Annotated in this window: 37 protein-coding genes; 9 read left to right on the top strand and 28 right to left on the bottom strand. The window is 59.4% G+C overall.

From position 1 onward, the window contains the following. Positions 1 to 6: 6 nt before the first annotated feature. The 8 genes from tagF to VIL80_RS13520 all read right to left on the bottom strand — a co-directional run bounded on the left by tagF (position 7) and on the right by VIL80_RS13520 (position 11,308). The gene (gene tagF / locus VIL80_RS13555) at positions 7 to 672 is read right to left on the bottom strand and encodes a type VI secretion system-associated protein TagF (protein ID WP_332036629.1); all 666 of its coding nucleotides are present in this window, start codon (positions 670 to 672) and stop codon (positions 7 to 9) included. Positions 673 to 683: 11 nt separating this feature from the next. Further along, entirely contained in the window at positions 684 to 4,226 is a 3,543-nt protein-coding gene (tssM, locus tag VIL80_RS13550; RefSeq protein WP_332036628.1) for a type VI secretion system membrane subunit TssM, read from the bottom strand. 52 nt (positions 4,227 to 4,278) lie between these two features. Further along, positions 4,279 to 5,133 (bottom strand): type IVB secretion system protein IcmH/DotU, encoded by an 855-nt coding sequence (icmH, locus tag VIL80_RS13545; protein ID WP_332036627.1) that lies wholly within the window; start codon positions 5,131 to 5,133, stop codon positions 4,279 to 4,281. A 2-nt stretch (positions 5,134 to 5,135) separates the two neighbouring features. Further along, entirely contained in the window at positions 5,136 to 6,473 is a 1,338-nt protein-coding gene (tssK, locus tag VIL80_RS13540) for a type VI secretion system baseplate subunit TssK (RefSeq protein ID WP_332036626.1), read from the bottom strand. Positions 6,474 to 6,554: 81 nt separating this feature from the next. Next, complete coding sequence (gene tssJ / locus VIL80_RS13535) at positions 6,555 to 7,133, bottom strand: type VI secretion system lipoprotein TssJ (RefSeq protein WP_332036625.1); 579 nt, start codon at positions 7,131 to 7,133, stop codon at positions 6,555 to 6,557. A gap of 94 nt (positions 7,134 to 7,227) precedes the next feature. Further along, on the bottom strand, positions 7,228 to 8,982 hold the full coding sequence (gene tagH / locus VIL80_RS13530) for a type VI secretion system-associated FHA domain protein TagH (protein WP_332036624.1): 1,755 nt from the start codon (positions 8,980 to 8,982) through the stop codon (positions 7,228 to 7,230). A gap of 5 nt (positions 8,983 to 8,987) precedes the next feature. Next, entirely contained in the window at positions 8,988 to 10,517 is a 1,530-nt protein-coding gene (locus tag VIL80_RS13525) for a type VI secretion system contractile sheath domain-containing protein (RefSeq protein WP_332036623.1), read from the bottom strand. Next, entirely contained in the window at positions 10,514 to 11,308 is a 795-nt protein-coding gene (locus tag VIL80_RS13520) for a transposase (RefSeq protein ID WP_332036622.1), read from the bottom strand. Before VIL80_RS13520 ends, VIL80_RS13525 begins: the two co-directional genes overlap by 4 nt. 206 nt (positions 11,309 to 11,514) lie before the next feature. Between VIL80_RS13520 and VIL80_RS13515 the strand changes: the two genes are divergently transcribed. From VIL80_RS13515 to VIL80_RS13505, 3 genes are all read left to right on the top strand, one after another. Beyond that, positions 11,515 to 12,381: a Stp1/IreP family PP2C-type Ser/Thr phosphatase gene (locus tag VIL80_RS13515; RefSeq protein WP_332036621.1), complete on the top strand. Its 867-nt coding sequence runs from the start codon at positions 11,515 to 11,517 to the stop codon at positions 12,379 to 12,381. 427 nt (positions 12,382 to 12,808) lie between these two features. Then, entirely contained in the window at positions 12,809 to 15,757 is a 2,949-nt protein-coding gene (locus VIL80_RS13510) for a DUF6531 domain-containing protein (protein ID WP_332036620.1), read from the top strand. 152 nt (positions 15,758 to 15,909) lie between these two features. Further along, positions 15,910 to 17,397, top strand: a complete 1,488-nt coding sequence (locus tag VIL80_RS13505) for a lytic polysaccharide monooxygenase (RefSeq protein WP_332036619.1) — start codon at positions 15,910 to 15,912, stop codon at positions 17,395 to 17,397. A 58-nt stretch (positions 17,398 to 17,455) separates the two neighbouring features. On the opposite strand, the gene VIL80_RS13500 is transcribed toward VIL80_RS13505, so the two are convergent. Continuing rightward, entirely contained in the window at positions 17,456 to 18,652 is a 1,197-nt protein-coding gene (locus VIL80_RS13500; protein WP_332036618.1) for a multidrug effflux MFS transporter, read from the bottom strand. Positions 18,653 to 18,839: 187 nt separating this feature from the next. Between VIL80_RS13500 and VIL80_RS13495 the strand changes: the two genes are divergently transcribed. Continuing rightward, positions 18,840 to 19,856 carry a succinylglutamate desuccinylase/aspartoacylase family protein gene (locus VIL80_RS13495; protein WP_332036617.1) on the top strand — a complete coding sequence of 339 codons (1,017 nt, stop codon included), beginning with the start codon at positions 18,840 to 18,842 and terminating at the stop codon, positions 19,854 to 19,856. 188 nt (positions 19,857 to 20,044) lie between these two features. Here the strand turns inward: VIL80_RS13495 and VIL80_RS13490 are convergent, their stop codons facing one another. The 15 genes from VIL80_RS13490 to VIL80_RS13420 all read right to left on the bottom strand — a co-directional run bounded on the left by VIL80_RS13490 (position 20,045) and on the right by VIL80_RS13420 (position 38,271). Beyond that, a complete protein-coding gene (locus VIL80_RS13490) occupies positions 20,045 to 21,271 on the bottom strand; it encodes a lytic murein transglycosylase (protein WP_332036616.1) in 1,227 nt (408 codons plus the stop codon). Positions 21,272 to 21,404: 133 nt separating this feature from the next. After that, positions 21,405 to 22,070 (bottom strand): PAQR family membrane homeostasis protein TrhA, encoded by a 666-nt coding sequence (trhA, locus tag VIL80_RS13485; protein ID WP_332036615.1) that lies wholly within the window; start codon positions 22,068 to 22,070, stop codon positions 21,405 to 21,407. Between the two features lie 179 nt (positions 22,071 to 22,249). Beyond that, positions 22,250 to 22,897 carry a hypothetical protein gene (locus VIL80_RS13480; protein WP_332036614.1) on the bottom strand — a complete coding sequence of 216 codons (648 nt, stop codon included), beginning with the start codon at positions 22,895 to 22,897 and terminating at the stop codon, positions 22,250 to 22,252. A 13-nt stretch (positions 22,898 to 22,910) separates the two neighbouring features. Further along, positions 22,911 to 24,308 carry a selenium-binding protein SBP56-related protein gene (locus VIL80_RS13475; protein ID WP_332036613.1) on the bottom strand — a complete coding sequence of 466 codons (1,398 nt, stop codon included), beginning with the start codon at positions 24,306 to 24,308 and terminating at the stop codon, positions 22,911 to 22,913. A 245-nt stretch (positions 24,309 to 24,553) separates the two neighbouring features. Next, entirely contained in the window at positions 24,554 to 25,876 is a 1,323-nt protein-coding gene (locus tag VIL80_RS13470) for an adenylosuccinate synthase (protein ID WP_332036612.1), read from the bottom strand. A gap of 107 nt (positions 25,877 to 25,983) precedes the next feature. Next, a complete protein-coding gene (locus VIL80_RS13465) occupies positions 25,984 to 27,174 on the bottom strand; it encodes an ATP phosphoribosyltransferase regulatory subunit (RefSeq protein ID WP_332036611.1) in 1,191 nt (396 codons plus the stop codon). A gap of 259 nt (positions 27,175 to 27,433) precedes the next feature. Further along, the gene (gene hflC, locus VIL80_RS13460) at positions 27,434 to 28,309 is read right to left on the bottom strand and encodes a protease modulator HflC (RefSeq protein ID WP_332036610.1); all 876 of its coding nucleotides are present in this window, start codon (positions 28,307 to 28,309) and stop codon (positions 27,434 to 27,436) included. Between the two features lie 12 nt (positions 28,310 to 28,321). Next, positions 28,322 to 29,479, bottom strand: coding sequence for an FtsH protease activity modulator HflK (gene hflK, locus VIL80_RS13455; RefSeq protein WP_332036609.1), 1,158 nt, complete (start codon positions 29,477 to 29,479; stop codon positions 28,322 to 28,324). 96 nt (positions 29,480 to 29,575) lie between these two features. Next, the gene (hflX, locus tag VIL80_RS13450; RefSeq protein WP_332036608.1) at positions 29,576 to 30,913 is read right to left on the bottom strand and encodes a ribosome rescue GTPase HflX; all 1,338 of its coding nucleotides are present in this window, start codon (positions 30,911 to 30,913) and stop codon (positions 29,576 to 29,578) included. A 182-nt stretch (positions 30,914 to 31,095) separates the two neighbouring features. Next, entirely contained in the window at positions 31,096 to 31,377 is a 282-nt protein-coding gene (gene hfq, locus VIL80_RS13445; protein ID WP_105102796.1) for an RNA chaperone Hfq, read from the bottom strand. 179 nt (positions 31,378 to 31,556) lie between these two features. Continuing rightward, positions 31,557 to 32,531, bottom strand: coding sequence for a tRNA (adenosine(37)-N6)-dimethylallyltransferase MiaA (gene miaA, locus VIL80_RS13440; protein WP_332036607.1), 975 nt, complete (start codon positions 32,529 to 32,531; stop codon positions 31,557 to 31,559). Between the two features lies 1 nt (position 32,532). Then, entirely contained in the window at positions 32,533 to 34,443 is a 1,911-nt protein-coding gene (gene mutL, locus VIL80_RS13435; protein ID WP_332036606.1) for a DNA mismatch repair endonuclease MutL, read from the bottom strand. A 423-nt stretch (positions 34,444 to 34,866) separates the two neighbouring features. Continuing rightward, positions 34,867 to 36,195 (bottom strand): N-acetylmuramoyl-L-alanine amidase, encoded by a 1,329-nt coding sequence (locus VIL80_RS13430; RefSeq protein ID WP_414684564.1) that lies wholly within the window; start codon positions 36,193 to 36,195, stop codon positions 34,867 to 34,869. A gap of 53 nt (positions 36,196 to 36,248) precedes the next feature. Continuing rightward, positions 36,249 to 36,746 carry a tRNA (adenosine(37)-N6)-threonylcarbamoyltransferase complex ATPase subunit type 1 TsaE gene (gene tsaE, locus VIL80_RS13425; protein ID WP_332036604.1) on the bottom strand — a complete coding sequence of 166 codons (498 nt, stop codon included), beginning with the start codon at positions 36,744 to 36,746 and terminating at the stop codon, positions 36,249 to 36,251. A 10-nt stretch (positions 36,747 to 36,756) separates the two neighbouring features. Continuing rightward, positions 36,757 to 38,271, bottom strand: coding sequence for an NAD(P)H-hydrate dehydratase (locus VIL80_RS13420; protein WP_332036603.1), 1,515 nt, complete (start codon positions 38,269 to 38,271; stop codon positions 36,757 to 36,759). Positions 38,272 to 38,392: 121 nt separating this feature from the next. Here VIL80_RS13420 and queG point away from each other — a divergent pair, with 121 nt between their 5' ends. Next, positions 38,393 to 39,511: a tRNA epoxyqueuosine(34) reductase QueG gene (queG, locus tag VIL80_RS13415; RefSeq protein ID WP_332036602.1), complete on the top strand. Its 1,119-nt coding sequence runs from the start codon at positions 38,393 to 38,395 to the stop codon at positions 39,509 to 39,511. 79 nt (positions 39,512 to 39,590) lie between these two features. Here the strand turns inward: queG and orn are convergent, their stop codons facing one another. After that, the gene (orn, locus tag VIL80_RS13410) at positions 39,591 to 40,133 is read right to left on the bottom strand and encodes an oligoribonuclease (RefSeq protein WP_332036601.1); all 543 of its coding nucleotides are present in this window, start codon (positions 40,131 to 40,133) and stop codon (positions 39,591 to 39,593) included. Positions 40,134 to 40,304: 171 nt separating this feature from the next. Here orn and rsgA point away from each other — a divergent pair, with 171 nt between their 5' ends. The 3 genes from rsgA (at position 40,305) to asd (ending at position 43,210) form a co-directional block, all read left to right on the top strand. Beyond that, positions 40,305 to 41,336 (top strand): small ribosomal subunit biogenesis GTPase RsgA, encoded by a 1,032-nt coding sequence (rsgA, locus tag VIL80_RS13405; RefSeq protein ID WP_332036600.1) that lies wholly within the window; start codon positions 40,305 to 40,307, stop codon positions 41,334 to 41,336. Positions 41,337 to 41,375: 39 nt separating this feature from the next. After that, positions 41,376 to 42,182 carry a sulfurtransferase gene (locus VIL80_RS13400; protein WP_332036599.1) on the top strand — a complete coding sequence of 269 codons (807 nt, stop codon included), beginning with the start codon at positions 41,376 to 41,378 and terminating at the stop codon, positions 42,180 to 42,182. 176 nt (positions 42,183 to 42,358) lie between these two features. Beyond that, on the top strand, positions 42,359 to 43,210 hold the full coding sequence (gene asd, locus VIL80_RS13395; protein ID WP_332036598.1) for an archaetidylserine decarboxylase: 852 nt from the start codon (positions 42,359 to 42,361) through the stop codon (positions 43,208 to 43,210). A 105-nt stretch (positions 43,211 to 43,315) separates the two neighbouring features. Here the strand turns inward: asd and VIL80_RS13390 are convergent, their stop codons facing one another. Continuing rightward, positions 43,316 to 44,695, bottom strand: a complete 1,380-nt coding sequence (locus VIL80_RS13390) for an HD-GYP domain-containing protein (RefSeq protein ID WP_332036597.1) — start codon at positions 44,693 to 44,695, stop codon at positions 43,316 to 43,318. 219 nt (positions 44,696 to 44,914) lie between these two features. After that, complete coding sequence (hemE, locus tag VIL80_RS13385; protein WP_332036596.1) at positions 44,915 to 46,006, bottom strand: uroporphyrinogen decarboxylase; 1,092 nt, start codon at positions 46,004 to 46,006, stop codon at positions 44,915 to 44,917. Between the two features lie 257 nt (positions 46,007 to 46,263). On the opposite strand from hemE, the gene VIL80_RS13380 reads away from it, so the two are divergent. After that, a complete protein-coding gene (locus VIL80_RS13380; RefSeq protein ID WP_332036595.1) occupies positions 46,264 to 47,625 on the top strand; it encodes a Na+/H+ antiporter NhaC family protein in 1,362 nt (453 codons plus the stop codon). A gap of 79 nt (positions 47,626 to 47,704) precedes the next feature. Here VIL80_RS13380 and VIL80_RS13375 read toward each other — a convergent pair. Beyond that, positions 47,705 to 49,039, bottom strand: a 1,335-nt coding sequence (locus VIL80_RS13375) for a glutamate synthase small subunit GltD family protein (protein WP_332036594.1), incomplete at its 5' end; no start/stop codon positions are given.

Here is a 49,039-nt window from a genome sequence, read left to right as displayed (position 1 = left end):
CCGTCACTACCAATGGGATTTAGGTGCACCTAACATGCTGACATATTCCAACGGATCCGGAAGCCCGGCGCTTAACATGGTAACTGGCGCCAAAAATTGTGAGCCCGCACACCACCAAAGACTGAAACTCGCGCAATGTTCCTTGCAAAGTCGCTCAAGTAAAGATGGATAGGCATCAACGATGGAATTCTCACCTAGCACCTTCATTAATTTTGCCCCTTGCTCTAACACTGTTTCTTTTTGCGCCAGCGTGCTAAATGTTGGGAAGCACTCCAGCAGCTGATCGGCTAACAGCGTATTCTGCAAAGCATTCACAGCAAGGTTGGAGAGTTCGCCATACCAGTTCTCAGCCCTGACCTGAATTTCAAATGGATTACTGATTGCTGGCAATGGTACTGCCAATGTGACGGGAAAATAACGCCCGACACTATCTACACTCGGAACCAGCACACCAGCCCAAGCGTACTGGTTGACGACACCCGCCGATAAGGCGAATCTCCAGATGGGACTTGTCAGGTAGTACTCTAACCAGCGCTCACCCACCAGCTCCCTCGAGCCGTGAACTGCACGCTGCAACCACTCGTCCCAAGGGGTGACGAAGCTTGCGGGAAGATTCCGTTGCACAAAATCGCCATGTGCCGGCAGCTTTCCGAACAATCCTTTTTGCGCCATGGGCGATGCTCTCAAAGAACTTGCGGACAGCGATAGCTGGCCAGTAGAGCCTGGTCAAACGGATTGTTGACTCCGTTGGCGGAAAGGCGGAACTGTGCCGCCCGCCCAGACTCACGAAAGGTAACCAGGTATTCATTACTGCTGCGCCCACGCTCGACTTCGGAATTGAGCAAAAGGCGGTACCAAGCCCAGTCACCTTCAAAATGCTGGCGGTGCACCGTTTCGTTCAAATCTTCAAAAATAATTCGCACGCGATTCGATTCACCGCCCTTCCAGTCCAGCTTGCTGCTGGTACGCGGGCCGTGCGAGTATGGGACGCGTTGCCCACCTAACTCCAAAGCAAAAAGACGCACACTGGAATCCAGTTTTGTCGGCTCGATACGGAATGCGTATCCAGCCTGCTCTCCCTCAGTGAACAAGGTTTTACGTATACGCTCCGCGCGCTGCATTTGGGTAATTGCACCTGAAGTAATACCGAGACTCTGGCCTTCAAGTGACTTCAATTTCCAGCTTCGAGTATCCACGAATGGCTGCAGGTATTGCTGCACGAATTGCTGTTCGATACCGCCGGGTTTGAAATAGCTATTGAACTCCAACACTGGAGCTTCGAGTTCGACACCGGTTCTCAGCGGAAAGCGGTCGGCGAGACTACGGCTGTACACGCTGTACACTTGCTCACGCCATACCTTGTCGACATGACGCTTGGCTTTTGCCATGACCAGAGACCAAGTGCCATCGGCAACTTCTTCCAACCACTTGTCGATGGGTGCCGGCGCATTCGCTGCCTTGATACGCAATTGCTTGATTGCATCGCCGGCGCCACTAAAACGGGCCTTGGCCTTTCCGAACGCCGCTTCATCCGGGTCCACGCCGCTATCAATTTCCGCCAGATACTCCTGTACTTGATTGATGCTGGCCAGGTATTCCTGAATTCGTGCCGGGCGGCCTTTCTCGCTTCGAGTCAGACGCTGCAGCTCTTCAAAACGCAAGTCCACTACTGTGGGCTGGAAGCTATCGGCAAGAGCCCCCGCAGCACCGCTGACAGCGGCTGCGCCCAGGCGGCGAGTATTACTCGATACCGGCAGGGCAACACCACTAGCGTCTGCCGGCAGCTCTGGGCGCGCGGTGAGACTGGTGTTATCCGCAGTAATTTCGGCAATCGCAAGCAGCGGTGAGTACACCGGATCCGCTAGTTTTGACAGCACGTCTAGCGCTTGTCCGGTGGATTGAAACCCACGAATGGAAAAGCTGTTGATAAACTGCTGCCAGCGTTGTTGGTACTCATTAAGGTAAATCCGTTTGACCTCCTCTCCGAGCTTTTCCTTGTCTTCACTGCCGAAATCTTCCCCACTCAGCTCGCCACCGTAGATCCAGCGTTCATCAGCCAATTGGTCCAGCAGTGGCGAGTCCGCGCCGAACTCCATTTCCTTGTAACCTGCCTTGGTATACAGGTACGGGATATGAAAGCGGCTGTCCGCTGGCTCGACGCCAAACAGCTGCGCGGTATCACCTCCTACATCTCCGTAAAGGTCGATCTGGGTGCTACCGAGTTCACTACGCTGCATTTGCGCGTACAGGCGCTGCGGCACGGGTATCCGACGCAGTTGCTGACGGGCACTTGCGACTACACGGTCGTTGGGCTGCAAATTTTCTGGCAGCGGTGCGTCGAAAAGGCGTTGCATATGCGCCAGTAACTGCTCCTGTTTTGTCGCCTCCCCGGACATTTGACGCGACCAGCCCGAACTGAAGTACTCCGTCAAGACGGCAAGATCGCGCTTTTCCGGAGTGAAGAACATCAAGTAGGTCTTGAGTGTATGCGTCAACGTGGGATCACTGGCGTCGAGACGCGATAGATCCGTTTCTAGCATATGCAGCAGCGCGGGCAGGAATGTCTGCTGCAGCTGCTCCCGGTAAAGCGAATCCGCAGCCGCATCCACACGGTCGTCGTACAATCCGAGATTGGCAAGCCAGGGATGCTCTTCTTTCTGATAAACACGGGACGCGTTGTACAGCGGCTCCAGTATCCGCAGGCTGTCCGGTGGTGTTAAACGGCGTGCACTGAATTCTTTGCGCGCCTGTTCGAATTCGGCGATGTTATCGCGCACCTCGTTCATATACATTTTGTTTTGGGCGAGGCTGCCGGTCCACAGGAACAGTGCACCGACAAACACCACACCAGAGGCGGTATACACCGCGCCGCGCAACCAGCGGGTGGCACTCTCCAACCGGCGGTTGACACCCACAAGATCCGCTTCAGGGAAAACCACATCCTTGAGCAACCGGTGCAGAAAGTAACTTTTACCCACTCCCTGGAATTTCTGTGCCACTTCCCGCTCTAGCCCGAAGTCTGCACTCACCGTGGCCATCATGCGGTCAATGGGGCTGCCTTCCTGCGTGCCGCTGGTGAAATACACACCACGTACCATGGGTACGGTGTCGTAGCGATTCGGGCTGAAGGTCTGCTTGACGAAGTCGCACAACACCGATTGCAATCCTTCCATGCGCGCGGGGAAGCCCTGTAGTAGCGCGCGTCGCTCCACATTGCGCTCCTGATGAACGCGCCACAGCACCCGCTGATTGAGGCGCTCGATCAAGCCTTGAAACTCCCGTGCGAAATCGTCGATCGGCGCACCGCCAGCTGTGCTAGCTTCTTCCGGGAAACTCACACCCCATACCTGTTCCCGCTCAGCCTGCGACAGATTGTCGAAAAACTCACTGAACCCTGCCACCAGGTCGCTCTTGGTAAAGGTCAGATAGATGGGGAATCGAATGCCCAGCTGCTGCTGAAGTTCATTGATGCGCGTACGGATGGTCTTGGCCTGATGTGTACGCTGTTCTGTGGTCTGCACCATCAGGTCCTGCAGGCTGATGGCCACCAGAACACCATTGATTGGGCGACGACGACGGTAGCGCTGCAATAAATTCAGAAACGCCTTCCAGGCACTGTTGTCGTAAACCCGGTGGCTGTCCTGAGTGGTGTAACGCCCTGCGGTATCAATCAGCACCGCGTCATTGGTAAACCACCAGTCGCAATTGCGGGTGCCGCCGACACCGCCAAGGGCTTCCTTTCCATGACTCTGGGAGAGAGGAAATTCCAGTCCGGAATTGACCAGTGCGGTGGTCTTACCGGAGCCGGGCGGGCCGATAATAATGTACCAGGGCAACTGGTACAGAGAGACCTTGCCGCGCTGGGATTTGAAACGAGCCCTGCGCAACACCTGCATCGCCTCTCGAAAGCGCTCGGACAACGCCACCAGTTCTTCCTGGCTGCGTTCCCGGTCCGGGTCCAGGGACTCTTCCTCCTTCGAAGACTCGATGCTCTCGATCAGCGCCTGGTTCTGGCGCCGCTCCACCATCCACTGGCTCAGGTTCCATACCAGCCAGATAGCGAAAAGGAAAACAATGATGGTGATGCGCACACCGCTGGAAAGCGTGGCGTTGTCACTTCCGAACTTGATGTAGTCGGCACCAAACCAGATCAGCAGTGACAGGGCGAGTAGCCCGATTAGCCCAAGTACCCATTTACTGGAAAAAAAATTGGCCAAGCGTTTCATGCAATGCTCCAGATCCCGACGTGGATGTCGCCGGAGATATCAATTCCCGTGTTCAGCGCAGTTCGGCGAGTGGCACCTGGCCTGTTTCCGTCAGCGCGCGTATTTCCGCCGCCACGGGAGTAGCACTCTGGTACAGCCACCAACGGTAACCACTGAATGTTGCGGCAAGTACACCCAGTACGACACTGGCAATCACCCACATCGGTACGTACTGAATCAGGCGCGTTTTGCGCTCGACGCAGCCTTCCCAGTGCGGTGACAGATCCCGCTCCATGGCCGGTCGATGGCTCTCAATGGTGCGATAGAGATTTTCACGGATCTGCTCCAACTGCTCGTATCCGCGCTGCACCAACCGGTACTTGCCCTGGAAACCGAGACTCAGGCAGAGGTAGAAGAGCTCCAGTAATTGCAGGTGGGTTCCAGGGGTCTCCAGCGTCCGCTGCAGGATAAGAAAACATTTTTCGCCGCCGGAAGTTTCCTTGTGAAACAAGCTCAACAGTGAGTGCTGGCTCCAGCCGCTGGCGGCACCCCAAGGGGTCGACAGCACAATTTCGTCAACCACGCTGCACAGCAGATAACGCGCAGTCAGTACCGTTTCCGGCGTAAGCGACAACTGCTTGGCGTCCCGCTCAAAATTCTGGATTTCACGGGTAAGGCGCTTGTGCAGGTCCGGAACATTGTTGTGGTTCATAGTGGTGCGCAGTTTGATGATCGCACCCAGCAATTTCGACGCAGCGGAAATCAGCGGGTTCAGGCTGTTGCGGATGCGCAGATCTGCCGCATCGCCGCCTGCAGGCATCCCCTGAGGGGCCGGCGATTGCTGACTGCGTCCGGCTGTTGCACCGGGAGTCGGGATCATGATGGTGCGGTCGCCGGCATTTAACGGCGTATAGGCATCATTGCTCATGTTCAGTTGTTCCTAATTGCCCACAGTTCCATATTCAGCCCAGGAAACTCCGCACCGAGATGCACCGCAAAGCCACCGGAGCGCTGCATCGACTGCCACAAGTCACCGGTGCGTTCGATTTCGAAATAGGTAAAGCCCGCGTGGTATGGAATCTGCCGCGGCGCCACCGGCAGGGCTCGAATGGAAATCCCCGGCAATTGTGCAGAAATCAACTCGCGGATAGCCTCTACTGGTGCCACCTTGGCTTGGCCCGGGAAGCGACTTCTCAGCAAGTCTCCGGGCATATCCGCCTTAGCGGCCATCACAAAGCTCGCGGTTTTCACCAGCGAAGGGTCGGTAATTGGCGCGACATAAATACCGAACTTGCGCTGCACCAGATCCATCGGGATTGCGGTCTGCTCTAGCACGGTTGACAGGGATTGGCGCAACACGGCAAAAAGCCCGGTAAAACTCTGTTGCAGGTTGTCGTGGGCGTAGCGAGGAATTTCTGGTGGCCGCTTGCTGCCGGAAGTGAAGGTGGACAACTCGCCGGCGAGCTGGAGCAACTCCAGGAACAGATTGTGAGGATGCAACCTCGGCTGCGCAGTGATTTGCTTCAATAGTGGTTCAAAGCGGTTGATCACCTGCAGCAACAAATAATCGGCGATCTCTGCCGAACCGCTGCGACCACTATCACTCAATCGATGGCCGAGCGCACTGCCACGGTGGTCCAGCAGGCCTTTGACTTCTTCGATATAGGCTTTGACGACAGACGATACTTCGGCATTCAGTATTGGCGGAATAAATTCCGGGTCCAGTTCTACTGGTTTTTCTGGCTGTCGCTCGCGGATTCGAGCAATAGCAATTGCTGCGTAGCCGCTCCGGTCATCGCTGCCGAGTTTGAGACAGGTGCGCAATTTCCCCACCTGGATTCTCGCCGCCTCACCGGAGGTTGAGGCGCTATTACGCGCATCGAAATTGCTTGCTTGGTAGCGCGCCTGCGGGAAGTCTTCCTGATCCCGCACCGACTCCTGGTTGCCCGGGCGTTTTAGTGGAATGCACAGGTAAACCTCTTCATCGCGGGTATTCACTGGTACGTCCAGTACGTTCGGGAGATGCTCGTGTTGTGGTGCCAGCACGGGTGTGCCATCGGGGAAAATGCCGCTGACTCGTGACAACGAAATCTTTCCCATCGCCAGGGGTTCGCTGTCGATCGCGAGCTCCAGCAACCCCCAAGTGTAGGGCCCCAGCCCACCAACCCTGGACTCCACCAGTTGCTCCAGATACCGGTCCTGCTGCTGGAAGTGCTGGGGGCGCAGGAACATGCCCTCGCTCCAGATAACCTTGTTGTTCGCCGACATACGCTATCCTTGTTGCGGCGCCAGGCAACTGCCTTGCGAATTTATTGTTAGGAACGAATAACCTGTTCTGAATCCAGTGCGCTATTGCGCATTGCGCAGGCGTTCGTATTCGGCACTGGATATGGTGACGGTCCCATCTTTCTTTTTATCGCGCTCCACAGTTGCGCGGCGACGCATATCTAGTGCTTCTGCGGAAGCCATGCGGGTACCGGCAAGGGAAATTGCGTAGGTATTTTTCTTGTGATCAGTAATGGGCAATAGCATCAGTGCATCTGCCTGCTGGTACTGCACGAATTCTGCCAGCAGCCCTATGTATCTCACCTCCGGGGTCAGTGCCAATTGTTCCACCCGCTGCTCACCGGGAGCGAATTCCTTCAGGATCACGGTGTCGATCAAATCCTTGCCAAGGCGGGACTGAGCATTTTCGTACAGATTCAGAAATTCCTCGCGGGAAAACTGGCGGTCGTCCGCAAGCATGAACACCCTGAGAACCACCGGTGAGGCACGACCATCGCTATCGGGATTCACATCGCTGGCGATATTTACATCCAGTGCCAGGCTGGTATCCATATTGAGGGTCCGACGGGTGGTCTGGCACGCGCAGAGAGCAACGGTGATCATTGACACCAGAAGCAGTTGCAGCAGTTTATTCAGTTTCACGACATTCTCCGGTTTCGTTTTTATTGCCGCAGTCAAAGTCGGCATTTTTTAGATATTCAATGTTTATACACGACGGATTACGCATTCGATCCAGTTAGCCCTTGCTGAAACTGCGCGCGTTTTTTAGCTCCGAAAGCTGACTTTCATAAGTCGATGCAAATTCATCCCCGAACAATTTTCGATAGCAGGCCTCGGGATCGCTCTTGAGGTCTTTGTACATTTCTACAAAGCTTTCCCAGTTGCGCGCGCTCTTGCTGGCAAATACACCGCCCTGATTGCCGCTGCGGCGTATAAGATGTTCAGGATTGAAATATCGCAGCATGGATTCGTAACCGGCGCGCATCCCCGCGAGCACGGCGACCTGGTGATCAGAGAGATCGTCAAAGCTGTCACGCACCGCCTCTACCGGAGCCATAAAAGCACCGCTGCCGGAAAACATCACACCCAGGGCGTCACATGCGGTGGCGCTGAATTTCAGCGGGTTGTTGGCCTCGGTCTGGATCATGGTGCGCTGCACGCGCAATTCATTCTTGATACTGGTGCGCGCGCGCAGCAGGTCGATCAACCGGGAAACCGTTTCCTCTACGATTTCCGCGCTCTGTTGGTCCAGCTGCCGGCACTGCTCAGCGCTGAGTTTGAGCCCGAGCCTTTCGGCCAGCAGGGCGTTTACTTCTGCAGAATTTGGCCTGGCTTGCGGTTGCGGTTGCGGTTGCGGTTGCGGAGTCTGCAAGGTGCCTGGAAGGGGGGCAAACTGCCGTGAGGCAGCGGCAAAGGTGGCCGGTGTAGGCTGCACGGTTGGTGTCGGTCCTGCGGGCAGAATTGGTGCAGAGCCAGGATCAGCAGACATTTCGAATCCCGGCGCCCCCTGTACCTGCTCACTACCAATGGCCGAAAAGGATTCCGCGAACGGGTTGTGCGCATCCGGCAGGGGAGCCACGGCGACATTCTCGACAGCCGGCGTGGCCAGAATGCCGGCAAAGGGATCAGCAGCAGGTATGGAATCCGCAAACTGGCCAGGAGTCGCCGGAGGCTGTGGCGCCTCATTACCCCAGGGATCGACGTCGGACTGTATTTTCTGAGGTGATGCCGAGGGCTTTACACGGAGCTGCATCGCGTGACTGTGGGCGGGCGCGTGATCGTCACTGCTGCCATCCTTCCACCAGGCATCGTCGTCGCCCCAGGAATTCGGCGCGGCGGTTTTGTGCTCGCCGCCAAAGCTTCCCAGAGGGTCAAAGGCATTGTCGACACTACCCGACGGTGGATTCAGTGCCCGCAGTGGATCTGAGGGAGACTCCTGCCCGAGAAAAGTATCGAAAGAATCCGAGGACTGGCCTGGAACCAGATATCCCCATTCGCCACTCTGGCTTTTGCCACCGCTGCCAGCAGGCTCGAGCCAGCTGTCCAGCTGCTTCGCCTCTTGGGCGCTCTGCATTTTTGCCGCGGCGGCGGAGCTGAAGGTGGTACGGTCGGCACTGTCGAGGAAATCCGCACTACCCAGCCCCTTGGGCAGGCCGGCGTCCTGCTGCGGTTGGCGAACACTCACTTTCAGCTGGTAATCTCCAGCGGCGATGATATCGCCATCTTTCAGTGGCCTGCGGTTCCCTTTGCCCAGTGGCTCAACCGACTGGTTGAGATAGGTTCCATTGGTACTCTGGTCCACCAGGAAATACTGGTTATCGGCAAAAGCTATTTCTCCATGCCGCGAGGACACCACCCGCTGCGGATCGGGCAAGACCCAGTCATTGCTATCGGCGCGGCCAAAACTGCCGCCGTCCGCTTTGAACAACTTGGTGTGTTTGAGCATGTTGGTGCCTTCAGGGTCGGCAACCACAGAGAGCAGCAGGTCCATTTCATTCAACTCCAGGGCCCTTTTAGCGGTGTCCCGCACAGGGATTGCAGTTTCGGCAGCAGAATTTCATCGCGCCCCTGTACCGAACGCAGGGTGCTGAGACCCGCAGACTGGAAGCGCGCGGCACCCCGGTCGGTCATCAGGGCTTCCGCACACGGCGTCATCCACTGCCCTTGGGGCAAATTGCGCAGATGCAGTGGCAGATCGCCAAAATGGGCTGCGCTCACTTCAGTGGGACGCCCCTTCTCCACATATTCGCCGCACAGGGACAACGCCAGCAGATAGGCCCCGTTGCCCCACAGGTAGTACTGGTGGCCGAGCTCCGGGGTCAACTCTTCAAAAGCAAAGGTTTCGGTACTGGCAGTGTCGGCGCCGTAAGGCAGGCGCAACATGAAGCGAGGCGCGGCGAGGGCGACGTGTTCACAGGACTGGTATTCCCGCAGTGCCTGCCAGCTCTCGGCAAAGTCCGCGGCAAAGGGATAGTGCCAATCGTCCGGGTCCGTGGAACCGGCGAGAGTGGGACAACCCGCGAGGCGATTGTCACCCCCGAGAAGTACGGCGCTGCCGGCGGCCTCGGCCATGGTGGCGAGATCAATCAGCATGTGCAGATCGCGCTCCTCGTCGGTGACATAAAAGTCGCCGAGGATCAGGTTGTAGGGCTGACCGCCAACGACCGCCTCCCGCGCTGCCAGGCACTGGAACAGTTGCGATTGCTCCAGATCACTTTCCGCCTGCGCCAGGTCAGCAAGAATTTCTTCCTTGCTGATATCGATGAGATGCAGCTCGAGCCCGGGATGATCTTCCAGCCGGCGCAGTAGCAGATGCAGGCTTCGCCAACTGGCTTCCAGCTGTCGAAAATCACTGTGATGCATGATCTTGCGCATGGCTTCTGAGGCTGCCTCGGTAACGGCATCCAGGTATGCTCCCTGATTCGCGTCCGGTTTAGCCTGCACGTACGGCGCCACGATATCCTTGATCAACTGATCGATCTGTCCTTGCGCACTTGCCTGGTACTGATCGCGAAAGGTTTCTCCGGAAAGGATGGCATCCAGCATGGACCGCGCACTGGCGTCGCCATCGGCGGGCGCTGCGCTTGTACAATCCAGCGCGCGAAGTTCCGGATTCCACTGGCGAATCTCATTCGCCGCGTGCTCGAACTCAGTGGGTGTCAACAGCCGTTTTTCCAGCTCGATAAACTGGCGGAACAATGGCACGCGCTGATAGAGGTAGTCAGGGTGCAGGTCGTCCAACTCCAGCAACCAAAGCGGTTCGTCCATCAACGGCAACTGAACTCCCACCTGCAGGCGCTCGAACAGCATTTCAAAATTGTCTTTGCGCAGTTGGTAGGCGGGCCGCCTGGCGATGGTTTCAGGCTCGAACTGATGACGGCTGGCCCTCCCGCTGAAATCGCCGACCACGGCAACTTTCAACTTGGCACCCGCAGATCTGGCACCACCGTGCAAATTATCATTCTGGATTGCTGCCGAGCGCTCACCAAAAATCGCGCTCCCGGTGTTGATCGATGCCCGGCTCATAATTCTGGTTCCATTTCCACAATGGCAGCCCGTACGCTTTCACGGTCGGCGCCAGATTCCTTTTTATCCAACATCTGAACTGCAGGTTTTTCGCTGTCTTTTTTCGCGCTCTTTCGTGGGCGCCCACGTTTCAGCGGTCGCACCCGCTGGTTGGCAATCTGCTCGATCTTGTCCTTGAAGACATCGCCACCCAGCACCTGCCCTAGCTTGATGGTTTCGGCAATATATTCGAGCAACCTGCGATCAAAGCGATAACGGAACAGTTTGCGATAGGCTTCCGCACGCTCACGCGGTGTATCTCCGAGCTCGAGATACAACCGGTGATCGGTAATTACATCACTGTCTTCTGTGCTGGCATGGTGATTGAAGCTGGACCAGGCATAGGCCCCCAGGGAATCCGCAAGCCCGATGTACAAAGGGCGCAGCTCGACATAGCGGTAGCAGGTGAGCAGGTAAGCGTCAGAATCGATCAGGCTGGACTTGTAGCGACCGGCCCACAAAGTACCTGAGCGGCGGTAGCGGTGATTTACAAATTGCACATAGCGACGCCCGAGGGACTGCATCATCGAGGGTATTCCTTCCGGAACCCGGGGCGTAGCGATGATCTGAATCATATTTGGCAACAGCACATAGGCGTGTACTTCAACCCGATACTGGTCTGCCGCACTGCGCAGGCTGGCCAGATAAAATTGATAATCCTCATCATCGAAAAAGCACGGCAGGTTGTTGTGACCTACCTGCACAATATGTTGGGGAATATCAATCAGATTGAGTCTCGGGAGACGAGGCATCTTGCCAAAAAATCCTTTTTAGTTTGTACAGATGTACCAACTTCGCATCCATCACTGGAAGGGACAGGCATTATTGCAAATGAATCAAAAAAAATTCAAACCTTACGCGCTAGCAAGTTAACATTAGCGCGCCCAACCACTGGAATTTCTATCGCGCGTGGCGCGAAAATTCGCTTTTCAGCACACAGCATGGAGCAGTGAAAGACATGGAGCCCATTAGGCTGGCTGTCAACGGAGGCACCGATATCGGTCAGGTGCGCGATGAAAATGAAGACAGTATTCGCTGCCATAGTGATCCGGATTATCCGTTTGCCTATGTCGTGATTGCCGATGGTATGGGCGGTTACAGCGGCGGCGCCACCGCCAGTACCATTGCCGCCGACACACTGCAAAAACAGCTGAACGAACTGCTCAGTTCGACATTTCTCGCCTGTTCACCGCAGCAACAGCAGTTAATGCTGCGCGCTGCAATGGTGGAAGCCATCGGCATATCCAACCGCTTAATCCTGGAAACCAAGCGGACTCGGCCACAGTTTTCACAAATGGGGACAACGCTGGTGGCCGCGGTTATCTGGCAGAACTTTTTAATCGTCGCCCACATCGGTGATTCCCGCGCCTACTTATGGAACAACTACGGACTGCAAAGGCTCACCCGCGACCACAGCGTGGTACAGGAGATGATTGACTGCGGGCAACTGACTCCGGAACAGGCACAGTCGTCCCAAGTAAGAAATCACATTACCCGCGCACTCGGGGTCGCCGAGCAAGTGGAGGCGACCGTCAACAGCTGGACGCTGACGGAAAGCGCGCTACTGTTACTGTGCAGTGATGGCCTGACCGAATATCTGAGCGACCACACCATTGAACGGGTACTGGCCACCTACCGACCTGCTCTAGAATGCGTCTATCACTTTATCGATGATGCCAATCAGTGTGGTGGCCGCGACAATATCAGTGCCGGCATTATCGAATTCTGCAGCCGCACTGATGCGGTGGCGGAGTTTTCCGGAGAGACGATCACACTGAAACCGAAAAACAAGGAAGACATCACAGTCCGCAAAATGCAGCGCTGACCTGTAATCTTTATATTTTCGCCATTTAAAATTTACATACGCTCGCCAAGTGCGAGCTAAATGGCACCCATGAAATTTATGAGTAAACGGCATGACACCGGATCGTCTGGTCGATTTTATTCCATCTGTTCTCGCTGAATTTTCTCCACCCACATTACCTGCAGACCCTGGAGATGCCGCGGAGCTCTACCGCTGGATCGACAAACTGACAAAAACAAACACAAAGATACTAAGCGGAATCCGAAATCCTCTGTGGCCGCAGCCGCCGCGCGCCTTCCCTATAAAACATACACTTTCGCAGGCTCCGAAAATATCGCAGCTGCAAATTCCCGCCGGAATACCGATTAAATATTGCAACTATCCCGGACACAATTTTCGCGGCGACCTGCTGCCGCCGCTGGCCCAGTGCCAGCGCGTTGCCAACCATGTGATCGCCGCGAACGGCGAATTGGCGTTTTACCGCACCGACTTTGAGTTACCCGGCCCATTCCCCTTTCGCTGGCAGCGCTTTTATCGCCAGAGCGCAGACACCGAACAGGGATTTGGCAACGGCTGGCGGCACACCTTGAGCGAGGCACTTCAGCTGCCGGAAGTGACCGCTGAAGCAGAGCCAAAGGTAATCCTACATACCGCCGAGGGGCGCAGCATCGCTTTTGATCTGCCGGCCATCGGTCACGCCAGTTTCAATCGCTGCGAGCGCCTGTACCTGCTGCGCCAGAGCTTGCACAGTTTTCTTATTGGTGGCTTTGCCAAAGCAGACAAAATTTTTCGTGCGGATGGTATCGGCCACGTCGCACCACTGTGTGAAATTCGCGACGCCTTCGGCAACACACTCAGCGTGGACTATCGCAACGGTCAGCCACACAAAATTATCACATCCTGGGGACGCACACTGGAATGCATTTTTGACGGCGCAAAGCTGACAAAAATCATTAACACCCAGTCTCCCGGAGACTGGCCGTTGTGCAGCTATAGCTTTGATGATCAGCACCTTTTGGCGGGCGCTGAGGCCGGCGGTGACTGCGAAAGCTATAACTACGAAAATGGTCAGCTCAACACCATCACGTCACTCAATGGCAGTATCCGATTTTCCTTTGACAGGATCGGACGCTGCCACCAACTACAACAAGATTCACTGGAATTCGATCTGCGATGGCAGGCATCGAGACGACAGTGCACACTTACCTGTGGTGACCGTCACGATACACTCTGGCAATTCGATGAGCGCGGAGATCTGATTCTGGAACGACAGGGTCAACGGGAATCGCGCTTCCTTTACGACCATTACCGCAACCTATGCCTGCACCAGGAGGCGGACGGTCAGCGCACCCTGTTTCGTCACGACGAGTTCGGTCGTTTGCTGCGTCGCACTCGCAATGGCATGCACCAGCGTTTCACCTACGACTCGCAAGGGCGTTTACTTGTCGCCGCGAATGTCGCACCACAGGCAGATGCAGTGCGCTGGATATTCAGTTACGGCGAGCGATCGCGACCAAGTACGATCACGGATCCTGCAGGCCATAAATGGCGCTGCGATTACGATGAGCGCGGGCAGTTGCGCCAGCTCACCGACCCTGAAGCGGGGATTATTACCCTGCGCTGGGATGGGCAATCCCAGCTGCGAGAGCTACAGCGTGGGGATCGCCATTGCCGTTTCAATTACGACCAGATGGGCAGACTAAACAACTGCAGTGGCCTTCACCTGCGCAAATGCGAATGGCAGTACGACGCCAACGGAGCGCTGATCCGGACAGAAATTGGCGGTAGCACTTTCACTATCGTCAGAGACCAGCAGCAGCGGCCATGCGCCATCAATCAGGGTACAGTGGACAGTGCGGAGCCGTTGCTGCAGTGGCAGTACGATGAGCACAATCTCATCCGCCATGTGCACTTAGCCAGCAGCCTTCCCTGGAGTCTCGCCTACAACCGGCATGGACAGCTGTCCGGACTGGGTATAGGCGACAGTAATTTTCACTGGTGCTACGACGGCTACGGACGCCTACGGGAATTCTCCGACCATGGGGGTAGAAAGCGCGAGTGGCAGTATGACGAGAACGGCCAAGTGAGCGAGTACCGTGACAGCGATAACCACTGGTATCTCGAATATGACGCAAGCGGAGCGCTGGCACAGATTCGCAACAATAACGGTCAGCACTGTCGCTTTCATTTCGACGATGGTGGCCGCCTTGTTCTTGCATCGAATGACTACTGTCATCAACGCTTTCGCTACGACAACCGCAATCGACTGATTGCGGAGCACCACGACATCACTATCGACAACCGCCGCGAAAGCCTCAGCATTAATCACGATTACGACGCGCGCGGCTGGCTGCGGACATCCAGCTCAGACAACATCAATATCGCCTACATCTTCTCTGCCAGTGGTGCACTCTACGGAATGGATGCCAATGGCAAGATGCTGTTGCGCACCGAATGCGAAGATTCCGGTATTGATGAAAGTAGTGGCATGGTGAGCGAGACTTGGAACCTCGGTGATTACAAAGTGGAGCGGCATTTTTTCCACGGCACGCTTGGCTGCATTGCTCTCGCTCCCGAACACTCCAACGAAAACCCTGAACAGTGGCGCTGGCAAGTAAATCCAGAGGGAGCAGCCGCAGCCGGAGTTCACGTCATTCCGGACTTTATCCTCACGCGCGCCGAACCGTTACCGCAGGCAACTGCGGATCTCTATGACCAGCGCGGGAATATTGTGAATGAGGTGCGTGCGACCGCCGGCGAGCAACTGTATTACCAGTACCAGTTCGATGGCTGGGGATTGATGCACAGTGCCGAGTGCGGCGACTTCAGCACCTATTTCCGCTACGACCCGTTTGGACGCCGGCTCATGAAAACCAGCAGCCACCGCCGCTCCCACCGACAGCGGCGGGTATCCAGTTACTGGAGCAGCTTCGGCCTCTGGCATGAAACCTCGCGACTCGACGACAGTCGAACCACCACCCACTACCTGCACCATCCACTGCACCACAGCCCACTGGCGCGGCTTACACGTGTCGATGCGCACAGGCGCGAGGAAGGCAACTCAGCCCACGAGCAGCGGCATTTCTATGTCGCAGACGACAGCGGGCACCTGCTGGCGCTGTTGGATGCGGACGCCCCGGAAAAGACGCCGCTCTGGGACTGTCAGCAGGAACCCTCCCCGAATAGCCGAGGCCCCGGAGCCTTCCGCGGTAGCGATGGTATCCTCGATGGCGAGACGCAACTGGTCTACCGGGAATTCAGTTACTGGCACCTGGCGGTCGATGGTATCTGGTCCGCACCGCTGGATGCCGGTCAGCGCCTAGTTTTGGACGGCCGCGACGGGCTATCCACCGACCGCGAATACATCACAGTTCCGCTTTCCGACACCCCAAATTAGCACGATTGTGCACCTTATTGGCGCCCGCTCCCCTTTGCCTGGGAGCGGCTTCCATTAGCATGGCGAACGCAAGACAGCGTTGTCATTTGTGTATCCGTGACCTGCTGCCCACGCACACCGACAAGACAAACAACAATAAGCAGGAAATCGCCATGAAATTCACCGTCCGCAAAGCGGGCCGCAGGCCCGCACCGCCCACGGCCGCCACCCTCGCCGTCATCGCTAGCGCCGCACCACTGCTGCTCGGAGCCTTCAGTCAGGTCACCCTGGCGCACGGCACCATGGAGGTACCCGAAAGCCGTATCTACAATTGCTTTCTCAACAATCCGGAAAACCCCTCCGACCCGGCCTGTGCCGCAGCCAAGGCAGTGGGCGGCTCGCAACCCTTCTACGACTGGAATGAAATTAACCAGGCGAACGCCGACGGCAACCACCGCGCGCTGGTGCCGGACGGCCAGCTGTGTGCCGGAGGGCGCAGCAAGTACGCGGGCATGAATCTCGCCCGCAGCGACTGGCAGGCGACGCCCATCACCCCCAATGCAGACGGCACTTTTGATTTCCGATTTCGCGCCACCGCCCCCCACAGTACCCGCGACTGGATTTTCTATGTCACCCGCCAGGGCTACAGCGGCAGTGAGCCGCTGAAGTGGGATGATCTGTTTGAATTCTGCCGCCATGGCAATGTGCCGGTGGGCGCGGACAAGCGCTACACCCTCACCTGTCCGCTGCCACAGCTCACCGGTAAGCACGTGATCTTTACCACCTGGCAGCGCAATGACAGTACCGAGGCCTTCTATTCCTGTGCCGACGTCGTGCTCGGCGGCGGCAGCACCAGCGCTTGGGCCGACAAGGGGGCACTGCAGGCACAGTCGAGCCTGCCCGCCGGCAGCCAGGTGACCCTACGCCTGTTCAATAGCAGCGGCAACGACCTGGAAAGTATCGCCTACACCCTGGGCCAGGATGCCACAGCGTCGGACTGGGCACTGGGATTCGCCAACGCCGTCAACTCTCAATCCCAATATGCCCGCATCGGTGTGCTCGACCCGGCCAGCGACACCATCGCACCGGTGCAGAGCGCCTCCGGCAATCGCGTTTACACTCAGGCAGACCTGAACCTGAGCCACGAGGTGGACATCCAGCCGGCGGATACCAACGCAACCCCAAGTGCCGTCATCGACGTCTCACCCAGCAGCCTGACCGGCGCCGGGGTGATCAATTTGTCTGCCAGTCAGTCCAGCGACCCGGATGGCGATGCCCTGAGCTACCGCTGGCAGATCCTGAGTGGCGCCGGTGCAATCCTCAGCAGCACCAGCGATGTGAACGTAGCACTTGGCCTCGATGCTCCGATGGAGGCGCAGACGGTCACCATCGAACTCGCAGTGAATGATGGCCAAGCCACCGCGACGACTACCGCCAGCATTGCGCACATACCCGAGTCCACCGGAAACGGGGATTACGATTACGTGTATCCCGCAGGCATCGGCAGTTACGTGCCTGGAGAGACCGTAGTAGTCGGCGGCGACGGCGGCCTCTATCAGTGCCGCCCCTTCCCGGAGGGACAGTGGTGCAATATCAACAGTGCCTACCATTACGGCCCGGGCACCGGGACCAACTGGGCTGATGCCTGGATCGAACTCTGATCCGGCAATAAAAAAGCCCGGCATATGCCGGGCTTTTTTTGTCGCAATGCGCGCATGCTCAGGTCGTTGCCGGAGCTACTGACTGGCGCAGGGTCAACAGGAATAGCAGTACCGCCAATACTCCGCAGATGGCGATGGCCGCCACCAGTGTCAGCGGAGACCCGTCGAACGCTGCACTCACAATGCCGATGGCGGCCGCCCCGAGCATCATCTGCAGTGTGCCGCCGAGAGCCGCGGCCGTGCCCGCGATGGGGCCGTGCTCATCCAGCGACAACACCATGCTGGTGGGTACGACAAGGCCAAGGAATCCGTTGCCCAGCAGCAACAGCCCCACCAACACTCCAAAGTCATCGACACCCAACAGGTTCAGCAACAGGTTCAGCAGCGCGCTCAGGGCAAAGCCGGTCACCGCCCATTTAACGACAGACACTCCGCCAAAACGCTCACACAAATTGGCCGCAAACTGGCTGCTGACAAAAAAGCCCAGCGCGTTCATGGCAAATGCCAGGCTGAACTGGGTAGGTGTCAGGCCGTAGTAATCCGTGTACAGGAAGGCAGCGATGGACAGAAACGAAAAGAAACTCGCCATCGCCATACCGCCAATCAACGTCATTCCCATGAAATAGGCATCTTGCAGCAATACCCGGAAGGCATCGAACATGACGCTCAGCCTGATTGGCGCGCGCGCGGACGCCGGCAGTGTTTCCGGCAGCGCAAAGCGGATCAGCATAAGACTCGCCACAGTCGCCAGCGCCACCCCGTAAAACACCGCCGGCCAGCCGAACGGTTTCATCAGCAGACTGCCGACCAGAGGCGCCAGCATGGGAGAAATGGATACCACCAGCATGATCGTCGTCATCAGACGCGTGGCTTCGGTGCCGGTATAGCGGTCGCGGATGATCGCGCGCGGAATCGACATTACCGAGGCAGCACCGACTCCCTGCACAAAGCGCAGAGCGATGAGCCACTCGATGGTGGGCGCCAGTGCGCAGCCCACGGAGGCGAACAGGAACAGTACCAGCCCGAAATACAGCGGCGGTTTGCGCCCGAACATATCCGCCGCCGGACCGTAGAACAGCTGGCAGATGCCGAACGCGATGAAGAAGGACACCAGGGTGTACTGGGACATCGCCGTCGGCACCCCGTAATCCTCTGCCATGGCCGGCATCGCCGGCAGGTACATGTCGATGGCGAAGGGGCCAACACAACTCAATAACCCGAGAATCAGGGCCGTTTTTATCAATTCGGGTTTCATCGCCACCTACATCCAGCTTTATCCTTTCCGGACGCACGCCGCCCGAACTTCACCTGATTCTAACAGTGGCAGGTGACAGATCCGCAACCTCACTCGCGGATATCCACAAACCAGCTTTCTGACTTCCACCAACCGGAAAGTCACTTCTACAATAGACGTCACATCCAAGCAGAAATAACAACAACCCATGGAAGATGTAATCACCATCGCCGGTGTCGCTGTCGCCCGCGGTGAAACCCGCAAAATAGAACTGCCCATCGTGCGCCTGTATACCGATACGGAAATGGGCATCCCCGTATACGTAAAGCGTGGAAAAAAATCCGGCCCCACCATCTTCGTGTGCGCTGCCCTTCACGGCGACGAGCTAAACGGAGTTGAAATCATCAGTCGCCTTATCAACAGCAAGGCGCTGCGCTCCCTGCGCGGTACCCTTATCGCCGTGCCGGTGGTCAACGTCTATGGCGTGTTGCAGCATTCCCGCTACCTCCCCGACCGCCGCGACCTCAACCGCTCCTTCCCCGGCTCCGCGCGCGGCTCCCTGGCCGCACGTATGGCCCATGTATTCCTCGACGAAATCGTCTCCAAGTGTGATTACGGTATCGACCTCCACACCGGTGCCCTGCACCGCAGCAACCTACCGCAGATCCGCGCCAATCTCGACGACCAGCAAACCCGCGCCATGGCCGCCGCCTTTGGTGTCCCGGTACTGTTGAACTCCACCCTGCGCGACGGCTCACTGCGCCAGGCTGCCGCCGATCTCGGCGTGCGTATCCTGCTGTATGAAGCCGGCGAAGCCCTGCGCTTCGACGAATTCTGTATCCGCGCCGGCGTAAAAGGGGTGCTCAACGTCCTGCGCCACTTGCAGATGCTGCCCCCAAAAAAATCCCCTCACGGCATCGAACCCTTCATCGCCCGCCGCAGCGGCTGGCGGCGCGCCGGCGACAGCGGCATCGTCAACCACAAACGCCACCTCGGCGACCATGTGCACAAAGGCGACACCCTCGCCACCATCGCCGACCTCTATGGCAACGAGCTGGAAAAAGTGGTCGCGGACGCCGATGGCATCATTATCGGCATGCAGAATATTCCGCTGGTGCAGGAGGGAGAGGCGATGTACCACGTGGCCTATTTCCACGAACCCAATGAGGTACTGGAAAATCTGGAATTGCTGCAGGACACACTGCTGCCGGAAGAAAATTACTGAATCAGCTGCTTACGAAGTGTAGAAACTTGAAGTGAAGGTCAGGTAGCGGGAGAAGCATTTCGAAAGCGTCGGCGACAAGGACGTCGCCGACGCAGCGTACAGGGACGTATTGAAGGGGGGCGCCCAGCTCGGTTTCGAAATGCTTCACCCGCTGCCTGACAGCCACTGGACCAGAAAATACCGCTTTATTATTTCTTACGCAGCAATTCCAAAACTTCTTTACTCGGGAAGCCCTGCAACTCAACGCCGGCACTCTCCTCAAACTTGAGAATCGCCTTGCGCGTTCCCTCGCCGGCCTTGCCGTCGATCTCACCGTCGTAGAACCCCTTCTCCTTCAACTTGGTCTGAAGCTCCACCACCTCATCCTGATCCAGCTTGGTAAACGGACGCTTCCAATCCTTCGTCAGAGGCTCCGCCCCACCGATCTGGTCCGCCAGAATCCCCACCGCCAACGCATAGCGATCGGAATTGTTGTAACGCTTGATCACATAGAAATTCTTCAGCACCAGAAACGCAGGACCACCGCGCCCCGCCGGTACCTTCAACTCCGCAACATCATCAGGGCGTGGAAACGCCTGTCCGCGCACCCGCTTCACCCCGAGCTTTTCCCACTCCGCAATCGTTAACTTGCCCGCCGGCAGCTTGCGCTCAGGAATCGTCACCTCATAGCCCCAGGTCTCTCCGGTGCGCCAGCCATTTTTGTTCAACAAACTGGCCGCCGTCGCCAGTGCATCCGGCACAGAATTCCAGATGTCGCGCTTGCCGTCGCCATCCATATCCACCGCGTAAGCCTGGTAACTGGTGGGGATAAACTGGGTGTGCCCCATCGCACCCGCCCAGGAGCCGGTCAGATGGCTCTCGTCGATATCACCACTTTGCAGGATTTTCAGCGCGGCCAGCAGCTGGCTGGTGCCGAACTTTTTGCGTTTGGGGTCGGCATAGGCCAGGGTGGCCAGGGAGCGCACCACACTGCGCATCACATTCTGGTTGTCCAGGATCGCACCGAAGCTCGATTCCATCGACCAGATCGCCAGCAGGATGTTCGGGTTTACCCCGAACCTCTTATCGATTTTCTCCAGCCAGGGCTGTAATTCCTGTTTCTTCTCGCGCCCGCGCTTTACCGCATATTTGGTGATGCGGTTGTCGAAGTACTGCCATGCCGGCGCCTTGAATTCCGGCTGGAAGCTCGCCTTGTCCAACACCCACTGATCCGGGGAATCGATTCCCTTGAAGGCGCGGTCGAACGTCTCCGCGGTAATCCCCTCACTCAGCGCCTGTTTGCGGAACTCCCGCTTCCACTTTTCAAATCCGGGGTCCGCTGCGGCGGCCGCCAGCATTGGCAACAAGAGCAGCGCGGAAAATAAAAAAGACATCAAACCGAAGCGGCGCGTCGGCGCCGTGGTGGACTGGACCATGACAACTCCTTGGCAAAAACAGCTCGCACAAGGGTAGAACGGAAGCCCGTCAACGGAAAGGGAGGAGAAGCGCCAGTCACTCAGGCTGTGACCGGACCGACACTCTTTTCAACGGAGGATTGCGAAGTTGGAATTATGCCGCCGGCGGGATCACATAAAACAGCACAGCAAAGAAATGCAGCACACCGCCCGCCAGTACGAACAGGTGCCAGATGGCGTGATGGAAACGCAAGCCGCGCCACAGGTAAAAAGCAATACCGCCGGTATAGCAGAGACCGCCAAGTACCAGCAGCCACAGGCCACCGGGCGCGAGGTTGTCCATAAGCGGCTTGATTGCCGCGATTACCACCCAGCCCATCAGTGCACTCAGGGTAATGGACAGGGCACGAACCTTTTTCAGCGGCGTGAACTGGATGATCAGCCCCAGTAGCGCCAGCCCCCAGATCACCACGAACAGCGACCAGCCCCAAGGCCCGCGCAGGGTCACCAGGGTAAACGGTGTGTAGGTACCGGCGATCAACAGAAAAATGGCGGAATGGTCCAGGGTGCGCAGCACCTGCTTGGCGCCCTCGTGGGTAATGCTGTGGTAGAGGGTGGACGACAAGAAACACAGGATCAGGGTGGCCGCATAAATGCTGCTGCTGACGATATGCCAGACATCCCCGCGCAGGGCCGCGAAGCCACACAGCACTCCCAGTCCGGCAATGGCCAGCAGTGCCCCGATACCGTGGGTGATGCTGTTGGCAATCTCCTCGGCGAAGCTGTAGCGCTTGCTCACGCTGGCGGACATGCTGGACATAATGAGTTCCCGATCTGAATACGACTGCCAGTATGGCAGAAAAATGTGACCATATACTTAAGATTGGTCTAATCATCTGGGTTTCCGCCCGGAGTGACAAGCGCTGATTGGGACCGATCGGTATCCATGTCGCTCAGAGTCCACCAGTAATCAGCGACAACGACCGCTTTTATGGAGCATTACATCGCCATCAGTACTGCAATCGCCGCTGCGAGCAGTAGAGCAATCGCCCAGATCAGATCAAAGTTAATCCAGTGCTGACGCAGAATGGCCAGGCCAAGCTTGCGGTATACCAGCCACGCCGTCACCCCCATTACGAGCAACATGGCCAGGGTGTGGACTCCCACTGCCAACAGTATGCTCGCTCCTCCCGGCATGCCGTGACCCGCGTGGGCACCCTGCCCCATTTCCGTGGCGGCCATGCCGATCAACGCGGGCACCACCATAAGGCCAGCGCCGTGAGCAGTGGCCATCAGGAAGGACCATAGAAACAGGTCGCGCAGACCAACTTTCATCCCAACCCAGCGGGGGTGTCGGTAGTAATTGAACAATTTGTAGAGGCCGAACAGCAACAGTGCGGCCGCGGTCAGCCACTGCAGGGCCGCCAGGGAAATCAGCCGCGAGCCCAGCAGGACCAACGCGGCGGCAAATGCGATCGCGAGAGCATGGCCTGCGGCGATGGGTAACAGGGCGACCCATATCACCCTCTCGCGCTGCTGTTGCAGTCCGAGAGAGAGCGCAAACAACCAGCCCATTCCGGGATTAAGGCCATGAAATGCGCCAAAACCCAGCATTGCCAGCCAGGGCGCCAATGCCGCTAAACCCATGTGATCCACAGGCTCACGACGGGTAGCAGAAGGAGTCGGTGGAAGCGTCCCCACCTTCCAGGCGAATCTGGTGTACCCGGGTTTCGCCAAAATCTACGAAGAAATCCGGATCCAGTGCCATGCCGCCCTCCGGCTGCACGTTCACTTTCACCATCCAACCACCCATTTTGTCCGGGTAAAACTGGTCGTCCCAAGTGCTATAGAGCGAGTTGGTGAAATAGACCCGCTTGCCATCGCGACTGATTTCCACCATCTGCGGCCCGCCCAGCAGGGGTGCGCCGGCCTTCGGGTGCGGGGTTTTGTTAACGATTCCGCCGATGGTTACCTTTCCGGCCAGGATGGGCTTGAGCGGATCAGATACATCGTACTGCAGCAGCTCCCCCGTGCCCCAGCACGAGACGTAGAGGAAGCGGTCATCCAGGGACAGGTCAATATCGCTGACCAGTGGCGGCACCGCGCCAAACGGCTTGAGTGCCGGGGGCAGTTCGTCCTCGGAGGCAGGTACCGCCGGAATGGTGATGACCTTGTCCACGGCCCACTGTCCATCCTTGCGGTGCCAGTACCAGATGGAGGCGGACAGATCCTCGGTACTGATGACAACCCCGGCAAAGCCATAAGCCTTGCGCGGATCGTGGGCGGGCCTCAGCTCGAGCGCCATCTGGTGCTGCGGGCCGAGGTCGACGGTCTGTACCAGCTTGCGCTTGCGCAGGTCCCAGAAGTGCAGGCGATGACCGTATTTATTCGCCAGCAGGTCCTGGGGCACCAGCCCGTTCTCAAACTGGTGGGGCTTGGCCCACTCGCTACTGACCAGTACATCTTCCGCCAGATGCCACCAGAAGTCATAGGCCAGCTCCTGGTCCCCGCGGTCAATTTCCCAGGGACCTTTCACCTCGAAACTGAAATGATCCAGCATGAAAATCCCACCGGGGCCGTCCTCACCATCGGCGGAGCCCATGGCGCTGACATAAATCGCATCCGGCCCACAGTGTACGGTGTGAGGACGGCTGTAACCGGACTTGGCCATGAGCTCATCCGGTTCGATCACTTTGGTGATGTGGGGATTTGTCGGGTCTGGCTTGGTATCGATGATGTACATGCGGGAGCTACGAATTCCGGGCACCACGAGATACCGCCGTTCCAGGTGCGGGTGGGGTGCAAACGGACACAGGGCGGAGCTGCAGGCGTTCCAACCGAAGTGATGCAGCTCGTCGCCGACATGTGGCAATTCCAGTGTGTTCAATACCGTGGCATAACGGTCGGAATCCGGATCAAGATCCACCACACAGATGGCGTCCGGCTTGTCGTTGCGGCCGTAATTCAGCGCCGCCACAAACGCATGCCGCTCTGGCGGCGCCGCCATCGCCATTTTTGGCGATGGATAAAAGGATGGATCGGGTTTCCAAAGTGCCATCTGACGCCCTCTGCAGGTCAATAATCCGCGTTTTCAACGAAATTGAGGGAGTATAGGGAAGGGTCGGTGGTTAACGGTGACACAGGGGCGGAGGGGAAAAATAGAGGCGCAGTATTGCCCAGGGAAAGTGCCCTGCAGAGGAGGGTTTCCGCTAATTAGCGGGCGCCGAAAACGGGCCGGGTCCGGAGAAAGGGAGACAGTCGGGACCGGCGGTTGTACACCGGTCCCGGGGCAAGGCGGGGATATCAGACGCTGGGGTTGTGGATACCCATTTCGCACAGGGCGGAAGATTCGCGCACGATGGTCTGCACGCGGTCCGGACCGGTGGAAATGATATCGATGGGCGCGCCCACCAGTTCCTCAATACGCGCGATGTAATCGCGCGCAGTCTGCGGCAGGTCTGCCTCACGGCGCACACCGTAGGTAGTTTCGTCCCAGCCCGGCATGGTCTCGTACACCGGCTCTACGCCTTCCCAGCCAGCCGCGTCAAACGGCACCGGCACTTCCTCACCGGCGGCGTTGCGGTAGCCCACACAGATTTTTACTTCTTTCAGGCCATCCAGTACATCCAGCTTGGTCAGGCACAGGCCGGAGATGCTGTTGATACGGATCGCATGGCGCACCGCGACCGCATCAAACCAGCCGGTGCGGCGACGACGACCCGTGGTGGCACCGAACTCGTGGCCTTTCTCACCCAGGTGACGACCTACATCGCAATCCAGCTCGGTGGGGAAAGGACCACCGCCCACACGGGTGGTGTAGGCCTTGGTGATACCCAGCACATAATCCAGGTACAGCGGGCCGAAACCGGAGCCGGTAGCGGTGCCGCCAGCGGTGGTGTTGGAAGAAGTCACATACGGATAGGTGCCGTGGTCGATGTCCAGCAGCGAGCCCTGGGCCCCTTCGAACAGGATGTGTTCACCGTTTTCACGGGCCTTGTGCAGGTGATCCGCCACATCGGTGATCATCGGCACCAGCTCTTCACGCCAGGTTTCCGCCAGCTTCAGGGTGTCCTCGTAGCTCACCGGATCGACCTTGTAGTACTGGGTCAGGGCGAAGTTGTGGTACTCCAGCAGCTCTTTCAGCTGGGCGCAGAAGTTGTCCCAGTTGCACAGGTCGCCGAGACGCAGGCCGCGACGGGCCACCTTGTCTTCATAGGCCGGGCCGATGCCGCGGCCGGTGGTGCCGATGGCCTTGTCACCGCGGGCTTTTTCGCGCGCCAGGTCCAGCGCAGCGTGCACCGGCAGGATCAGCGGACACGCCGGGGACAGACGCAGGCGTTTGCGCACCGGCACGCCCGCGGCTTCCAGACCCGCCATTTCTTTCAGCAGGGCTTCCGGGGACAACACCACGCCGTTGCCGATCAGGCAGGTCACGTCCGGGCGCAGCACGCCGGAGGGAATCAGGTGCAGTACGGTTTTTTCACCGTTGATCACCAGGGTGTGGCCGGCGTTGTGACCGCCCTGGAAGCGGACTACCAGTGCGACTTTTTCGGTGAGCAGATCGACGATCTTGCCTTTGCCTTCGTCGCCCCACTGGGTGCCCAGCACCACTACATTCTTGCCCATGTGCGTAAATCTCGTGTCGTCAGTTCAACGTTGGACGGGCGGATAAAAGGAGCGGCCGCGCCCGTCGTGCGGCCTGGAATTCTTCAATCAACTGGATAGTCTAGGGTTCAGGAGCGCGGCTTCACCACCCAGGTGCCGCCTTCCCGAACCAGCTCGCGGTCACAGCGAGCCAGGGTTTCGGTGTCGTCGCAGCCCTCACCGGGCATCGCACTGATCACCACCTCGCCGCTGGCGCGCAGGGCGCCGACGGTCCGCCACAGCTCGGCACAATCGCTCGCGGGAGCCAGGATCGCCCTCTCTTCAGGGGCGCCGTTCTGCCCCAACGCGTTGATGGCGGCCAGATCGGTACTGAACCCCGTGGCCGCGCGGTCGCGCCCGAATACGGCGCCGATACCGTTGTAACGGCCGCCGTTGGCCAGTGCCTGGCCGTGGCCCGGGGAGTAGGCGGCGAAGACCAGTCCGGTCTCGTAGTCGTAGCCGCGCATTTCACCGAGATCAAAAAACAGGGTCACCTGCGGGTAGCGGCGCGCCACGGCGTCGGCCACCTGCTGCAGTTCTTCCAGCGCGCTGACCAGTGCCCGCGGTCCGTTGGCAAACACCTCGCGCGCGCGCACCAGGCATTCACTGCCGCCGGCGAGGCGCGGCAAGGCGCGCAGCCAGCTCGCCGCCTGCGCGTCGGCCACATTTTCCTCGACCCAGCGCTCGATATCCGCCACCGCCTTGCTCTGCAGCAGTGCGGTAAGTGCCGCCTGCTGCTCGCTGTCGAGTGCTGCCGCCTCCGCCAGGCTGCGGAAAATGGCCACATGCCCCAGGTCGAGGTGGATCTCGCGGATGCCGGCACTACTGAGGGTTTCGAGCATCAGGCTGATGACTTCGATATCGCCCTGCAGGCTCTCAACGCCGTAGAGTTCGGCGCCGATCTGGATCGGCGCGCGCGGGCCCATCGGCGCACGCGGGCGGGTATAGAGCACCTGGCCCGCATAGCAGAGACGGTTGGCGCCGCTGCGGGGAAAACTGTGGGAGTCGATGCGCGCCGCTTGTGGCGTGATATCCGCGCGGATCCCCAGGCTGCGCCCGGAGAGCTGATCGGTCACGCGAAAGGTTCGGAGATCGACGTCTCGCCCCATGCCAATCAGCAGGGAGTCGGTGAATTCCACCATCGGCGGAATGATCATCTCGTAGCCCCAGCGGTGGTAGAGATCCAGCAGGTTTCTGCGCAGGGTTTCCACCCGCTTGGCGTCTGCGGGCAAAATCTCGGCGATGCCATCCGGTAGCATCCAGCGTTCAGCTTGGGTCATGGTGTGGGCGTTCGACAGTTAACGGTACGGTTCTGGACCGTGACAACTTCAATCCCGGCGAGCGGATTTTGTGGTCAGGCAGTCAGCCAGAAGACGTCCACCGCACCGACACAAAAAAACCGGGCGCCGGCCCGGTTTGGGGGATTTTACCACTAATTGGCTGGGATGTGGCCAGTCCCAACTGGATTGGGGCCACTGTCTCGCCCATGGCGGTATCGGTGTCCGGTACCGCCATGGAAGTTCGCGAGTAAGGACGGGGTTATTTACCGCTCGGGTCCTTCAGGTAGCGGAAAAACTCGCTATCCGGCGCCATCAGTAGCATATCGCTCTTGTCCTTGAAGGACTCGCGGTAAGCGGTAAGGCTGCGGGAGAAGCGGTAGAACTCCGGGTTCTTGCTGTAAGCGTCGGCATAGATCTTTGCCGCTTCCGCATCCCCGGCACCGCGCAGTTCTTCCGCCTGGCGGTAGGCCTCGGCCTCGATCACCACTTTCTGGCGGTCGGCATTTGCACGGATCCGCTCGCTGGCCTCCTGGCCTTTGGCGCGGTGATCACGCGCCTGTAGCTCACGCCCTGCGCGCATCCGCTGGAATACGGACTCCGATACTTCCGGTGGCAAATCGATGCGCTTTACCCGCACATCGACAATTTCCACCCCGAGATCTCCCTTCGCCGACTCATTCAGGTTCTTGGTGATATCGGCCATCAGCTGGTCGCGCTGGCCGCTCACCACTTCGTGCAGGTCACGCACACCGAACTGGTTACGCAGGCGGTTGTTGATCTGCTCCGCCAGCAGGCGCACGGCATTGCGCTCATCACCGCGAGTAGCCACGTAGAAACGACCAACGTCCACAATGCGGAATTTGGCGTACGAGTCCACCATCATGAACTTATTTTCGCTGTTCAGCATCCGCACCGGTTGCGAATCCACGGTCTGGATACGGGCATCGAATTTGCGCAGCTCATGTACCAGCGGCAACTTGAAATACAGGCCGGGCTTGTAATCGGTGCGCACGAGCTCACCAAAGCGCAGCAGCACCGCCTTCTCGGTTTCCTTCACCACAAAAGCGCAGCTGGACAGGACCAGTAAACCTATCAGGATCAGGGCGATGACAAATAATGATTTATTGCTGTTCATTACATCTCTCCCTTAACGCACTTCGCGGGCGCGACGGCTGTTGTTGTTCGCTTCCGTACGCAACTGGTTGATCACCCGCTGTGAAATCTCATCGATCACCTGGGGAGTAACCTGCGGGCGCTGACTCGCTGAGGTAGCAGAACTCTCCGCCAGCTTGTCGAGCGGCAAATACATCATGTTGTTACCGCCTTCAACATCCACCATCACCTTGGAAGTGTTGCTCATGACGTCCTGCACCGTATCCAGGTACATACGCTCACGGGTCACCTCCGGCGCGCGCTGATATGCGGTGAGCAACTGCTCGAAGCGTGAGGCTTCACCACGAGCGCTTTCCACGACGCGGGATTTGTACGCTTCCGCTTCTTCCAGCATGCGCTGGGCCTGACCGCGAGCCACCGGAATTACCTGGTTGGCATAGGCCTGGGCCTCGTTCTGCAGGCGCACCTCATCCTCGCGGGCGCGCACCACGTCATCGAACGCGTCCTGCACTTCCCGCGGCGCCTTGGCATCGGTGAGGTTCACCACGTCAACGCGGATACCGGTCTGGTACAGGTCCAGGTATTCCTGCAGGCGATTCTGGGTTTCCGCTGCGACCTGGGTACGATTCTGGGAGATGACGCCGTTCAGCGTCTGCGAGCCCACGATGTGACGCACCGCGCTGTCGGTGGCCTCTTGCAAACTCTTGAGCGGATCGGCAACGCGCAGGACGAAGGACTCCGCATCGTCGATGTGCCACTGCACCTGCAGCACCACGTCCACAATGCTCGCGTCCTCGGTGAGCATCTGGCCGGTGGTGCGCTCGGTACGCACTTCGGTCATATTCACCTTGGTGACATTGTCGATCAACGGCGGATTCCAGTGCAGACCGGAGTTGACGGTCTCGTGATATTTACCGAGGCGCAGCACCACGGCGGACTGGCTCGCATCCACCTGGTAAAAGCCCCACAGGCCGTAAACCACCGCGAGTACGATCAGCACCAGAGACCAGGGGAAACTGCCACCGCCAACGGGGCTGCCGTCATCTGATGGGGAGGGCTTGCCGCCGAACAGGCCGTTCAGCTTTTGCTGCATCTTGCGCAGCAGTTCGTCCAGGTCTGGGGGACCGTCATTGTTGCGATTACCACCACCCCAAGGGTCCTTGTTATTACCACCCGGTTCATTCCAGGCCATTGGTCAACTCCAATTCAATCAATTTATTAATCGTTAGCTGTCGCGAAATTCTAGCATTTTCCCCCGCGACGCTGTGTTTCTATACGACGCCTGTGCTCAACTGGCTTCCCAGTCTTCCGGTTTTGGCTCCGCTTCGGGGTTTTCCGGCAACCACTGCGGTGGATTGCCCACTTCGCGGAAGGGCGCGAGCAGCCGCTGCAGTTCAGAGCGCGGCATAATCACGTGCAATTCGGCGTCGCCATTATCCCGGTAACTCTCCTGTTGTACCGCGTTGCCGGCAAACAGTTGCGCGCGCAGGCGCGCATGTTGCGGCGGGATCACCAGAGCACCACTCACCATCTGGTTGCCGAGGCGCTCGGCGATGGCTTCCACCAGCAGGTCGCAACCGGCACCGGTGACCGCCGACAGCCACACCGCTCGCGGCACGCCCTGGTCGTCGCGGTCGATACGTGGCTCCATGTCCGCCAGCAGGTCGATTTTGTTGTACACCATCAGGTGTGGCAGTTCCGCCGCACCGATTTCCTCGAGCACCAGCTGCACCTCCTCGATCAGGTGCAGGCGGTTTTCCGCCGCCGCATCCACCACGTGCAACAGCAGAGAAGAACTCGCGGCCTCTTCCAGGGTGGCGCGGAACGCCTCGACCAGGCGGTGCGGCAGATGGGAGACGAAACCCACGGTGTCGGCGAGGATCATCGCCCCCACATTCGGCAGGTCCACCCGGCGCATGGTCGGGTCCAGTGTTGCAAACAGCTGGTCGCGAACATACACATCGGCATCGCTGACACGGTTGAACAGGGTAGATTTGCCGGCGTTGGTGTATCCCACCAGAGACACGGTGGCGACATCCGCGCGAGAGCGCGCTCGACGCCCCTGCTCGCGCTGGCGGCGCACCTTGTCCAGACGTTTTTCGATAGCGTCAATGCGCGCGCGCAGCAGGCGACGGTCGGTTTCCAACTGTGTTTCACCGGGACCGCGCAGGCCGATACCACCCTTCTGTCGCTCCAGGTGGGTCCAGCCCCGTACCAGGCGTGTAGACATGTGGCGCAGCTGCGCCAACTCTACCTGCAACTTGCCCTCGTGAGTGCGGGCGCGCTGGGCGAAAATGTCGAGAATCAATCCGGTGCGGTCGAGCACCCGGCACTTGAGCTCGCGCTCGATATTGCGCTCCTGGCTCGGCGACAAGGTGTGATCGAAAAGCACCAGCTCTGCACCGTGCTTTTGCACCATCTCGTTGATTTCCTCCAGCTTACCTTTACCGACAAAGGTTTTAGGGTCTGGCTTGGCGCGAGTGCCGAAGATGAATGCTACTGGATCGGCACCGGCCGACAGTGCCAACTCTTCAAATTCACGGGGGTCATCGGGGCTGTCGATGGCGGAAAGCTCCAGGTGTACCAGCACCGCAAGTTCACCGGATTCCGGGCGATCAAAAAACAAGGATTATTCTCTTGGGTTCAAAAAAGCACCAGAACTCTGGCGCCGAACAACAGACGCCCCGGGCATGCCGGGGCGCTGTCGGTAACTGTATTGCTCAGGTCAACACCACCGCGAACCAATCAACTTTGCCCCCCCTCATCATCAGAAAAGAGACCAGCACTGGCACCCGGTGGTGATCAATCTCAGCCGAAGGTTTCGCTGCCGCCTTCCGGACCAGCGCCTTCACCGCCCGGACCAGCCGGGTTCATCAGCGGTACGCGCACAGCGCGGGAAGGTACTACGGTGGAAATCGCGTGTTTGTAAACCATCTGGCTTACGGTGTTTTTCAACAGCACTACGAATTGGTCGAAAGATTCAATCTGGCCCTGCAGCTTGATGCCATTGACCAGATAGATAGAAACCGGGATACGCTCTTTACGCAAAACATTCAGGTAAGGGTCTTGTAAGCTGTGCCCTTTTGACATCTTTTTTCTCCTTGCCAAAAGATAAACCGCCAGATGACGCACGATCGCGCCCGCGAATCCCGCGGACTAAAGACGGCCATGGTAATGAGGCGTATAAAAAAGAGCCAAAAGTTAACAAGGCTCTGTGAATAACTGACTGATATGGGCCGGATACACCTGCCCACTCACGTTATGGCTGCTCAACCGAGAAATTTCAAGGCCTCAGTCAACATTTCATCTAATTTGCGCAATTTGCCGCCAGCCTCCTGAGCATAGATGCAATGCACATTTGGCCAGCCTCGCAGCCAGGTGAGCTGGCGCTTGGCCAGCTGGCGGGTGGCGGCGATACCGGCTTCCACCATTTGCGGGTAATCCGTATCGCCGTCCAGGTATTCCCACACCTGGCGGTAGCCGACGGCGCGAATCGCCGGCAGGTCTTTGTGCAGGTCGCTGCGCGCGCGCAGTGCTTTCACCTCGTCGATAAACCCGTTTTCCAGCATGCGCTCGAAGCGCAGGGCGATGCGCTGGTGCAGTATCGCGCGGTCGCGCGGCAGGATCGCCAGCTGCTGCACCCGGTAGTGCGCAAGCGGCGACTCAAGCTCCTGCTCCGCGCGCAGCTGCGTCATGGTCTTGCCCGTGAGGTGGTACACCTCCAGCGCGCGTTCGATCCGCACCGAGTGGTTCGGATGCAACTGTGCGGCGAGTTGCGGGTCGACCATATCCAACTCGCGGTGCAGCGCAGGCCAGCCCTCTTTTTCAGCGCGCGCTTCAATCTGCGCACGAAATTCCGGGTCGGCCTCCGGCATTTCCGCCATGCCCTCCAATAGAGCCTTGAAGTAGAGCATGGTTCCGCCCACCAGCAGGGGAATTTTTCCCGCCGCGGTGATTTCTTCCATCGCTGCAAGCGCGTCCACACGGAAGCGCCCGGCGGAATAGCTGTCGGCGGGATCGCATATATCGATAAGGCGATGGGGGTAGCGGGCCAGCTCCTGCGGGGTGGGCTTGGCGGAACCGATATCCAGCCCGCGGTACACCAGCGCGGAATCCACGCTGATCAGTTCCACCGGCAGGTGGTCGCTGATGGCCATGGCCAGATCGGTTTTACCGGAGGCGGTTGGCCCCATCAAAAAAATCGCACGGGGTTTTTCGCTGCCCGGCTCAACGGGGGAGCTCATGTCACTGGCCACGCATAAACCATTTGTCCATGTCCGACAGTTTAACCTGGGTCCAGGTCGGTCGGCCGTGGTTACACTGGCCGCTGCGCTCGGTGCGCTCCATATCCCGCAGCAGGCCGTTCATTTCCGGAATACTGAGTTTGCGGTTGGCGCGCACGGAGCCGTGACAGGCCATGGTCGCAAGGATCTCATTGATCTGGTTGCCGATGCGGTCGCTACTGCCTTCCGCCAGCAGATCACTGAGCACGTCCCGCACCAGCTGCTCCACCGGTGCGCCGTGGAGCATGGTGGGTACCTGGCGCACCATCAGGGTTTCTGGGCCGGCACGCTGCAGCACAAAACCGAGGGAAGTGAACACTTCCTCGCGCTCCTCAAAACAGTCGGCCTCGCGCTCGCTCACCGCGAGGCTCACCGGCACCAGCAGCGGCTGTGCCTGGATACCGCCGGCGGCGTGGGCCGCTTTCATCTTTTCGTAGACGATGCGCTCGTGGGCCGCATGCATGTCCACCACCACCATGCCGTGTTCATTCTGGGACAGGATATAGATGCCGTGCAGCTGAGCCACGGCAAAACCCAGTGGCGGCGTCTCGCTCGCGGATTCCGCCGGGATCGACTGGGACCAGGACGGCGCCGTCGTCGCAACTGGCAATTCGCGCACGCCACCTTCATAAGGACGGTGCAGCTCACCATAGCTTTGCATCTGCTGCTGGATTCGCTCCGGCGAGCTGCGCTCACCGAAACCAGCCTGTGGATAACTTCCAGTCCCCGCCGGCGATGTCATACTGGGTGCCTGAGTCAGGGACATCCGCTCCTGACCGGCAAACTCACCGGCGGCGATACCGGAGATCTGCGGCGCGGCCTGTACGCGCTCACCCTGCTCGTCCCGCTGCCCCTCTTTGTCGCCGGGGCGCACATCCGCTAGCGCGCGGTGCAGGGAGCCGAACAGGAAGTCGTGCACCAGTCGGCTGTCGCGGAAGCGCACCTCGTGCTTGGTGGGGTGCACGTTCACGTCCACCGCCGCCGGGTCCAGCTCCAGGTAGAGTACAAAGGCGGGATGGCGGCCGTGATATAGAACATCGGCAAAGGCGCGGCGCACCGCGTGACTCACCACGCGGTCGCGGATGGCGCGGCCGTTGACGTAGAAAAACTGCAGGTCGGCCTGGGAGCGGGAAAATGCCGGCTCCGCCACCCATCCCCACAGGCGCAGGCCGCTGCGTTCCATGTCGATATGCAGCGCGTTCTGCATAAACGCCGGCCCACACAACTGCGCTACGCGCCGCTCCATTTCCGCCCTGGTCGTGCCGCCGCGCAGGTTGTGCACGCCCTTGCCGTTGTGGCGCAGGCTGATGGATACATCGAAACGGGAAAGCGCGAGTCGTTTGATGGTTTCGTCGACGCGGCTGAATTCGGTTTTTTCGGTGCGCAGGAATTTTCTGCGCGCGGGCGTATTGAAGAACAGGTCCCGCACTTCCACCGTGGTACCGCGCGGATGCGCGGCGGGCGCCAACTGGGTTTCCATCTCCCGCCCTTCGGCGGTCACCACCCAGCCCTTGCCGGTGTCGTCGCGGCTGCTGGTCAGCGAGAGCCGCGCGACGGAGGAGATACTGGCGAGTGCCTCGCCGCGGAACCCCAGTGTAGCGACAGCTTCGAGGTCTTCGAGCGCGTGGATTTTGGAGGTAGCGTGACGTGCGAGTGCGAGGTGCAGGTCGTCTTTCTCAATCCCCTTGCCGTTGTCCCGCACCATGATGCGCTTGACTCCACCCCCGTCGAGATCCACTTCCAGCCTTGAAGCGCCGGCGTCGAGGCTGTTTTCCAGCAATTCTTTGATTACAGATGCAGGCCGCTCGACCACTTCGCCGGCGGCGATCTGGTTGGCGAGCCTTGGGGACAGTAACTGGATATTGTCGGGCATTGGGATCTTGGTTTTTGGCGTTTAACCCCGGAGCCCTGATTTGGCCGTGTTCTCGGGGTTCTATTTAAAACTGTGGCGCCGGAGCACCGGGGTATTGTTTTTGGAACCGCTGTGAACCCATCCCTGGGCGCTGCGGCGCAAACATCCTGTTTGCGACGCTTCCAAAAACAATACCCCGGCACTCCCGCTTAAATTCAAATCGTTTTACTTCGTAGCGACCCAATGACGACCACCTGCGGACTAGATGCGAAGCCAAAATGCTGGTGATGGGTTTTCAAACGCGTCGGCGACAAGGACGTCGCCGACGCAGCGTACAGGGATGTATTCCCAGGGGGGCGCCTAGCTCGGTTTTGAAAACCCATCCCTAGAATTTTGGCGCCCCGCAGCTCGATTAGAGCCACAAGGGGGCGGCACGGTTCCACCTCAGCCAGATGGAATAGTCAGCGTCTGACCCACACGAATCATGGAAGTATCCATTCGGTTAGCCCTCTTCAGGTCCGCCACCGAAATGTTGTAGCGGGCCGCAATGCCCGACAGGGTATCACCACGGGCGATAGTGTGCTTGCGATCCGTGCGACTGCCATTGGATGCAAGCCAGCTGCCCGCAGGGGGCCGCGAGGTAAAGTGGGAGACGATCCCCTCGCTGAGTTTTTCCGCCATACGCTTCTGGAACGATGGGTCACGCAACCGGCGCGCCTCGTCCGGGTTGGTGATAAATCCGGTTTCCACCAGGATCGACGGCACATCTGGGTTGCGTAGCACCGAGAAGTTCGCCTGCTCCACCTTCTTCTTGTGCAGATGGGTAAAGCTGCCAATCGCGTTCAAGACACTGCTGCCCACATCCAGGCTTGTGTTCATGGTCGCGGTCATGGCGAGATCCAGCAGCACACCTGCGAGGGTATCGTCCTTGTCACTGAGGCTCAGGCTGCCGGCACCGCCGATCAGGTCGGATTCGTTTTCCCGCTGCGCCAGAAAGCGCGCGGTCTCACTGGTGGCCCCTCGCGAGGAGACAGCATACACACCCGCACCGCGGGCATCCTTGCGGGTAAAGGCATCCGCATGGATCGACACAAACAGGTCCGCGCGCAACTGCCGGCCCTTCTTTACCCGGTCGCGCAGGGGGATGTAGTAGTCACCGGAGCGCACCAGCTTTGCAGAAAAGCCGGACTTGCGATCGATCGCCTCGTGCAGGTAACGGGAAATGGCCAGCACCACGTCCTTTTCACGCAGGCCGCCCGGGCCCAGGGCACCCGGGTCCTCGCCTCCGTGGCCGGCGTCAATGGCGATGACGATATCGCGCTGACCGCTGTCCTGGACCTGCTCGATGGTTTTCTCTTCCACCTTATCGCGGTCGTGGAGGTCGATCACCAGTCGATCGGGAAGGGTTTCGTGGCGGCGCAGGGCGAAGCTGCGCGGGTTTACCGGCTGCTTCAGATCCAGCACTACCCGCAGGTCGCGCTTGTCCTTGGTGGCGTAGCGGACGCCGGAGATGGGGGTATCCGTAAGCGGCAGGTCCGCAATAGAGGCTCCCAGGGTTGCCCCGCTTACATCGATCACCACACGGTCGGGGTTCTGCAGGGTAAACAGCTTGTGCTCGGCGGGGCCGTCCAGGTCAAATACCAGGCGGGTATGGTCCGGGGCACGCCACAGGCGCACCCCCTCCACTTCCGCGGACACACACGGCAGCGCGACGAATAACGTCAGCGTGAACAAAATGGTTTGAAGTCGCACCGGCAACCCTGTTCCGATCATTATTATTGCCCTGTCGAATCGTTTGCGCGCTTTCGCTCCGTGAATAGCGCGGTTCAGTTTTCCGCGAAGTGCGCGCCGGCCAGGACCGCCGCCCCCGCGTCACTCTCTGCGATCAATTTTAGTTCTCGGCCTTCGCCCTGCAATCGCAGCTCGAGCCGCAGATCCGGTGTTGGCAAAACGCCCGCACCGCGCTCGGACCACTCCACCAGGCTCAGGCTACCGCGGCCGAAATAATCCCGCACCCCCATGTACTCCAGTTCTTCCGCATCGCCCAGGCGATAGAGATCGAAGTGATACACACGAAAATCGGTAAATTCGTAGGGTTCCACCAGGGTGTAGGTGGGGCTCTTTACCGCCCCGCGATGACCAAACGCACGCAGCACGCCGCGGCTGAATGTGGTCTTGCCCGCACCCAGCTGACCGCCGAGAAAAATCACCAGGCCCGCGGTCATTCCCGCGTCGATACACGCTTGCCCCAGCGCTTCGCCGGTAGTGACGGTGGCCGCTTCATCGGCCAGATACAGCGTTTTTTCCACAGGCTGTGCACTCAAGCTTTTTTCCTCAGTCCACCAGTGTGCGGATATGTGGCAACAGGTCCGTGGCCAGCAGGCCGCGCTGACCGTCGGCCGCGGCGCGGTTACCGGCCTCGCCGTGCAGCCATACCGCGAGGCGTACCGCCGCCGGCAGTGCCATGCCCTGGCCGATCAATGCGGCAATTACGCCGGTGAGCAGGTCGCCCATACCTCCGGAGGCCATACCGGGATTGCCGGTATTGATCACATCCACACCTTCGGCATGGGCAATTACCGTGCCCGCGCCCTTTAATACCACCACGCCACTGAATTTTTCCTGAATCGCTTTGGCCGCGGCGACCGGATCGGCGGTGACTTCCACGCTGGTGATGCCCAGCAGTCGCGCCGCTTCCCCCACGTGGGGTGTCAGCACCCAATCGTCACGCTTGATGCCGGCGAGTACGCGGCCGCCGGCGAGAATATTCAGCGCGTCCGCATCCAGTACCAGTGCACCCTGGGCGCGCCCTGCGCGGGCGAGCAACTGTTCGCTCCAGGGGGTCTGGCCGAGGCCCGGGCCCACGGCGATCACATCCGGCGCCTCCAGCAGTGGTTCCAGCTCCTGGCCGGACACCACCGGGTGCGCCATCACTTCCGGGCGCCGGGTGAGCGACGCCACCACATGCTCAGGCCGAGTCGCCAGCGAGATCAGGCCGGCACCACATCGCGCAGCAGACTCCGCCGCCATCAGCGCGGCGCCACCGAAGCCGTGATCGCCGCCGACAATCATCACATGACCAAACTGGTTCTTGTAGCTGTCTGCAGCGCGCGCCGGCAGTCGCTCAAGACTGTCGCCACTGTAGCGAACCAGCAGCGCCGACACCTGGGCATAGATTTCCGGGGCCGCGCCCAGATCTTCGAAAACGACCTCACCGGCGAGCGCAGGACCACGGCCGAGAAACAGGCCGGCCTTGCGGCCGATAAAGGTGACGGTCGCATCCGCCTGCACCGCCTCGATGGCATAGCCAGTGTCCGCGTTCAGGCCGGAGGGCAGGTCCACCGCCAGCACCGGTGCGAGCGAGCGGTTGATGTGTGCGATGGCGGCATCCACAGGCGCGCGCAGTTCGCCGCTGAAACCGGTGCCCAGCAGCGCGTCCACCAGCACCGTGTGCTTGCCCTCTGGCGGCAGCCCCGCGAGGTCATGCACAAGCGTCGCGCCCTCACGCTCGGCAAAGCTGTAGGCTTGCAGCGCTTCGCCTTTCAGCTTGTCCGCAGGCACGCCCACAAATACTGTCACCGGAATCTGGCGCTGGGCGGCGAGACCGGCAATCACATAGCCGTCGCCACCGTTGTTGCCACCGCCACAGAACACCTGAACGTCGCTTATCTCTGGCCAGCGGCTACACAGGTAATCAAATGCGGCGCGACCGGCGCGCTTCATCAGCGCGATGGCGGGAATCTGCTGCTGGGAGATTACAAGCCTGTCCAGTTCGCGCACGGCCTCGGCGCTGTAGAGCTTTTGCGGGTGCGACGGGGAGTTATTGTGACTGTCCATAGTGTCCGGCATAGGTGGGTACTGCATTCCTGCTGTGGTCAAATTTTAAACTGTGGCAAAATATTGGCGATTATACCGCCTCCACCCCCAAACCGCCGCACACGGCCACCGCCAATTTCGTGACCATTCCTTCATGACAAACACCCCTGATACCCAGACCATGACCGAACTGGCCGCGCAGATTCACCTGTGGGGACGGGAGCTGGGTTTCCAGCAGGTGGGTATCACCGATTGCCATCTCGAACAGCACGGCGAGCGGCTGCAGGCGTGGTTGGACGCCGGCTACAACGGCGATATGGAGTGGATGGGGGCCCATGGCGACAAGCGCTGGCGACCAGACCTGCTGGAGGAGAGCACCCTGCGGGTTATCAGCGTGCGCCTGGACTACCTGCCGCCAGACACGCAGCCGGTGCAGATTCTGAAAGACCCGGGCAAGGCCTACGTTTCCCGCTACGCCAATGGCCGCGATTATCACAAACTGATCCGCAAGCGACTGGCGCAGCTGGCACAACAGATCGATCACTACTGCGAGAAGCGAGGTATCGAGGCACGCGGTCGCGCATTTACCGACAGCGCACCGGTGATGGAGCGGGCCCTGGCAGAAAAGGCCGGACTCGGCTGGATCGGCAAGAACTGCATGGTGATCAACAGTCAGGCCGGCAGCTGGTTTTTCCTCGGCGAGATCTATACCAACCTGCCGCTGCCGGTAGATGTGAGTGAAGAACCGAACCAGTGCGGCGAGTGCACCGCCTGCCTCAAGGTGTGCCCGACGGATGCGTTTGTAGACGCCTACACCCTGGACGCGCGCCGCTGTATTTCCTACCTCACCATTGAGAACAAGGGTCCGATCCCTGAGGAATTCCGCGAGCCCATGGGCAACCGCGTGTTTGGCTGCGACGACTGCCAGATCATCTGCCCCTGGAACAAGTTTGCCAAACCCACCGGCGAGCCTGATTTTCATCCGCGCCATGGGCTCGACAGCGGCGCCCTGGTGGATTTATTTCGCTGGACCGAGGATGAATTTCTGAAGAAAACCGAGGGATCGGCGATTCGACGGATTGGGTTTGAGCGGTGGCAGCGGAACCTGGCGGTGGCGCTTGGGAACTCCGATCCAGCTCCGGAAACTATTCTGGCTTTAGAAGAGGCTCTTGGCTCCACTACGTCGTTGGTGGCAGAGCATATTGAGTGGGCGCTGATGCGGCTGCGCAGCGGACGGCGCCGGAAACGGAAGATCAAACGCGCTGCCGAGTAAGTTTTAGTGTTGGGGTATTGGTGGTTTGAAGCTGGTGTGGTGACGCCCAGCTTTCAAACCACCGAAAAACCATCCAGCCTCAGCTCATGCGAAAAAAATGCTCGCGATAATGCTTCAGCTCATTAATCGAATCGTGAATATCATCCAACGCCAGGTGCGAGGAAGTTTTCTTAACGCCTTGCAAGACGTCCGGCCGCCAGCGCCGCGCCAGCTCTTTCACCGAGCTCACATCCAGATTGCGATAGTGGAAGTAGCGCTCCAGTAACGGCATGTATTTCACCAGAAAGCGGCGGTCCTGACCGATGGAGTTGCCACACATGGGGGAGGCGCCCTCCGGCACCCAGTGCTGCAGGAACTCAATGGTCTCCTGCTCCGCCTCCCGCTCACTGAACGGGGACTCTTTCACCCGCGCCACCAGTCCCGAGCCACCGTGTTGTTCCGTGTTCCAGTCATCCATCGCATTCAGCAGCGCGTCGCTCTGGTGGATCGCCATCACCGGCCCTTCCGCCAGCACATTCAGGCGTGAATCCGTCACCACCGTGGCAATCTCGATGATGCGCTCTTTCTCGGGATCGAGACCGGTCATTTCCAGATCGATCCAGATCAGATTATTCTGATCCACAATAGTCTCCTGTCTGGCCGCCAGATCCGGCGGCAAATGAATATGGGATGAAGGAAGGATGGGCCGGAATATACAAGAGAGGCAAGGTACCGCAATCCCCCGGTGATGCAAGTTATAATCCGCCGCCCTCCACAAACCGAGCCCTCCCTCCAGGCCTCCAGCGACATATATATGAGCAAACGCAAACTCAACCGCCGCCAGCAGTGGCGTATCGCCAAGATCCAGGAAGAGCGGGAAGCCCGCGCACGCAAGCGCGAGGAGAACCTGGATCAGGCGGCAGAGGAAGGTGATTTAGGGCCAGAGCAAACCGGCCTGGTGATCGCCAACTACGGCAGTCAGGTACTGGTGGAGAGCGAGGGTGACGCGAGCCTGCGACAACGCTGCCATGTGCGCGCAAATATCGAAACCTTGGTCACCGGCGACAGGGTCGCCTGGAATCCGGCGACCGGTGAATCCGCAGGCGGCCTCGGCGTTGTCGGCGCGCGCCTGCCGCGCCACTCCGAACTGCAACGCCCAGACCGCTACGGCGATATGAAAACCGTCGCCGCCAATATCGACCGCATCCTGATCGTGATCGCACCCTACCCCGAGCCCTTCGCCAACGCCATTGACCGCTACCTGGTTGCGGCGGAGACCACCGGCATCCATCCCTTGCTGTTACTGAACAAGATTGACCTGATCGACGACGGCAATCGCGACATCCTGGAGCAACTGCTGGCCCCCTATCCAGGCCTCGGCTATGAGGTTCTGAGACTATCCACCAAAACCGGGGAAGGCCTCGATGGCCTGCTGGCCACACTCGCAGAAGGCACCAGCGTGTTTGTCGGCCAGTCCGGCGTGGGCAAATCGTCACTGGTCAACGGCCTGTTGCCAAGCGCCGACGCCCGCACCGGCGCACTGTCGGAAGCCACCGGCAAAGGCACCCACACCACCACCGCCGCGGAACTGTTTCATCTGCCCAGCGGCGGCGATCTGATAGACTCACCGGGCATCCGCGAATTTGGCATCTGGCACATGAGCGAGCAGGAACTGCTGGAAGGTTTCGTGGAATTCCGCCCGTTTATCGGCCACTGCCGCTTCCGCGACTGCAACCACCAGGGTGAACCCGGCTGCGCCATACTGGGCGCACTGGAGCGCGGCGACATCAGTCAGCGCCGCATGGACAGCTACCTGCACCTGCGCAACAGCCTGGAAAACGAATAAGGGCCTTTTGAAAGGGCAAAAACCCATAAGGAATATGTAGTGAGTGAAGTACCGCTGATTCTGGAACCGGAACAACTGGCCCCCCTGCTCGAGCATGAAGAAATCCGGGTCGTCGACCTGAGTTCCCCGGCCAATTATTTCGCCGGCCACATACCCGGCGCCATCGGCCTGCCCTTCCAGGCCCTTATGGCCGGCACCCCGCCTGCTCCCGGAAAACTGCCATCACTGGAACGCCTCACCGAAGTCATGCGCGCCATTGGCCTCACCCCCGACACCCACATCGTCGCCTGTGACGACGAAGGCGGCGGCTGGGCTGGACGCTTACTGTGGACCCTGGAAGTCATCGGCCACAAAAAATACAGCTACCTGAACGGCGGCATGATCGCGTGGAAAAACGCCGGCCTGCCACTCTCCACCGAAGAAGTTGCTGTTGCGCCGAGCGATATCGAAATTGCCATCGCCGACGAGGCGCCGGTAATCGACGCGGAACAAATCCAGCAGCGCCTGGATCACAACGACCTGCAGGTTTGGGACGCCCGCTCCCCGGCGGAATACACCGGAGAGCGCCTGGTCGCCATGCGCGGCGGCCACATCCCTGGCGCCATCAACTGCGAGTGGACCCAGTTGATGGACCCGCAGCGCGACCTGCGCATTCGCACCGATGCCAAGGAATTTCTCGCCGCCCTGGGCATCGACGGCAAAACCGAAATCGCCACTCACTGCCAGAGCCACCACCGCTCCGCGTTTACCTGGCTGGTGGGAAAATCCCTCGGATTCCCGATCAAGGCGTACCCAGGCTCATGGAGTGAATGGGGCAACCTGCCGAATACCCCGATAGAAAATTGATTCAGAGCTTTCACCCTACACACCAAGCTCAGTACTCAGATGCGAAGGGCGGGTACCGGGTGTGGGTTTTCAGCGGTCCAGAAAACCCACACCCGGTACCTGGCCGCCACATTAACTAAACAGAGCACCAAAAGACTCTGGCGCCAAACCAAAAACCAACGGGATTACAGACCTACATGCACCCGAAACTGTTTATCTTCCTGCAATACATCACCCCCCAGCACCTGCTCTCGCGTGCCGCTGGCTGGCTTGCTGAAACCCGCATCGGCGGCATCAAAAACCCGTTCACCAAATGGTTCGTGGAAAAATATGAAGTCGACATGAGCGAAGCGCTGGAAGAAGACTGCACGGCCTACACCTGCTTCAACGACTTCTTCACCCGCGCCCTGAAAGAAGGCGCCCGCCCCGTCGTCGAAGGTGAAGGTACTATCGCCGGTTGCGCTGATGGCGCCATCAGCCAGCTGGGTGAAATCCACAACGGCCGAATCTTCCAGGCCAAAGGCCAGGACTACAGCCTGCTGGAACTGGTTGGCGGCGACCCCGAAGTGGCCGCGCAATTTACCGGCGGTAAATTCGCAACCATCTACCTCTCCCCGAAAGATTACCACCGCGTACACATGCCGCTGGACGGCGTGCTGCAACGCATGATCTACGTCCCCGGCGAACTCTTCTCGGTAAACACCACCACCGCAGAAAATGTCCCGCGTCTGTTCGCGCGCAACGAACGCCTGGTGTGTATCTTTGACACCGCCGCCGGCCCCATGGCCATGATCCTTGTCGGTGCCATGATCGTCGCCGCCATCGAAACCGTATGGGCCGGCCAAGTCGCACCGCTCAAGCGCCAGATCCGTACCACCCGCTACGACGAACAAAAACCCATCGCATTGAAAAAAGGCGAGGAAATGGGGCGCTTCAAGCTCGGCTCCACCGTGGTACTGCTGTTTGGTGCGGACAAGGTGAATTGGCTGGAAGAACTGGCAGCAGAAGCCCCGGTGAAAATGGGCGAGCATTTCGGCGATCTGGCGTAACGACGTTGCTCCATCCAGTAAAGCTCCCACAGGGCACGCCCTGTGGGAGACGAACCGCTGGCGGTCGTCGGTTACACAGCTCTAAATTTTTGCAGAATTGCCGCCTCAGCGGCTGGGCAGGAATCGCGCGATAAACGCCGGCAGGCGCTGCTCGTAGAGGTACTGGTCGCGCACTTTGGCTACGTCAATGTGCGGGAAATGACTGGGATCGAGATCCTGGGTGATGGTGATGAGTCCCGCTTCTGGTAGGGATTTCTTGCCCTTGTTTACCAGTGCCATTTTGCGGTCGTCGTCCACGGCCATATCGAACAGGCGCGGCTTTTCGAGCAGTTTCTTCTCGCGATCCGTCACCAGCATCACCTTCGGCTTCAGCCGGCGCTGATGACTCTGCTCCACCACCACCGCCAGCTCACCACTGGACAGTTCCACCTGGGTACCGGTGGGATAGAGGCCGATGGACTGGATAAACTCCACCACCAGCTGCTCCTGGAAAGTACTATTTCGCAATTCGTAGAGTTGCGCCACGGCTTTTGACGGCGGCACAGGGAATTCCACACCGCGGGGGTTGGTGGCTTCATCGTAGAAGGTGACGATGCCACACATGCGCGCCAGTACCGGAATCTGCCCGCCGCGCAATCCGCGGGGATAGCCACTGCCATCGTACTGCTCCTTGTGGCACTGCACGATGTTGATTACCTGGCGGTCGATATTTGGATCAGTGGACAACAGTTTCACGCTGTATCCCACGAACTTGCGGTATTCGAGCTCCGCACGCGGATCGCGCCTTTCGGCTTTCAGCACCTCGTCCGGCAGGCACAGCTTGCCCACGTCTTTCAACAGGGTCGCCACTCCCAGCTGCACCAGTTCATGTCGGCGCAGGCCGATATGACGTCCGAAAACCACTGCCCATACGCTGGCGCGCACCGAATGGCTGTAAGTGTGTTCATCTTTTTCCCGTACCCGCGCCAGCCACGAAAAAGCATCCGGGCTGCGCAGTACGCTGTCCACCATCTGGCAGACGGTCTGGCTTATCTGGGCGGTGGGCAGCGGGCGGTCGGCTTGCAGTTGCACCATGACTTCGTGCATGCCGCGGATGATGCGGTCGTGTAACTGGCGGGCCCTGGGGGCCTCCCGGCGCGCGGGCTCAGGCACGGCATAGCTGTTATGACGGACCTGCACCGGCTTGCAGTCAATAGCGACGGGGATACGGCGGTAATCGCCTTTACCTGGTAACGGCTGGCTAGACGCCTGCTCAGTGGCGGCGCGGGTGATCTTGCGCAGCTTGACGCCCACCTCGCCCACGCTCTTGACTACGTCCACGTAGACGTAGCGGCAGTATTTCTGCAGCTGACGGATTTCTTCCAGGTCGCGGATATAGAAACCCTGCAGGGCAAATGGTGTGCGCGTCCACGGACGATCCAGGCGGGACACAAACATGCCCCGCTGCAGGTCTTCCACGAATACCTTAGCCTGTTGGATTGCCACTAGTCAGTTGCCGCGTATTTTTTTGTTTTGTTTAGTTCTGTCTAACTGTCTCGCGCGTGCCGGGAAACAAAGGCACTACCGCACACAAAGACCCCGCGCCGGCAAAACCGGAGCGGGGCGGAATTGTCACACAAGTCTACCCGTTGGTTGACACTTCATTTGTGATGCGTGTCACACAATTCCAGTCAGCAAGTACTTACGCACCAAGTTCTTTTCCCATTACTGGTGATATTGGGGAGAGAGTTCCAATACCGCCTCGAACATGGCACCGGCATGGGCCGGGTCCACCTGGGGTGTGACGCCGTGTCCCAGATTGAAAATATGCCCATTGCCGTGGCCAAAGCCCGCCAGCAGACCCGCTACTTCCTCGCGGATGCGCGCCGGGCTCGCCAGCAGGATCGCCGGATCCAGATTGCCCTGCAGGGCAACGCGGTCACCGACACGGGCGCGCGCACGGGTGATGTCCGTGGTCCAGTCGAGACCGAGCGCGTCCGCTCCGGTATCCGCCATCAGCTCCAGCCACTGGCCGCCACCCTTGGTGAACAGGATCGCCGGCACCCGGCGCCCGTCGTGCTCTTTGATCAGTCCCTGCAGAATACGGGCCATATATTGCAGGGAAAACTCCTGATAAGCCGCGTGGCTGAGTGCGCCACCCCAGGTATCGAAAATCTGCACCGCCTGGGCGCCGGCGCGGATCTGGGCGTTGAGATAGTCGATGACCGAGTCCGCCAGCACGCTCAGCAACTGATGCAGATCTTCCGGGCGGTTGTAGAGCATCTCCTTGGTGCGGGCGAAGTCGCGGCTCGAGCCACCTTCCACCATGTAGGTGGCGAGGGTCCAGGGACTGCCGGAGAAACCGATCAGCGGCACCCGACCGTTCAGTTCGCGGCGGATGGCAGTCACCGCATTGGTGACATAGTCCAGGTCGCGCGCGGTGTTGACCACTTGCAGCGCGGCAATATCGGCACTGGTGCGCACGGGCTTGCTGAATTTCGGGCCCTCGCCCTCCTCAAAATAAAGCCCCAGACCCATGGCGTCGGGGATGGTGAGGATATCGGAAAACAGGATCGCGGCGTCCAGCGGGTAGCGCTCCAGAGGCTGCAGGGTCACCTCGCACGCCAGTTCAGTATTGCGGCACAGATCCATAAAGGTGCCTGCCTTGGCGCGGGTGGCACGGTATTCCGGCAGGTAACGGCCGGCCTGGCGCATCATCCACATCGGGGTACGGTCCACCGGCTGGCGCAGCAGCGCGCGCAGGAAGCGGTCGTTTTGGAGCGGAGCAAACTGGGAGGGGGGCTGGATCTCGGACATGACAATTCAGGGGCTGACTAAAAAGGCGGCTATTGTAGCCGTTCGCGGCGGCGGAAAACAAAACTCTTGCGGATACAGATTTCCCAAACGTCACGTACAATAACGCGCCCACGGCTTTAACCATGGCGCAACCCGCGTTACCCGAACCCCGACCGCCGTGCCATCGCTCAGGCAATGACGCCCCGCTTCCACTAACCAGTGGATGGCTCTGGCCGCGGCTGCCGGATTCTTTTTGTTATAGAACGATGAGCGATTGAATGGAAACTTATGGCGCACTCAGCCTGATTCCCACCATTGCCGTGGTCGCTACTGCCGTGATCACCAAGCGCCCAGTGGCCGCCCTGATCACCGGTGTGATCATCGCGCTGGTGATGCTCGACCCGAGCGATATCATGACCCCGCTAACCGACACCGCACTTGCGGTGATGGCCGATGAAACCATCGGTTGGGTCATTCTCGTGTGCGGACTGTTCGGCAGCCTGATTGCGCTGTTGATTCGCTCCGGTGCCGCCAACGCCTTCGCGGACCTGCTGGCCCAAAGGGCCAATACCCGCAAGCGCGCAGTGCTCAGTACCTGGTTTCTGGGGCTGGTGATTTTTATCGACGACTACCTGAACGCACTGGCGGTCGGTGCCTCGATGAAAAAGGTCACCGACAAATTCAAGGTTTCGCGGCAGATGCTCGCGTATATCGCCGACTCTACTGCGGCGCCAGCGTGCTTCCTGGTACCCATCTCCACCTGGGCGGTGTTCTTCTCAGGCATCCTGGAATCCGCCAATATTGCGGAACAGGGCGAGGGCATCAGCATGTACATCAGCGCCATCCCGTTCATGCTCTATTCCTGGCTGGCACTGCTGCTGGTGCCACTGGTGGCCACCGGCCGCATTCCGCTGATCGGCCCGATGAAGCGCGCCGAGGCTCTCGCCGCCGCCGGCACCCCGGAAATTTCCCCCGACGAACTGCCGGCGAGTGCCGCCGGTCCCGCGGCGGTGGGTCCGCGGCACCACGCGTGGAACTTCATCGTGCCGATCCTCAGCCTGCTGTTTTTCAGCTGGGTCTACGACATTGACGTCCTCAAGGGTGTGATCATCGCACTGGCGATCACCATCCCCCTGTTCGGCCTGCAGAGAGTCATCGGCTGGCACGAGATGCTGGACACGGTGATGGACGGCTTCAAACTGATGATTCCACCGCTCGCCATCATCGTTGCGGCCTTCATGTTCAAAGCCGTGAACGACAGTCTGGGCATGCCGCAGTATGTGATCGAGTCACTGAAGCCGCTGATGACCGCGCAGTGGCTGCCGCTGGTAGCGTTTCTGTCGATGTCGCTGATTTCATTTGCCACCGGCTCGTCGTGGGGGATTTTCACCATCACCATCCCCATCATCGTCCCGCTGGCGCAGGCCGTCGGCTGCCCGCTGCCGCTGGCGCTGGGTGCACTGCTCTCCGCCAGTGCCTTCGGTAGCCACGCCTGCTTCTACGGCGACGCCACCGTGCTTGCAGCCCAGGGCAGCGGCTGTACGGTGATGAGCCACGCGCTGACCCAGCTGCCCTACGCCATCATGGCGGCGATCATCGCCGGCATCGGCTTCGTTCTATGCGGCTTTTTGCTGGTATAAGCGGTTAGCTGAATTCACCAATAAAAAGGGGCGCCTAGGCGCCCCTTTTTATTTTGACGTTCTGCACGTCGGATAAGCATCAGACCTTCAGGTAGTCGAGGATACCCTCGGCGGCCTGGCGGCCTTCCCAGATCGCGGTAACCACCAGGTCGGAACCGCGCACCATGTCGCCGCCGGCGAAGACCTTGTCATTGCTGGTCTGGAACTTGAACTTCTGCTGTTCCGGCGCAACCACGCCACCCCACTCGGCCACCTGGATATTGTGGTCGCCGAACCAGTCCGCCGGGCTCGGGCGAAAACCGAAGGCCACCAGCACCACATCCGCCGGGATGACCTGCTCGGAACCGGGCACCACTTCCGGGCGGCGACGGCCTTTCTCATCCGGCTCACCCAGCTGGGTGGTCACCACTTTCACACCTTCCACCTTGCCATCACCGACGATTTCCACCGGCTGGCGATTGAACAGGAAGCGCACGCCCTCTTCCTTGGCATTCGCCACCTCGCGGCGGGAGCCGGGCATATTCTCTTCGTCGCGACGGTAAGCGCAGGTCACGCGCTTGGCGCCCTGGCGGATGGAGGTGCGGTTGCAGTCCATTGCGGTGTCGCCACCACCCAGCACCACGACACGCTTGCCGTCCACGGAGATGAAGTCTTCTGCACTCTTCTCCCAGCCCATATTGCGGTTGACGTTGGAAATCAGGAACGGCAGTGCGTCGTACACGCCAGGCAGTTCCTCACCGGGGAAGCCGCCCTTCATGTAGTTGTAAGTGCCCATGCCCAGGAACACCGCATCGTAATCGGCGAGCAGCTGGTCGAAGGTGATGTCTCTACCGATCTCGGTTTCCAGGCAGAACTCCACCCCCATCTCGGTAAAGATGGCGCGGCGCTGCTGCATCACGGATTTCTCCAGCTTGAACTCGGGGATACCGAAGGTCAGCAGGCCGCCGATTTCCGGGTGCTTGTCGAACACCACCGGCTGTACGCCGTTGCGCACCAGCACATCTGCACAGGCGAGGCCCGCGGGGCCGGCACCGACGATGGCCACGCGCTTGTCGGTCTTTTTCACCGCGCTCAGGTCCGGGCGCCAGCCCAGCGCGAACGCGGTATCGGTGATGTATTTCTCGGCGTTGCCGATGGTCACCGCACCGAAGCCGTCGTTCAGGGTACAGGCGCCCTCGCACAGGCGATCCTGCGGACACACGCGGCCGCACACTTCCGGCAGCGAGTTGGTCTGGTGACTCAACTCCGCCGCTTCCATGATGTTGCCTTCGCTGATCAGGCGCAGCCAGTTCGGGATGTAGTTGTGCACCGGGCACTTCCACTCGCAGTAGGGGTTGCCGCAGTCCAGGCAGCGGTGCGCCTGGCTGGCCACCTGCCGCTCGGTGAACGGCTGGTAGATCTCCACGAACTGGTT

Source organism: Microbulbifer sp. (assembly GCF_036563125.1).
GTDB lineage: Bacteria > Pseudomonadota > Gammaproteobacteria > Pseudomonadales > Cellvibrionaceae > Microbulbifer.
Note: the sequence above shows the minus strand (reverse complement) of the source record. Positions and strands in the feature narration are given on the sequence as shown.

Coding starts and splice junctions, on each gene's coding strand:
- tssM (WP_332036628.1), bottom strand. CDS start 4,226: ATGAAACGCTTGGCCAATTTTTTTTCCAGTAAATGGGTACTTGGGCTA.
- VIL80_RS13475 (WP_332036613.1), bottom strand. CDS start 24,308: ATGGCACTTTGGAAACCCGATCCATCCTTTTATCCATCGCCAAAAATG.
- VIL80_RS13430 (WP_414684564.1), bottom strand. CDS start 36,195: ATGATCGGAACAGGGTTGCCGGTGCGACTTCAAACCATTTTGTTCACG.
- tssK (WP_332036626.1), bottom strand. CDS start 6,473: ATGTCGGCGAACAACAAGGTTATCTGGAGCGAGGGCATGTTCCTGCGC.
- VIL80_RS13480 (WP_332036614.1), bottom strand. CDS start 22,897: ATGGGTTTAGCGGCATTGGCGCCCTGGCTGGCAATGCTGGGTTTTGGC.
- hflC (WP_332036610.1), bottom strand. CDS start 28,309: ATGAACAGCAATAAATCATTATTTGTCATCGCCCTGATCCTGATAGGT.
- hflK (WP_332036609.1), bottom strand. CDS start 29,479: ATGGCCTGGAATGAACCGGGTGGTAATAACAAGGACCCTTGGGGTGGT.
- VIL80_RS13515 (WP_332036621.1), top strand. CDS start 11,515: ATGGAGCCCATTAGGCTGGCTGTCAACGGAGGCACCGATATCGGTCAG.
- VIL80_RS13465 (WP_332036611.1), bottom strand. CDS start 27,174: ATGACCCAAGCTGAACGCTGGATGCTACCGGATGGCATCGCCGAGATT.
- miaA (WP_332036607.1), bottom strand. CDS start 32,531: ATGAGCTCCCCCGTTGAGCCGGGCAGCGAAAAACCCCGTGCGATTTTT.
- hfq (WP_105102796.1), bottom strand. CDS start 31,377: ATGTCAAAAGGGCACAGCTTACAAGACCCTTACCTGAATGTTTTGCGT.
- VIL80_RS13525 (WP_332036623.1), bottom strand. CDS start 10,517: ATGAGCCGGGCATCGATCAACACCGGGAGCGCGATTTTTGGTGAGCGC.
- mutL (WP_332036606.1), bottom strand. CDS start 34,443: ATGCCCGACAATATCCAGTTACTGTCCCCAAGGCTCGCCAACCAGATC.
- tagH (WP_332036624.1), bottom strand. CDS start 8,982: ATGGACCTGCTGCTCTCTGTGGTTGCCGACCCTGAAGGCACCAACATG.
- asd (WP_332036598.1), top strand. CDS start 42,359: ATGCACCCGAAACTGTTTATCTTCCTGCAATACATCACCCCCCAGCAC.
- trhA (WP_332036615.1), bottom strand. CDS start 22,070: ATGTCCAGCATGTCCGCCAGCGTGAGCAAGCGCTACAGCTTCGCCGAG.
- tagF (WP_332036629.1), bottom strand. CDS start 672: ATGGCGCAAAAAGGATTGTTCGGAAAGCTGCCGGCACATGGCGATTTT.
- VIL80_RS13495 (WP_332036617.1), top strand. CDS start 18,840: ATGGAAGATGTAATCACCATCGCCGGTGTCGCTGTCGCCCGCGGTGAA.
- icmH (WP_332036627.1), bottom strand. CDS start 5,133: ATGAGCAATGATGCCTATACGCCGTTAAATGCCGGCGACCGCACCATC.
- queG (WP_332036602.1), top strand. CDS start 38,393: ATGACAAACACCCCTGATACCCAGACCATGACCGAACTGGCCGCGCAG.
- VIL80_RS13520 (WP_332036622.1), bottom strand. CDS start 11,308: ATGCCTCGTCTCCCGAGACTCAATCTGATTGATATTCCCCAACATATT.
- VIL80_RS13420 (WP_332036603.1), bottom strand. CDS start 38,271: ATGCCGGACACTATGGACAGTCACAATAACTCCCCGTCGCACCCGCAA.
- hemE (WP_332036596.1), bottom strand. CDS start 46,006: ATGTCCGAGATCCAGCCCCCCTCCCAGTTTGCTCCGCTCCAAAACGAC.
- VIL80_RS13490 (WP_332036616.1), bottom strand. CDS start 21,271: ATGGTCCAGTCCACCACGGCGCCGACGCGCCGCTTCGGTTTGATGTCT.
- VIL80_RS13505 (WP_332036619.1), top strand. CDS start 15,910: ATGAAATTCACCGTCCGCAAAGCGGGCCGCAGGCCCGCACCGCCCACG.
- VIL80_RS13380 (WP_332036595.1), top strand. CDS start 46,264: ATGGAAACTTATGGCGCACTCAGCCTGATTCCCACCATTGCCGTGGTC.
- rsgA (WP_332036600.1), top strand. CDS start 40,305: ATGAGCAAACGCAAACTCAACCGCCGCCAGCAGTGGCGTATCGCCAAG.
- VIL80_RS13500 (WP_332036618.1), bottom strand. CDS start 18,652: ATGAAACCCGAATTGATAAAAACGGCCCTGATTCTCGGGTTATTGAGT.
- VIL80_RS13470 (WP_332036612.1), bottom strand. CDS start 25,876: ATGGGCAAGAATGTAGTGGTGCTGGGCACCCAGTGGGGCGACGAAGGC.